The following is a 55,723-nucleotide window of genomic DNA, read 5'->3' as shown; positions in this document are numbered from 1 at the left end:
ACGAAGCGCGGCAATGGCCATCCCCTTGGCGTGAGGCCATCCGCGACTGCCTGCGGCGCCGCGCGGTCACCGGAACCCCCATCGCCGAGTACCTTCCCGACCGCCTCACTTCCGGCCGTGTCGCCCTCGTCGGCGATGCCGGCCATGTCTCCACGCCCATGACCGGGCGCGGCTTCGCCGTCGCAGTCAGCGACGCCGAGACGCTCGCCGAGGAGCTCGCCAAGCACCCGGCGGGCACGGGCATCCTCACCGCGCTGCACGCCTACGAACAACGCAGACTGGGACCTGCCCGCGACGTTGTGACCTCCGGCCAGGCATTCAGCCGGTCCTTCAAGCTCAGCACCTAGCCTCGGAAATGGACGCATGAGGCTCAGGCCGACGGGCGGGCGCACGGACGCGCCGGGGAGTGGCGTGCCGGTGTTCGAAGGCAGAGCATCTGCTGAGCGCGGGAATGGCTCATTGCCTCGGCCAACCGGCGACGTCCGGGTCTGCTGCGACGAGTGCGTCATACCGCCGCTTGTCGGGGACATCCGGACGCCCTTGCGAGCAGAACCTAGATCAGTCCGCGGCGGACAGCTGTGACAACGACCTGGACGTTCGTCTCCAGCTCCCACTCCTCGCGGGCCTCGGCGAGCTTGCGTCTCATCGTGCTGCTGGACACGTTGCTCGCCGCAGCCGCATCGGAGGGCCTTGCCCCCCTCGAAAGAGCCGACATGATCTGGAGGGTCGTCTTGTCTGGCGTGTAGGTGGTCGAAGTCGTGGTCGCGGGCATCGCGTACTCCTCAAATCTTCCGGCAGATCGAACAGCTGGCGGCCGAGACAGGCGATGCGGCCGGGATGTCCTTTCGCATCGAGATGGGCGACAAGCGTTGGAGGCATGAATCGTTTCACCAACGAGCTCGAGGGCTTCTTCGTGACGACAGTCACGTGGACACCAGTACAGCGGCTGCCGACATCGGGCGCGTCAACCTGCCGCCGCAATCCGTCGTACTGCGTTTGCAGTACGGGCCCGTCTGAAGGACGGCCGGACACGCCTCCACCGCAGTGTCAGTGGCCAAGGTGCGTCGCTTCTGTGCGCCCGTGTGCCTCAGCGGTAGCGAGGAGTGACCAGACCGGTCTCGAAGGCAAGGACCACGAGCTGGGCGCGGTCGTGACGCCCCACCTTCGTCATGGTTCGGTTGATGTGCGTCTTGACCGTCACCACGGAGATGCCGAGGTGGTCAGCGATGGCCGCGTTGGTCTGCCCCTGGGCCACGAGGCGCAGGATGTCGACCTCGCGCGCGGTGAGGGACTTGAGGTCGGGATGCAGGTCCTCCCCGGGGGTGGCCGCGCCGGCGTACCGGTCGATCAGGTTCCTCGCGGCGCGCGGGGTCAGGAGCGCCTCGCCGCGGTGGACCGTGCGGATGGCCTCCACGATGACCTCGGGTTCGGCGCCCTTGCCCACGAAACCGGCTGCGCCGCTCCGTACGCCGCGCACGACGTAGTCGGCGTCGTCCTCGAACGTCGTCAGGATCAGCACGCGCGCGCCCGACTGAGTGGCGCCCTGAGTGATGAGGTGGGTGGCCTCAATCCCGTCCATGACCGGCATCCGCACGTCCATCACCACGACGTCGGGACGGAGCTGCGTGGCCTTGCGCACGGCCTCGACGCCGTTCTCGGCCGTGCCGGCCACGTGCATGTCGGGTTCGTGGTCGACCAGCTCGGCGACCGCGTGGCGGATCAGCTGCTGGTCATCGACCACGAGCACCTCGATCACGATCCCTCCTGGTCACTCGGGATGTCGGCCGACACGACGAACGTCCGTCCGTCGCACGAGACGTCGAGACGGCCGCCGCGGGCAACCACCCGCTCCCGCATGCCGCGCAGGCCGAAACCCTCGACGAAGTCGGACGTCGAACGACGCAACGTGCTGGTGATCCTCAGTGCGTACGCAGGGCCAACGCGATCGAGGACGACGGTGACCGGAGCCTCGTGGTCTCCGTGCTTGTAGGCGTTGGTCAGGCCCTCCCGGATGGCGAGGAACGGCACCGCGTCGATGGTCCGGGACGACTCGATCGCATCCCCGAGGACGAGCTGGACACCTGGCATGAGCACCCGGAACTCGTCGGCCAGCTGGTGCAGCTCGCTGACGGCGTACCGGGCTTGGTGGCCGTCCCAGCTGTCCTCGCGCAACCCGCTGAGCAGCTCGCCGATGGAGTCGATGACCGACCTCCCGGCCGCACGCACGGTGACCAGCGCCTGCGTGGCGTCCTGGGGACGGTCGGGCAGCGCGTTGGACGCCACCGCCGTGTTCAGGTTCATCACCGCGATCTGGTGCGCCACCGAGTCATGCAGGTCGCGAGCGACGCGCAGGCGAGCCTCGGCGAGGAGCTTGCGCGCCTCCGACTGCCGGGACCGCTCGGCCTCCTCCGCTCGCGCCTGCAGCGCCAGCACCGCGGCGCGACGCGACCGGGCGGCAACGCCGAGAGCGGCTGGCAGCAGGGCGGAGATGCCCGCCACCATGACGAACGCGTGACCCCACCACCAGTCCAGGCTCCAGGACATGAACACCATCTGCGCGACGAACACGACGGCGACTGCGAACGGCCAGACCCGGCGCGGACCGTGGGAGGCGACCATGTACGTGCAGACCATGAAGGCGATGTGGATGCCGACCTGACCGAGGGGCAGGAAGTGCATCGAGGCGTCGAGGGTCGCAGCCACTGCGAGGGCGGGAAGGGGGAAGCGCCTCGCCGACGCGGCGGCGGCGGCCGCCACGAAGATGAGCAGCTCGACGGCGGACTCGGGCGGCACGATGGTCCACCGTTCGCCGTCCGCGATCCGGGCGAACGAGCCCACCAGGACCAGGAGCCCGAGCGAGGCATCCAGGACGCGCAGGGACCTGCGCTCGCGAGTGGGCGGCGTGTGCGGTGACCGGGGCTCCGCGGCCCGTTCTTCTGATCCCAACCTTGGTACCTCGTCGTGGTGCGGTGCGGTCCGGGGCCCTCGGAAGCCGGACACTGCTGATCGTAGACGTGGAAGCGGGGGGCCACGCCCTCACGGCGTGACCCCCCACTCTCAGTCGGCGCGCTAGGCCGCCTTCCTCACCACCCGGACCGTGGTCTGGAGCAGTACCTCTCCCTTGCGGTCCAGGACCCGCAGGACCTTCTTGCCCGACAGGTTCTTCGGCACGGTCACGGTGACCGAGACCTTGCCGTCCTTGACCTTCACCGTGCCCAGCTTCTTGCCGGCCAGGGTGATGCTCACCTTGTTCACCGACAGGTCACGGATGCGGACCTTGAGCTTCTTCCCGGCCCCCACCTTGGACTTGACCGTCACCTTCGGCTCCACGACGGGGGTCGGGGTGGTGGTCGGAGTCGGGTTGGTGGTCGGCGTCGGCGTGGCGGTCGGCGTGGTCGTCGGCGTGGGCTCCCCGGTGGGAGTGGTGTCCTCGTCGACGACCCAGCCGTCCACGAGGGCGACCTTGACGGTGCTGCCGTCGACGCTGAACTCGTAGCCGCCGGCGTCGAGGGTGAACTTCGCGACGTTGATGTTGTTGCGCTTGTCCATGCCCTCGAACGTGGCGCCGGAGATGTCGGCCGCGGTGACCTCACCCTCCACCGGGAGGTAGAGCGTGGCCGTCGTGTTGGACGGCACCGTGGTCGCGTACGACGTCAGCTTCCCGCCGGAGGCGGTCCAGGCCGAGTCGATCTCGCCGTAGGTGGAGTCCACGCTGCCCTTGAGCGAGGTGAACTCGCCGCCGGGCGTCGGCTGCAGGACGAACTCGCGGTAGCCCTTGGCGCCGTCGGAGGTGATGCCGAGCTGGTACTCGTACATCCAGGCCTGGGAGGCGCCCAGCGCGAAGTGGTTCTGCGAGTTCATCGTGCTGTCGCCGCCCTGGCCGAGACCGCGCTCGTAGGAGTTCCACAGCTCCCACATCGAGGTCGCACCCAGGGTGACCGGGTAGAGCCAGCTGGCGAACTCGTCGTTGCTGAACAGCTTGTAGGCCGTCTCGGAGTCGCCGTTCTTCGTCAGCGCCGGCAGGATGTTCGGCGTGCCGTTGAAGCCGGTGGTGATGGTGTACGGCTTGTTGCTGGCCTGGCCGCCGGAGAAGTTGCCGGTGCCGGCCAGCGGACCGTTGCCGTTGTTGCTCTTCGCCGGGTCGGCGATGAGCTCGCCGAGCCGCTTGGTCGCGAACTCCTTGTAGGTCAGGCCTGCGTTCGGTCCGACCTGGACCTTCATGGTGTCGCTGAACAGGTCCAGCGCGAGCGGCGTGGCGTAGGAGGCCTGCGAGTCCTGCAGGGTCCGGCCGGCCACCAGGTTCGCACCGGGGGTGGCGTTGAGCGTGAAGCCGGTCTGCGGGTCGACGTAGAGCCGGTTGAAGCTGTCCACGCCCTGGGTGTAGCGCTGGCGCAGGGTCTCCGCGTAGGCGCTGTCACCGATGATGTCCGCCATCTTGGAGGAGATGTCGAGGTAGTAGAGGTACATCGACTGGCCGACCATGTGCGCCTGGGTGTTGGCGTCCATGCTGATGTGGTCGGCGTTGCCGGACGTGCGGCTGGTGAGTCCGGGGTAGTCCGGGCTCAGGGCGCCGCCATTGGCGAGGTAGCTGTCGAGCCACTTCTTGATGGTCGGGAAGTTCTCCCGGATCACCTGGGTGTCGCCGTACTGGGTGTAGAGCTGCCACGGCGCCTGCGCGACCGCGCCCTCCCAGGTCGGGGACTGCGGGTAGTTGGTGCCGCGGTCGCCGGTCAGGCTGATGATCGGCACGGTGTCGCCGATGCCGCCGTTGACACCCTGGGCGTCACGCAGCGCGATGAGCCACTGGCGCAGGAACGCCTGGGTGTCGCTGGAGTTGTACGTGGCCGAGCGGGCGTAGGCCTGCAGGTCACCGGTCCAGCCCATGCGCTCGTTGCGCTGGGGGCAGTCGGTCGGCAGCGAGAAGAAGTTGCCGAGCTGGCTGCGCTGGGCGTTCTTGAAGAACTGGTTGGCCAGCCTGCCGGTGTAGTTGTCGTCGCTGGTGGTCGCCTCGTAGGTGCCCTCCGGTGCGTCGATCGACGACAGGACGATGCCCTCCACGTTCTCGAGCGGCAGCGCCGTGGTGCGGCGCGGGACCGTGATCTCGATGTACTGGTAGCCACGGAACGTGAAGTTCGGCGTGATGACCACGTCGCGGTTGGCGTCGGCCGCAGATGCCTTGTAGCGGTCCAGGGCCAGCGCTGCCCGGTAGGAGTCGGTCAGGATGCGACCGGCCACGCCGGGGCGGTAGGTCCCGTTGGGGCCGTAGATGCTGGAGTACGACACCATCGTCGGGTTGCGAGGGTCGCCACCGGGCCACATCGTGTTCGGGGAGTCGCTGTTGCCCGGGTAGATGGTCTCGCCGAAGCGGAAGACGACCTCGTCGCCGGCCTGGAGCGAACCCTGGGGGATGGTGACCGACGGGACGCCGACCATGTTGACGCCCATGTCGTAGGTGTACGTCGTGGAGTCAGCGCTGTGGGTGGTGAGGACCCGCTTGGCCGTCAGTCGCTCGACCTCGCGGACCGGGCGGTCCTGGCGCGCGATGATCTCCGGGTTCAGCCCGGCCTTGAGCGGGATCACGTCCGCCGGAGCCCACTTGGCCAGCTTGGCGTTCGTGTACCCCGTGGTGGTCCAGCCGGAGAGGTTGGCTTCCTTGCCGGCGTCGTAGACGACACCCTGGAAGTTGTCGGCGTAGCGGTTCGGTCCGTCGGTGTAGGCCTTCCACGTCGACGGGTCCGTGACGACCGTCTGGGTGGTGCCGTCGGCGTAGGTGACGACCATCTTCGCCAGCAGCGCCTCGTTCTCACCGAACATGTCCTTGTTGCCCGGGGTGAACGTCATGTGGCCGGTGTAGAAGCCGGCGCCGAGCATGGCGCCCATGGCGTTGGACCCGTTGTCGAGCATGCCGGTGACGTCGTAGGCGTTGTAGTTCAGCGTCTTCGCGAAGGTGGACATGCCCGGGTTCAGGTAGTCCTCACTCACGCGGTCGCCGTTGATGAACATCTCGTAGGCGCCCTGCGCGGTGACGTAGAGGCGGGCCTTGGCGATGTCCTTGCTCGTGTTGAGGCGGAACTCCGAGCGCACCTGGGTCTGGCCGGTGTGGCTCGGGTCGGCGTACTTCGGGCCGAGCTGGGCTGCGGCCGTCGGACGCACGCGGATCGCGTTGCCCGTGGTGGTGATGCCGGAGCTCGGCAGGGCCGAGAAGATGCCGTAGCTCGTCGGGGTCGTCGAGTCGAACAGGGTCCGCTTGGAGCTCTGCGCGACGTCCACGATCTTGTAGTCGGTGACGGTGACGTCGTCGCCGACGTTCTTCACCGAGAAGCCGACCTCGTCCAGGTTCGGGAAGGTGTTGAAGTTGTTGCCCGTGCGGAAGGTGTGCACGCCGGCCGAGTCGATGGTCGAGTTCGGCGTGACGTTGAGGTTGTTGTTCTGCGCGGGACGGCCGGCGCCGATCGTCATCGTGCTGCCGGTGAACCCGGTCAGTGCGACGCCGTCGATGGTGTAGGTCATCACGCTGGCGTTGCCCTGGATGCGCAGCGCGTGCTCGGCGTTCTTGTTGCCCGGGGTGAAGAGGGTCCTGACCGCTGCAGCGGTGCTGTCGACCAGTCGCACCGACTTGTACGGCATGACGTTCGGGTCGCCGTTGACGTTGTCGGTCTTGTGGTAGCCCTTGCGGTACAGGTTGACCACGCCGCCGGTGTTGGTGGCCGGGTCAGCCGTCACGCCGGAGAGGTCGAGCTCGAAGCGGATGAAGTTCTCGCCACCCGGACCGCCGTAGACGTTGCGGAAGTCACTGGTCAGGCGGGGGTCGTTGGCCCCGAAGATGAACGAGGCGTTGTCGCCGGCGTTGATGGTGAACCTGGCGTTCACGTCGAACATCATCGTCGACTTCGCGTCCAGGCGGACGTCGTCGTTGCCGACCCACTGGGCCCCGTCCCAGGCCCCGATCTTCGAGTTCATCAGGCCGGTGGCGAACATGCCGGTCTCGGAGGTGGTGGACACGCCGCGGTTGTCGACGGCCGTGACGCGCCAGAAGTAGTCGGTCTCAGGGCGCAGCTTCTGCGCCGTGCCGGTGCTGCCGTAGGAGATGTCGGTGGTCTCGTCGGAGTCGACGACGCCCGAGTCCCACACGACCTTGTCGAAGGCGCGCGAGGTCGAGACCTCGATGCGGTAGGACTCCTGCTTCGAGCCGACGACGTTGGAGTCGAAGCCCCAGCAGAAGACCGGCTTGGGGTCGTCGATGCCGAACACCCCGTCCGGCTCGACCAGGTGGTTGACCTCCAACCCGGAGATCGACACCTGCGCGCTCGTGGCGGCCTGTGCTGCGACGAACGACGGGACGACGACGGCGGCCGTCGACCCCAGCGCCAGGGACAACCCCAGCGCGGCCACCAGGCTGGTGGACTTCTTCCTCTTCATGTTGACCCTTTCGAGTGCGGGGTAGGGGTCATCGCACGACGGATGACCTCCTCGAAGCACCGGGACGGAGGCGCGACCGAGGGACCTCGGAGCCCTCGTCTCCAGTGCCGTCACAACGCCCCGGCGCCCCACCATCGGTGGACTCTGCAACGGGCAGTGACGGCGGTCACAACGTAGGTACCGGCTCGCGCCGCAGTCCAGTGAAACGCTTCAAGTTGACTGAGATCAGTCATGTCTTCCTCTGCCCCTCCCGCCGGCGGAGCCTGCGGTCTATCGTCGCGATCCGGCGCAGCCACCCGGCCGCGCAGCCCCACGGTGCGATGAGCACGTTTCAAAGGACTAGATGGTCGACTCGCTGCACGAGGTGACGCCCGTCGCCTCCATCAGGGACGTAGCGGTGCGTGCCGGCGTGTCGACAGGCACCGTGTCGAACGTGCTGAACCGACCGCACCGTGTCTCGCCGTCGAACGTCACGCGTGTGCAGACCGCGATGAGCGAGCTCGGGTTCGTCCGCAACGAGTCCGCACGCATGCTGAGGGGCGGCGACAGCCGCACCCTGGCCTACATCATGTTGGACGCGACGAACCCGTTCTTCACCGACGTCGCCCAGAGCATGGAGGCCACCGCCGAGGCGGAGAAGCTGTCCATGTTCTTGTGCAACAGCGGCAACAGAGCCGGCCGGGAGGCCGCCTACCTCGCACACCTGCGCGAGCAACGCGTGGCCGGCATCCTCATCACGCCGGTCGACCCCGCCTCGCCGGCACTGCTCCAGGCAGCCGCGAGCGGCACACCTGTGGTCATCGTGGACCGCACCCGCCCCGGCAGCGACTTCTGCACCGTCGCTGTCGACGAGCTGCTGGGCGGCCGGCTCGCGATCGAGCACCTCATCGGCCGCGGACACGAACGAGTGGCCTTCGTCGGCGGACCCGAGTCGCTCGGCCAGGTCCGCGAGCGCCTCGAAGGTGCGCGGGAGGCATGGCACGACGCCGGGATGGACTCGGACGACCTCCTGGTGATCCCCACCCGCACCATGAGCTTCGGCGAGGGCCGAGGTGCAGGTGAGCGCATCGCGGGCCTCTCCGCGCGCCGACGGCCGACCGCGGCGTTCTGCGCCAACGACCTGCTGGCGCTCGGTCTGCTCCAACACGCCACCTCGACCGGCATGCGCGTCCCCGACGACCTCGCGATCGTGGGGTACGACGACATCGACTTCGCCGCAGCCGCCGCGGTCCCCCTCACCTCAGTGAGGCAACCTCGCCAGGACCTCGGCCGTACCGCAGCCGAGATGGTGGTCGACGAGGCAGCCAACGACGACCACGAGCACCGACAGGTGCTGTTCACCCCCGAGCTCGTGGCCCGCACCTCGACCGTCGGCTGATCGCGGTCGCGGTCAGGCGAGATGCACCGAGACCCGGGCGCAGCCGCGAGGTGTCCGTGCCTGAGAGAGCCAAGCGATCGAGGATTGACACCTCGGTCCGTGGGGCAGGATGCCAGACGTGAAGGTGTGGGGGACGGCCGCAGCAGTGGCGCTGGCGATGACGCTGGCCGGCTGCGGCACGGATGACACGAGCGAGGGCGGCGAGCCGGACGAGCCGAGCGGCGACTGGCTCACCAGCACCGCACCCGTCGAGACCGCACCCCTCATCTGGGAGTCCTCCGGCGACGTACACCTCTCGGACGGCACCGAGGTCGAGCTCGGCGGGCCGACGTCGTCGTACGTCGTGGCCGGTGACGGCATCTTCTTCGTCGAGGCGGAGAGCGCGAGCGACGCCGCGGTCGACAGCCCGGCGAGCGGCGCGATCTGGTTCGCGAAGCCCGGCGCAGAGCCGGTCGACACCGGTCTCGAGCTCCAGGCCGACACCCTGCGCGCCTCGCCGGACGGCCGGTTCCTCGCGGGCGTCGACGTGGTGTCGGGCGAGGAGGACCAGTACGGCACGCACCTCGCGCAGGTCGTCGTGCTCGACCTCCAGGAGGGGCGCGAGGTGGTCCGCACGTCCGAGAGCCTGGGCGACACCGCCGACGACGACCTGGCCGATCTCTACGAGGAGATCCCGATCGGGATCGCGCAGATGACCGACGAGACGGCCTACGTCGACGCCGTCGACACCACGCTCGCCATCGACCTCGCGACCGGCGAGGTGACCGACGCCGAGGGTGTCGAGCTCCCGCGGCCCGGAGTGCCCGAGAGCCCCGACGGGCAGTGGACGATCGACAGCACCGGCGACGGCGAGGACCAGGTGACCGGGAGCGACGGCACCGAGGTCGCGTTCGAGGTGGACGCGGCACGACAGACGTTCAAGTTCTGGGCCGACGACACCACGGTGGTGGGCATCGCCGGCTTCGAGGACGGCTCCTCCTCGCTGCTCGCCTGCACCGTCCCCGACGGCACCTGCACCATCGACGACGCCTCGACGGGGGAGACCGTCCGCTTCCCGAACGGGGCGACCGACCCGAGCGTCCTCGGCCTGAAGCGAGCCGGCGAATGACCGACCCGGAGATCGAGTACGCCCGCCTCACCGCCGGCAGCACCGCGGCCATCACGGCCGCCACCGAGGCGCTCCACGACGCCCTGCTCGACGTCGACCGTGCGCAGGAGGACCTCGCCGGCTGCGTCGTGCGGGACTGGGTGGGGCTCGCCGCCATCGCCTACGCCGCCCGGCTCGGGACGCTGCGCACCGGTGTCGCGCAGACCCACGTCGCCCTCGGGATCACGCACGCCGCGGTCGCCACCGCCGGCGACGCCTACAGCAGGTGCGAGGAGAACGCCGACTACCTGATCGGCCAGTGGCGCCGGCGCCCGGGCGGGCTGCCCGGACCGGTGGAGGAGATCTTCGCCCGGCTGGTCAACGGCTTCCTGCTGCGCACCGGGACGACGTACAACAACCGGCTCAGCGCCGCGACCGCCGTCCTCACCGGCGACGACAAGGACCTCGACGAGCTGAGCGACGAGGCCCGCGAGTGGGTCGAGGAGGGGCTGCGGCGCAACGAGGACTGGCTCGACGAGTACGGCAGCTCGCTCGGCCCGCGGATCCCGAGCATCGGCGCGTGGGGCGACGGCCGCGGCCTCATCCCGCAGGGCCTCGGCTACGACCCGGAGACGGGCCTGCTGCTCCAGGGCTACTACGACAAGGGCGACGGCGACCCGTCCGTGATGGCGCTCATCGACGAGGTGACCGGCCAGCAGGTCGGCGAGGTGAACCTCGGCGGCGTCGTCCCGGCCGCGGGACCCGACGAGGACCCCACCGACTTCGGCACGCCCGGCCACGCCGGCGGCGTGACGGTCGACGGCGACAACGTCTACGTCACCGACAAGGGCAGGGTCTACACCTACTCCCTCGACGACATGCGCTCCGCCGGCGCCGGCGGGACCGTGCAGCCGCAGTCGGTGCAGGAGGTCGACAGCGGCGGGTCCTACTCCGCGATGCACGACGGGCTGCTCTACCTCGGCACCTTCACCGAGAAGGGCGACGGCACGCTCAGCGTCTACAAGCCCGACGGCAAGGGCGGCTGGACCGAGATGCCCGAGCGCGAGGTCACCACGCCGCCGAAGTGCCAGGGCGTCGTGGTCCGCGACGGCGAGTACATCTTCGCCACGTCCCACGGCCGCGGCAACGAGAGCTCCCTCGTCGTCCAGGACCACGACGGGTCGCGCGAGTCCTACGAGTTCCCCAACATGGCCGAGGGAATCGTCGAGATCGACGGCAACATCGTGGTCACCTACGAGTCCGGTGCGACCGAGTACGACGACGGCGACGACGACCTGTGGGCCAACCGCCACATGACCAGCACGCCGCTCTCCGCGCTGGGCCTGTCGGGCGAGCTCGTCATGGGCACCGGTGGCCCGAAGCGGGTCGCGGCCGAGCTGGACGGGCCCTCGCGCCGCCTGCTGCGGGTCGCCGAGGACGTCGCCGGGATCGAGGTCTCCGGCAGCGACTTCGGCCAGGTGCCGCACGCGCCGACCTTCGCGCAGGCCGTGCGCAAGGTCGTCACCGGCATCACCGAGGGACTGCGGACCGGCGGCAAGGCGATCGGCCATGCCGCCGACGAGCTGCGTGCGACCGAGGCCGACACCGAGCGCACCGACGAGGCCGTGCGCAGCGGCTTCGACCGCGCCCGCCTGGACTGACTGGTCGCCCCGGCCGGCGGTCTAGGGGGGATCACGCCAGCCGGGGTCCCGCACGGCCGTGGGACGCTGCCACCCGCCGGCCGCGCGACCAGGGTGCAGCGGGGTACGGCCAGTGTCACCCCGGACCCACCGGGCTGTCACCGCCCCTAGCGGTGTGCGTCTCGGGTGTCCTGCTAGTCGCGTACGTCGACCGGCGCGGGCGGCAGCTCGCGATCGGTCTCCGCGATGGCGGTGATCTTCGCGGTCACCGGCTCGAACACCTTGGCCGTGAAGACCTTGTCGGCGACCCGGCGCGCGGCGACGCCCACCCGGGACTGCGGGTAGGCGAAGGGGATCACCCACCGCGGCATCGTCTGCGCGTCCTCGACCAGGGGCCGCATCCAGTCCTCGTAGGCCGCGATGGCGGCCGCCGTGTCGTCGGGGTGCTGGCTGAAGGAGGACGCGAGGACGTAGCCACTGGTCAGGGCGAGCGAGGCCCCGCCGCCGCCCATCGGGGTCACGCACCACGCGGCGTCGCCGGTGAGGACGACGTTGCCGCGGTGCCACGTGCCGACGCGGACCTGCGTCAGGTCGTCGACGTACACGTCGCTCGAGGTCGCCAGCTCGTCGAGCACACGCGGCGCCTCCCAGCCGGCGTCGTCGTACCTCTCGCGCAGCAGGCCCATGGCCTCGCCGTGCTCGAGGCCGGCCAGGCCGTCGTCGTCGGTGAAGGCGAGGATCGCGCGGGTGGTGCCGCGGTTGTCGGGGCGCAGGTGCACCTGGCGGCCCTCGGTCGTGGTGAACCAGCGCCAGCGGTCGTCGTCGCTCGGCCGCCGGGGGATGGTGCCGAAGACCATCGTGACGCCCAGCGGTCGCTTCTCGACCTCGTCGCCGAACAGCCGGTCGCGCGTGCGGGAGCGCACACCTTCGGCGATGACGACGAGGTCGGCGGGCAGGCGGTGACCGCCGGCGGTGACGACCTCGTCGTCACGGACCTCCTCGATGGCGTCGTCGAAGACGAGCTCCACGCCGTCGGGCAGTCGGTCGAGGATCGCTCGCGCCAGGTCGCCGCGCAGCACCTCGAGCTCCGCCGTGGCGCCGTCCTCGCCGCCGAACGGCAGCTCGGCGACCACGTCGCCGGAGTCGTCGACCATGACGGTCCCGGTCTCGGTGGTGTTCTGCGCGCGGACCGCCTCGGTCAGGCCCATCCGGTCGAGGACGTCCTTGGCCACACCGCGTACGTCGATGTTCTGCCCGCCGTCACGGAACGAGGGTGCTCGCTCGATGACGGTGACGTCCCAGCCGGAGGAGGCGAGCCAGTACGCCGCCGACAGGCCGGCGATGCTGGCTCCTGAGATCACTGCCGTGCGGTCGGACATCGGCTTCCCTTCGAGGTGGGTCGGGTCTGTCCAGCCTTGCAGGGCGACCACACCGGTCCAACCCCTCCGGGGGTGGGGAGGGCCCCGGTGGGGATGGTGGTCTCGTGGCATGGACCTCGGCATCGCAGGCAAGAAGGCGCTCATCACCGGCGGCGCGGGCGGCATCGGCCGCGCGACCGCGCAGGCACTGCTCGACGACGGTGTCGAGGTGGTGCTGAGCGACAAGGACCCCGGCGCGCTCGACGAGGCGGTGGCCTCGCTGACGGTCTCCTCGAGCGTCCACAAGATCGCGGCCGACCTCGCCGACGAGGACGCGGCCGAGCGCCTGGCCCGCGAGGTGGCGCTGGCGGTGGGCGACATCGACATCCTGGTCAACGGCGCCGGCGTCACCGGTCCCACCGGGCTCTTCCACGAGCTCGACGACGCGGCGTTCACCGACGTGCTCGCCACCAACCTGCTGTCGGCGATCCGGGTGACGCGCGCCTTCCTGCCGGCGCTGCGGGGGAGTGGCTGGGGGCGGATCGTCTTCGTCAACAGCGAGGACGCGGTGCAGCCGTACGACGACGAGCTGCCCTACGTCACCGCGAAGGCCGGGCTGCTCGCCTTCGCCAAGGGCCTGTCGCGGACCTACGCCGACGAGGGCCTGCTGGTGAACAGCGTTTCGCCGGCCTTCATCAACACCCCGATGACCGACGCGATGATGGACAAGCGCGCCGAGGAGGAGGGTGGCTCGCGCGACGAGGCGATCGCGTCGTTCCTCGAGGAGGAGCGGCCCTACATGGAGCTCGGGCGGCGCGGCGAGCCCGAGGAGGTCGCGGCCGTGATCGCGTTCCTCTGCTCGGACCGGGCCAGCTTCGTCAACGGCTCGAACTACCGCGTCGACTCGGGGTCGGTCGCCACGTTGTAGGCGCTCAGCGGCGCGAGCGCGGCGGGCGGGGCAGGAAGAACGAGACCCGTCGCTGGTAGTCGCGGTAGCCGGGACGGTCCTCCATCTTCTTCTCGGTGCGACGCGCGCCGGTGGCGAAGACGAGGAGGTACGACATCGCGACCGGCGCCGGGAACGTCCAGGCGCCCGGTGCAGAGGCGGCGGACGCGAGCCAGGCCCCGTCCCACACCACGGAGTCGCCGAAGTAGTTCGGGTGGCGCGACCAGCCCCACAGGCCGGTGTCGAGGACCTGGAGCTCTTCCGGTGCCTCGCCGTCCTCGGACCGGTCCTTGGCGCGCTCCTTCTCCGCCATGAACCGCGACTTCTGCCGGTCCGCGATGGCCTCGACGCTCGCGCCCGCGACCATCAGCGCCACGCCGGCGGGGAACAGCCACCGCCGTCGGCCCGACGGCAGGGAGCTCGCCGCGGCCAGCTGCAGCGGGGCCGAGACGAGCAGCTGGGCGACGGCCTGGGTGACGAACACCTTGCCGACGACCGCCGGCACGGAGTCGCCCTCGAGGAACTCGGTGTAGCGGTCGTCCTCCTCGTCGGACCCGCGCAGCCGGCCGAGCATCTGGTGCTCGAGCCGCGCCGCCCAGGCCGTCGTCGCGGCGGCGAGGGTCCAGCGCCGGGTGGCGTCACCGTTGCCTACGAGGGCGCTGGTGACGGCGACCGCCGCGAGACCCGGCCCCCACACGCCGTCGGCGTAGTCGCGGCGCCCCGCCCTGAGGGCGAGCACCGCGGTGCCCGCCTGGAGCGCGGTGACGGTCGCGGCAGCGGTGCCGGCGACGCGGCGGAGGTTGCGGGTGTCGAGGTGCACAGCGAGCCGCTCAGGCCAGGCGGTTGAGGACGGTCGTCATGTCGTCCTCGGTGTCGCTGCCGATCTTCTCGAAGACGATCTTCATGATCGGGTCGGCGATCTTCGCCGCGCCCTTCAGCTCGATGACGGCCTCGTAGGTCACCCGGCTGCCGGTGCCGTCGGGGTTCGGGACGACCGTCATGGTGTCGGTCGAGGTGGCGGTGTCGTTGCGACCGACGAGGACGATCGTGTCGTCGGTCAGCTGCTCCAGCGTGTAGGTCAGCTCGGTGCTCACGCCGGCGATCTTGGAGACGTTGTGCCACGTCGTGCCGACGGCGATCGGGCCGGGCTCGTTCTGCGTGCACGACTCCGTCCCGGGGTCCCACTCCTCGGCGTTGCCGAAGTCCTTGAGGTAGGAGATCACCGTGGCGGGGTCGGGCTGGACGTCGAAGGTGCGGCTCACTGTGGTCATGCTTCGACAGTAGGCACGAGCGGCGCGCCCGGAGACCGCCCCGAGGGGTGCTCTGCGGCCGGGGCGCGGCCGCCTACAGCGCGTGCAGGTGCGCGCAGGCGGCGGCGTACGTCGCCAGCAGGTCGACCGGGCGTCCGGCGTCGCGGGCGTCGGCCCAGCGGTCGAGGGTGACCCGCACGACGAGCCCGGACGCCTCGACGGCGATGCGCGTGCCGAGGTCGTCGTCGAGCCCGAGGGTGCGGGTCAGCCGGGCGACGAGGTCGTCGGTGCGCTGGGCGTCGATCGCCACGGCTGCCTGGCGGAGCGCGGGCTCGGCCAGCATCAGGCGTCGTACGCGCAGCAGCAGCCTGCCCGCCTCGCTCCGCCCGTCGTCGAACGCGCCGAGGACCTCGCGCCACAGGTCCTCGAGCTGGTCGACCAGCGCTCGCTCCGGGCCGATGGCGTCCAGCACCTGCTCCACGCGCTCGTCGAGGTCGATGTGCCCGACCAGCGCCGCGGCCTCCTTGGTGGCGAAGTAGCGGAAGAAGGTCCGCGCCGAGACGCCCGCGCCGTCGGCGATCTGGTCGACGGTGGTGTGGTCGATGCCCTGTCGCTCGAAGAGGTCGAGCGCCACGACCGAGATGTCGTGCTCGGTCTGGCGCCGGCGTCGCTCGCGCAGTGCCGGTCCGGAGGGGGCGGGTTCGCTCACGATCGTCAGTGTAGGGAATTCTGCCGCCCACCGCCGTGTTGGCAGTGACTGACACAATTCGCGTGACGACCGACGAGCCCGAGGACAGAACCAGCAGTGACCACGACCGCCACCACCTCCGACTCCACCTCCACCTCCGCCTCGGGCGGCACCACCGACGACCCGCAGGCCTCGGCCACCGGGGGCCACGGCCGCCTCATCGCCCTCCTCGTCGCCTCCGCCTTCGTGGTGATCCTCAACGAGACGATCATGAGCGTCGCGCTGCCCGACCTGATGCGCGAGTTCGACGTGCCGGCCACCACCGCGCAGTGGCTGACCACCGCGTTCCTGCTCACCATGGCCGTCGTCATCCCGGTCACCGGCTGGCTGCTGACCCGCTTCCCGCTGCGCTCGGTCTTCGTCGCGGCGATGTCGTCCTTCAGCATCGGCACGCTCGTCGCCGCACTGGCGCCCGTCTTCCCGATGCTGGTGGCGGGCCGCGTCGTCCAGGCGGTGGGCACGGCGCTGATGATGCCGCTGCTGATCACCACGATCCTCAACGTCGTCCACCCGGACCGCCGTGGACAGATGATGGGCACCATCTCGATCGTCATCTCGGTCGCCCCGGCGATCGGCCCGACGGTGTCCGGCCTGGTCCTCGACCAGCTCTCGTGGCGCTGGATGTTCTGGATCGTGCTGCCGATCGCGCTGCTGTCGCTGGCCCTCGGCGCCGCGTGGGTGCGCAACGTGACCGAGCCGCGCGACGTGCCGGTCGACGTCTTCTCCGTAGTGCTCTCCGCACTCGCCTTCGGCGGCCTGATCTACGGCCTGAGCAGCATCGGCGAGAGCGCCTCGGGCCACACGCCCGTGCCCGTCTGGGTGCCGCTCGTCGTCGGGGCGCTCGCGCTCGCCGCGTTCATCGCGCGCCAGCTGCGGCTCGGCGACAAGGCGCTGCTCGACCTGCGCGCCTTCGCCGTCCGGACCTTCACCATCGCGGTGCTCCTCGTCGCGGTCAGCATGATGGCGCTCTTCGGGTCGCTCATCCTGCTGCCGATCTACCTCCAGAGCGTGCTCGGCCTCTCCGTGCTCAACACCGGCCTGCTGCTCCTGCCCGGCGGCCTCACCATGGGCCTGCTCGCGCCGATCGTCGGCCGGCTCTTCGACCGGGTCGGTCCGCGCCCGCTGGTAGCCCCGGGAGCCGCGATCGTCAGCGTCGCGCTGTGGGGGATGACGACGTACGACACCGCCACCGCGCAGTCGACCGTCGTCGGGCTGCACGTGCTGATGAGCATCGGCCTGGCCTTCATGTTCACGCCGCTGATGACCTCGGCCCTCGGGTCGCTGCCGCCGCTGCTCTACTCCCACGGCAGCGCGATCGTCTCCACGCTCCAGCAGGTCGCGGGAGCGGCCGGCACCGCGCTCTTCGTCACGGTGATGACGCGGGTCAGCGTCGCGCGCACCGCCGAGGGCGCGGCGCTCGTCGACGCGACGGCCGAGGGCATCCACGCGGCGCTGATGTACGGCGGTGCGATCTCCGCCGTCGCCGTCCTGGTCGCGCTGATGGTCCGACGACCGAAGGTCGCGGACCTGCCGCCCGCGCACTGATCCGGGTCAGGGCAGGATCGCGTCGACGTACCCTCCGTCGACCCGCACGGCACCGCCGGTGGTGGCGGAGGCGAGCGGTGAGCTGAGGTAGGTCACCATCGCGGCGATCTCGGACGGCTCGATGAGCCGCTGGAGCAACGACTGCGGCCGGTGCTGCTTCATGAACTCGCGCTGCGCCTCGTCCCACGGCAGGTCGTCGCCGACGAGGCTGCGCACGAAGTCCTCGACGCCGCCGGTGTGGGTCGGCCCGGCGATGACCGAGTTCACCGTGACGCCGGTGCCCGCGGCCTCCTTCGCGAAGCCGCGCGAGACCGCGAGCAGCGCGGTCTTCGACATGCCGTAGTGGATCATCTCGACCGGCGTCACGACGGCCGAGTCGCTGGCGATGCAGAGCACGCGACCCCATCCGCGGCCGGTCATCCGCGGCAGGTGGTGGCGGGTGAGCCGGACGGCTGCCAGCACGTTGACCTCGAAGAACCGGCGCCACTCGTCGTCGGTGATCTCGAGCGCCGGGCGGCTCTCGAAGATGCCGAGGTTGTTGACCAGCACGTCGACGTCCGGCATCGCGGCGGTCGCCGCCTCGAAGCCCTCGTCGGTGGCGACGTCGGCCACGACGGGTACGACGTCCGCGTCCGGCCGCTCCTCGCGCAGCCCGTCGATCGCGCGGGCGACCGACTCCTCCGACCGGCCGTTGACGCCGACGCGCGCGCCCGCCTCGAGGAGCCCCTCGACGATCGCGAGGCCGATGCCCTGGGTGGAGCCGGTGACGAGCGCGCTCTTGCCGCTGAGGTCGATGTGCATGGTGTCGACGGTAGCGTCGGTGGTGGCCCTCGCGCCGCTGGCAGACTGCGGCGCATGACCGAGACCTCCGACGGCCTGGCCGCAGTCCTGTGGGACATGGACGGCACCCTGATCGACTCCGAGCCCCTCTGGATCGCCCAGCAGTTCGTGATGGTCGAGGCCCACGGCGGCACGTGGTCGCAGGAGCAGGGGCTCGCCCTCGTCGGCTCGGACATGATGACCACCGCTGTCGCGATGCAGTCCGCGGGCGTCGACCTGGAGGCGGCACCGCTGGTGGCCGACCTCGAGCGTCGCGTCATCGAGACGCTGCGTAGGACGGTCGCGTGGCGGCCCGGCGTGCTCGCGCTGCTGGCTGCGCTGCAGGAGGCCGGCGTGCCCTGCGCGATCGCCACGACCTCGTCGCACGAGATGGCCGAGCTCGTCGCGGCGGCCGCGCCGCCCGGCACCTTCGGCGCCCTCGTCGGGGGCGAGGACGTCGCGCAGACCAAGCCCTCGCCGGAGCCGTACCTCCGCGCGGCCGAGCTGCTCGGCGTACCGATCTCGCGCTGCGTCGCCATCGAGGACTCGCCCAACGGGCTCGCCTCGGCAGTCGCCTCGGGCGCGGCCAGCCTCGCGATCCCGAACGACGCCGCGCTCCCCGAGGCCGGCGACTTCACGACCTGGCCGACCCTCGAGGGCCGGACCGTCGGCGACCTCAGGGCGCTGCTCGCCTGACCCGCCGGAGAGGTCGAAGAGTCAACCACTGAACTTGTCAGGCCTTGCAAGGGCCGACAACTTCAGTGATCCCCGGTCAGCCGGGGATCACGAGAGAAGCGGGGATCAGGAGAGCAGCTCGAAGCTCCGCCGACCCTCGGTCTCGTCGACCACCTCGTCGAACCCGAGCGCCAGGAGGAGGCGGGCCGACGCGGCGTTGGCCTCGTCGCACGACGCGGTGATCCGGGTCAGGCCCCAGCGGGACCGGAGTGCCCCGACCAGCGCGGTCGCCGCCTCGCGCGCGAAGCCCTGGCCGTGGAAGTCCGGTGAGAACTGGAAGCCGAGGTCGCCCTCGGCGGGCGACGCGGCCGGCAGGTAGACGCCGAGGTTGCCGATGACCCGGCCGAGCCCGCGGTGCTCGACCGCCCAGTCGTGCCACGCGTCGCGCTGCTCGTCGTCGAGCGCAGCCTGGGCGGCCACGTAGCTCGCCGCCGCCTCGTCGGTGTGCGGCTGGCCCTGCAGGTGGCGGCGTACGTCCGGGTGCGACTGGTAGGCGAGGAAGTCGTCGAGGTCGGTCGTCGTGAAGGGGCGTACGACGAGCCGCTCGGTGGTGATCGGCAGCACCAGCGGACCCTAGCCCGTCACTTCCCGCTGGCCACCTGGTCACCCCAGACGGCGCGGGCACCGGAGTCGCCGACGCGGTAGACCTGCACCGACGTGGCGAGCGCGGCGACCAGCGCGAGGACGCTGACCACGCGGACGACGCCGACCGAGCCCGTGCGGCCGTCACGGTCGCTCGACCTGCGACGGTCGAGCCAGACCATGGCGGCCGACAGGACGAGGAGCGGGACGGCGAACCAGATGAGCTGGTCGCCGAGCTGGGCGTGCACGCCCGGGTCGCCGACGTGCCTCTCCAGCGCCTCGCCGCTCGACGTCGCGACCGGGGTCAGTGCCGTGGAAGCCGCTGCGCACGCGACGACGAGGACGCCGTAGCGCTGGCGCCACGCAGGTCGGAGGGCGAGCGCGATGGTGCCGAGGCAGGCCAGTGGAAGGAGGACGACGACTGCGTGCACCACCAGGGGGTGGACGGGGAGGCCGTTGATGAGATCGAACATGACGTGGACGCTAGGACCGGCAACCTGCCGACAACCTGACTGCGGAGGCGGGCGGGTCGCCCTCGTCCTCGACCTCGTCGTCGCCCCCGCCCGAGGACGTACGACGACGCCGGCCGGCCAGCAGCGACGCACCGGCGGGGAGCACCGACAGCGCCACGATCCCGAGGGACAGCAGCTCGACGTGCGCGGCGACGAAGGGGACCCCGCCCAGCAGGTAGCCCGCCGCCAGCACGCCGACGCCCCACACGAGGGCCCCGATGGCGTTGTAGCCGACGAAGCGGCGGTAGGGCATCTCCCCGACCCCGGCCACGGTCGGGGTGAAGGTCCGCACGACCGGCACGAAGCGGGCCAGCACGACGGCCCTGGAGCCGTGGCGGTCGAAGAACGCGCGGGCGCGGTCGGCGTGCTTCCTCGAGAACAGCCGCGAGTCGGGGCGGTTGAAGATCCGCGGGCCCGCCTTGCGGCCGACGAGGTAGCCGACCTGGTCGCCGGCGAACGCCGCGACCACGACGCCCGCGGCCATCACGGCGAGCGGCACGTGCACGATCCCGCCGGCCACGAGCACGCCCGCCGTGAAGAGCAGCGAGTCGCCCGGCAGGAAGAAGCCGGCGAACAGCCCGGTCTCGGCGAAGACGATCGCCATGACGAGCAGCAGGGACAGGGGACCACCGAGGCCGGTGAGTGCGGCGGAGACGTCGATCATGTGGCGGACGCTAGGTCTGCCGACCTGCCAGGCACCTGACTGCCGACCCGCTTCCACACGACGTAGGGACCCACCGTCGTCGCCGGCCGGTAGCGCGCGTCGAGCACCTGCTGGGCGGTGGTGGGGTCGACGCCCCAGGTCGCGAGCGAGTGGCCGGCGACGACCACCCACGTCGGCGCGTGCCGGCCGCTCAGCACCTCGGTGAGGTGCGCCAGGGAGGAGTCGCGGACGCGCACGGGCAGGCTCCAGAGCTCGCGGTAGGGGCTGGGCAGGCCGGAGGCGTAGACGATGTCGGGGTGGCCGAAGCCGACGACCACGCTGTCGCCGGGGGTGCTGTGGCTGCGGAGGTACGCCGCGACCGCCGTGTCGTCGGCATGGCGCGGGGCTGCCGTCGCGGTGACGGCGACAGCGGCGGCGCACGACACCGCGGCCACGGCGAGGGCCACGGCCGTCGTGCGTCGCAGCCGCGCTTCGTGCTGCGCGGCGGCGACCGCGAGCAGGACCAGGCCGGGCACGAGGCCGATCAGGTAGTGCAGCCAGTAGCTGCCACCGGCGCCCACCGCGAGGAGCTCCCACGCGACCAGCGCCAGTGCCGGCAGGCGGAGGTCGGGGAGGTGCTGCCCGTCGCCGATCGCCGTACGACCACGCAGCCGCAGTAGGAGGACCGCGAGCACGAGCGGTGCCCCGCTCAGGACAGCGGCACCGAGCAGCGCGACGAACCGGTCGGACGTGCTGCTGGTGGACGAGGCCTGGATGACCGCGGTCGCGTGGGCCCGGAAGAGGACGACGGCGTGCCAGAGCCGTCCCGGCTCGGTGCCGCGCGCCTCGGCGACGACCAGGGTGGCGGCCAGGGCCGCGACGGCACCGGTCGCGACCCCTGCGGCGAGCGCGGCGGCCCGGCGGAGGCCGTACCGCCGGAGGGCGAGGAGCACCAGCACGCCCGCGACGACGAAGACGTCGACGACGTTCTGCTTGACCATCGCGGCAGCCATGCCGCTGGCTCCGGCCAGGACCGCCCAGAGGGGCGTGCGCGGGGTGGGCCGCCAGGCGTGGACGAGGGCGACCTGTCCGGTGAGCACGAGCGGCACGGCGAGCAGCTCGCCGTTGACCTCCGTCGTGCCGAAGAGCGGGGAGCTGAGGAAGATCGCGGCGACCACCGCGGGCGTGACAGTACGACGACGGGCACCGCTCGCGGCCAGGCGCGAGGCCAGCAGCACCGAGGCCACCACGGCGAGGATGCCGATCAGGCGCAGCCCGACCGCGCCGCCGAGGTGCGTGGCGAGGTCGAAGACGGTGATCAGCAGTGGCGGCCGGTCGACCCAGTAGTGCCCGTAGAGCGATCGCCCCGGCTGCCACTGCGACGCGACCAGCAGGAAGCCGCCCTCGTCGGAGCTCAGCGGCCGGTCGACGAAGGGGATCCACGCGAGCCCGGCGAGCGCCGCCAGGACGACGGTCGCCCGTCCCGTGCCGCGCGCGCCAGTGGTCATGGGGGCAGGTTCTGACGACCGACCTGCACGCGACCTGACTGGCGGGCAGACTGGCAGTCAGGTGGTGTGCAGGTACGGCGACGCATCGTCGTCGTACAACATCCCGACCCAGGTGACGAGGACGGCAGACGCGATGGCACGTGTAGGACTGTGCGAGGACGACGCGGCGATCCGTCGCGTCGTGGTCGACGCGATGCGGATCGCGGGCCACGAGGTGGTCAGTGCGCACGACGGCGGCGAGGCGCTGAGGCTCTTCGTGGACGACGACCGGCTCGACGTGGTCATCCTCGACATCGGCCTGCCCGACGCGGACGGCCGCGACGTCTGCCAGGCGCTGCGCTCGGGTGGCCAGCCCGCGCCGGTCCTGTTCCTGACCGCCCTCGGTGCCGTGCACGAGCGGCTGGCCGGCTTCAGCGCCGGCGCCGACGACTACCTGCCCAAGCCCTTCGAAGTGCTGGAGCTGATCGCCCGCGTCGAGGCGCTGGCGAAGCGTGGCCGGCTCGTCGTGGCCGAGGCGCCGACCGACCTCGTGCTCGACCCGGCCCGCCACGCGATCGCCTGCAACGGCCGGGAGTCGCTGCTGACGCCGACCGAGTTCCGGATGCTCGCCGCGATCACGTCGCGCCCCGGCGAGGTCGTACGCCGTCGTGCCGTCGTCGCCGCCGCCTGGCCCCACGGCGGCATGGTCAGCGACAACACCGTCGACTCCTACGTCCGCAGGATCCGGGTCAAGCTCCGCGAGGTCGACTCGCCGCTGGAGCTGACCACGGTCCGAGGGGTCGGGTACACGCTGGGATGACCTCCGTGGACCGCCTCCTGCGTCGCGTCGCCCCGCGCTCCTTCCGGGGCACGATCGTCGCCTCGACCGTCGGCCTGATGAGCATCGCCATGGTGGTCGTCGGGCTCGGCATCCAGGTCGTGCTCGGCTTCGCTGCGCAGCGCGACATCCGGCAGGTGCTCGACGACCGGTCGGCGGCGATGGTCACGGTCATCGAGCAGGCATCCGCGACCGCGCTCGCGGTCCCGTCCGATGCCCTCGAACCCGGCATGGTCGTCTACGACGCGTCCGGCACCCGCGTCGCGGGCTCGGTCGAGTCCGAGGTGCGCGACGCCGCCGACGACCTCGGCACCACCGACGTCGTCCGCACCGTCCAGGGACCGTCCGACGAGCAACGCCTGCTGGGCACGCCGTTCACCACGCCCAGCGGCGACTCCGGCGTGCTCGTCGTCAGCCAGGAGACCGGGCCCTACGAGCGGTCCGAGCTCTACGCCCTGCTCGCCACCATCGTGCTCGGCCTCGTCGTGATCGGCGTCGCCGCCGTGATCGCGCTGCGGGTGACGCGCCAGGCGCTGCGACCGGTCACCCAGATGGCCGACCGGGCTGCCGAGTGGAGCGAGCTCGACCTCACCCACCGCTTCGCCCTCGGCCCACCGACCAACGAGCTCGCCGCACTGGGCGAGACCCTCGACCACCTCCTCGACCGGGTCGCCTCCGCGATCCGCTCCGAGCAACGGCTGACCTCCGAGCTCGCCCACGAGCTCCGCACTCCGCTCACGGCGATCCAGGGGTCGGCCGACCTGGCCCTGCTGAGGGGAGTCGAGGACGAGGCGGTGCGCGAGGACCTGCGCCAGATCTCCGCGTCCGCGCGCGACATGGCGGGCGTCATCTCGACGCTGCTCGACATCGCCCGCGACGGTACGACGGTGGGGCGCGAGCAGGCCTGCCGGATGGCCGAGGTGGTGCCGGGCCTGCTGGCCGCGGCCGGCGACGACGTCGAGGTGGTCGACCGGACCGCCGGCTCCACCGCACGCATGGCCGCGCCGGCCGCACTGGTCGTCCGTGCCGTCGCACCCGTGGTGGGCAACGCTGTGCGTCACGCCCGCCACCGCGTCGTCGTCGACGCGACCGACCACGCCGACCACGTCGAGATCGTCGTCCGCGACGACGGCCCCGGCGTCACCCCCGCGCTCCGGGAGACCCTGTTCGAGCCCGGTGTCTCCGGCTCCGACGGCGGCGCGGGCCTCGGCCTCGGCATCGCCCGCCGGGTGGCGCGCTCCTTCGGCGGCGACGTCACCCTCGACCCCGGTCCCGACGGTGCCGGCGCGACCTTCCGGACCTCGGTGCCCCGCCGCTGAGACCACCCGTTCGCCCGCCCGTCACCCGGGTGCCGGGTCGTCGCGGTAGGAATGCCGCGTGACACGTTCCGGGAGCCCGCGGCCGTGGCCGGCCATCGGCGCGACGGCCGTGGCGCTGGCCGTGCTCACCGTGCTGGTGGCGACCGGGTGGTCACCGCTGGAGCGACTCGACGAGTGGCTGTCGACGCACGCGTTCGACGCCACCCACGGCCACGACGGCCGCACCGCGGTGTGGACCGCCGTCACCGTCTGGGGCGGACCCGAACCGATGCGGTTGCTGCTGCTCGCCGCCGGTGTGGTCGCGCTGGTCGTACGTCGCTGGCGCACCGGCGCCTGGCTCATCGTCCTGGCAGTCCTGGAGGGCGTCGTGGCGCCCGCGTCCAAGGACTTCCTCGCACGTCCCCGGCCGGCGTGGCCCGACCCGATCACGGTCCTGGCGTCGACGTCGTATCCCTCCGGGCACGCGACGGCAGCCGCCACCGCGGCCGTGGCGATCGCCCTCGTCGCGCGACGGACCGCAGTGACCTGCTCGTGCCTGCTGGTGGCCGTCGCGGTGGCCACCAGCCGGGTCTTCCTGGGGGCGCACTACCCGAGCGACGTGGTCGCCGGCCTGCTGCTCGGCGCGCTCCTCGCCTCGACGACGTACGTGCTGGCGATGGCGGGTCGACCGTGGACGGACGGGACGCGGAAGACGACCGGACCCGGCCTGGAGGGGCACCGGGTCCGGCCGTCCTGACCGCCGCGGGGGAGGCGAGGGCCAGCTGGGGGGCGATCAGCCGAGGGTGGTCAGCAGGCCGGCCATCGCCTGGTCCTCGGTCGCCGGGTCGGGCGAGCTCGCGCGCACCGAGGTCAGCACCGCGTCGATCTCGCCGTCGACGTAGGTCCAGGCCTGGCAGTTCTTCGCGGTGAGCGTGGTGGCGTCGGCGTCCCACGCGGTCTCGAGGTCCGTGATCCGGGTCCGCGCGCCCGCCTGGTCATCGGCCGCCACGAGCGACTGGGTGTCGGTGACGATCGTGCGGAAGCCGTCGACCGACGTCGTCGGGAAGTCCGAGGCGACCTGCTTGGTGGCGGCGGCCTGGTCGAGCGGCGTGCCGCTGCTGCACGACGGTGCGGGGCCCTCGTCGGCGAGCGCGCTCTGGTGCGGCTGGGCGTTGGCCCAGGTGAGCAGGGCGACCGTCGCGACGCCGGCGGCGACCATCACCGCGAGCATGGCGCGACGACGCCGGGGGGTCGAGGTCGGTCCTTCGACGACGGCGTCCTCGTCCTCGATCACGTCGGCCCGGGTGAGCGAGAGGTAGACGACGGTCGCCAGGATCGCGCCGAGGAAGACCAGGCTGGTGCCGAACGTCCCGAGCCCCAGCCCCTGCTCGCTCCTGGGGAGGCCGAGGAAGTCGCCGATGTTGGCGCCGAGCGGACGGGTCAGGATGTAGGCGACCCAGAAGCTCAGCACCGGGTCGGCGCCGGAGCGCCACAGCACGGTCACCAGGGCGATCAGGCCGAGCGGCAGCAGGATCGACAGGCCAGGGCCCCAGCCGGTGAGCTCGAGCGTCCAGTCCCCGGTCGCGGTGCCCAGGGCGAACGTCACCAGCACGGCGAACCAGCAGAAGCCCTCGCGCGGGGTGGTCGTGATGCTGTGGATCGAGAGCGTGCGCTCCTTGGCCCACCACACGGCGAACGTCGCTGCGAGGAGGACCCCGAAGACCGTGCTGCTGATCCAGAGCGGCACGCCGAGCTGGTCGGTGAGGATGTCGGTGTAGAGCGTGCCGGTCACGCTGACCACGACGACGGTCAGCCAGTAGGCCGACGGGACGTAGCGGCGCAACCGGATCTGCACGCCCAGCACGACCACGAAGACGGCGGTGAACAGGATGGCCGTGTTCACCAGGCCGACGCCGAGCGTCATGTTGATCCAGTCGGCGAAGCTCTCGCCGACGGTCGTGCACAGGATCTTGATCACCCAGAACCAGATCGTGACCTCGGGGACCTTGTTGAGCATCTGCCGGGCGTGGACCCGGGCGTCGGCGGCGACGGCGCTGCGTTCAGTCATGGGGAGGACGATGCGGTCGCGAACCTGCCACCCACCTGACTGCCGGCTCGCACCACAGGTGGAGCGGGAATGGCTGGCAGGGCGGACGCCCGGCACCTGCGGTGGAGGTGGTGGCACCGCTCGGCTCGCGATGTTCGTCAGGTGACCACCGACCGCTTCCTCTCCGTCCGCCACCCGCTCGCCGCCGTCGTGCTCGCCCTGGGCCTGCTCGCCCTCGGCTGCAAGGCCGCCGACGTCCCCGTCGGCAGCCTGCTCAGCTCCAGCGAGACACCGGACCTCTCCCGGCCGACCGGTGAGCCGGAGTTCGACAGGCTCGACCCCGCCCTGCGCTCGGCCTTCCAGGACGCCCGCGCCGCCGCCGCGCGCGACGGCGTACGCCTCGTGATCACCAGCGGGTGGCGCAGCCGCGCCCACCAGGAGCGGCTCTTCGAGGACGCGCTCGTGAAGTACGGCAGCACCGAGGAGGCCAACCGCTGGGTCGCGGCCCCCGACCAGTCCGCGCACGTCACGGGCGACGCGATCGACGTCGGGCCCACCGACGGGGCGATCTGGGTGGGCCAGCACGGCAGCGAGTTCGGCCTCTGCCAGACCTTCGCCAACGAGATCTGGCACTTCGAGCTGCGCACCACCCCCGGCGGAACCTGCCCCGAGATGCTCGCCGACGGCTCCGTCCGCCGCCGACCCTGATATCTGGGGACGATCTGGTGGGCCGGACGGGGGTTTCGCCCACCAGATCGTCCCTAGATATCGGGGGCTAGCGTGGAGGCATGGCACCCAGGATCGCGACGAACACCTCGGTCGGGCTCGACGAGCTGCTGGACTTCGTACGACCCCGGCACCGGATGGTGCTGCTCACCAGGCGCGCCGACGGGACTCCGCAGGCCTCGCCGGTGACCGGTGGTGTCGACGACAGCGGGCGGATCGTCGTGGCGACCTACCCCCAGCGCGCCAAGACGAAGAACGCCCGGCAGCGCCCCGAGGTCTCCGTCGTCGTGCTCTCCGACGAGTGGGACGACGCCTGGGTGCAGGTCGACGGCGACGCCGAGGTGCTCGACGCGAGCGAGGGGGACGAGGCGCTCGACGGGTTCGTGGAGTACTTCCGCAACATCGCGGGTGAGCACTCCGACTGGGACGAGTACCGGCAGGCCATGGTCGACCAGGGGAAGTCGCTGCTGCGGATCACCCCGACCCGATGGGGCACCGTCTCGACCGGGGGCTTCCCTCCCGAGCTCGGCTGAGGCTTTCACCCCGGCTGTCACGATGAGGGGCATGCAGACCGCGAGACGGACGGGAGTGGACCGCGAGCCCGCCTGGAGGAGCGCCGCGCTGATCACCGGCGGCTTCGTGGCGCTGCTGTGGGTGCTGGAGATCGTCGACACGGCGTCCGGCCATGCCCTCGACGCGTACGGCGTCCAGCCCCGCACGGAGGACGGACTGGTCGGCATCGCCCTGGCCCCCGTGCTGCACTTCGGCTTCGACCACCTGGTCAGCAACACCGTGCCCGTGGTCGTGCTCGGCTTCCTCACCCTGGCCACCGGGATCGCCCGCGGGCTGCTCGCGACGGCGATCATCTGGGTCGTCGGCGGGCTGGGTGTCTGGCTCGTCGCGCAGCCCTCCAGCAACCACGCCGGCGCCTCGGTGCTGATCTTCGGCTGGATCGTCTACCTGGTCGTGCGCGGGTTCCTCAACCGCAACTCCATCGAGATCTTCGTCGGTGTCGGGGTGTTCCTCGTCTACAGCAGCGTGCTGCTCGGCGTGTTGCCGGGCACGCCCGGCGTCTCGTGGCAGGGCCACCTGTTCGGCGCGATCGGCGGCTTCCTCGCCGCGCGGCTGCTGACCACACGTCGACGCGTCGCGGCGAACGACACCTACCGCCCGTCCTACTGAGGCCCGGACGACCCGTCAGGTCGCGGGCACGTCCTCGCGCTCGCCGCGACCGGCCCGGCGCTTGCGGTCCAGCGCTTCACACGCTGCGTCGTCCAGGATGATCATGGTCGTCCTCCGTCGTGTCGTGCCGAGATGTCGTCAGATGACCCCTCAACGACGCTTCGGTCGCTCGGTTCCGCCGGACTGGACCAGCTGCCCGAACGGTCAGTCCCGTCCGGTCCCGCGACGAGGCCTCACGTGTCCGTGGCCGGCCCCGCCGGGTTGGCCCCACCCTCGGACTCCCAGCCCTCGTCCTCGTCGGTGTCGTGCGCGGGGTCGTCCTGGGAGTCGGGCTCCTGGTCGGGCTCATTGACGGGGTCGGTGTCGAGATGTGTCTGCGGGTCGTCCTGCGGGTTGCTCATCGAGACTCCTTCACGGTCGTGCGGAACTGCACACGTCCATGCCTACCGCCGACCCCGATGTCGGCGCCACACCCGTATGCCCGGGAGGATCAGGGGTACGAATCCAGGTACGACGATGAGCGCACGCCCCGGCGGGTGTGGTCCCACTCGACCCGCACAGGCACGATCGAAGTCACAGGACCGACGAGCGCGAGGGGGATTGCCGTGGAGCTGCTGCCCCAGAGCCGGGAAGCCCTCGACGAGTACGTGACACCGACGCTCGACGACGTCGAGGCGTTGCTGAGGGTCATCGAGGGATGGGCGGTGCGCACCGTTCCGGAGTGCGTCGCCGTCAGCGTCACGCTGCTCGAGGACGACCTGACGTTCACGCTGGTCGACGACGTGTCGGCGGCACAGCGCCTGGCGTCTCCGCCGCGCACCGACGAGTCCGAGCGGTTCGACCTCCATGCCCTCGACGAGGACGGGTGGGCCGAGATGGCCCGCGAACGCGCCTTCGCCGGCATCGCGAGCACCGTGTCGATCCCGGTGGTCGAGCACGGCCGCGTGGTGCTCAACATCGATCTCTACGCCTCGACACCGCACGCCTTCCACGACCGGATCGACGAGCTGGTGGACACCCTCGGCGCCTGGCAGGCGGGAGCGGTGACCAACGCCGACCTCGGCTTCGACACCCTGCGTCGAGCCGAGGCCGCACCCGAGCGGCTGCGCGAGCAGCGGATGGTCGACGTGGCCGTCGGCCTGGTCGCGGCCCGGACGGGCGTCACGACCGACGAGGCACTGGCCATGGTGCGCGAGGCGGCACACCGCGCGGGCATCGCCGAGATCCAGGTCGCGATGGTGGCCCAGAGCCTGCTCGCCTGACACCCGAAACAAATCCACGTGCACGACTCGCAACGAATGAAAGCTGATGACCCCCATGGAGAAGCCCCCCGCACCCACCGCCCGACATATCAAGGTGGCGGTCCTCGACGAGAGCGAGCTCGTCGTGCACGGGCTCCGCTCCATGCTCGAGCCGCACGCAGCGTACGTCACCGTCGTGCCGCACCGGTCGGGTGAGGCCGCACCGCTGTGCGACCTCACCCTCTACGACCCCGCGAGCCCGACCCGCGCCTCCGGCAGCCGGGGCATGCCCCAGCGCTTCTCCTCCCGCATGGTCGCCTACGGCTGGGACTGCAGCCCCGAGGCCGTCTCGACCGAGATGTCCCGCGGGGCGGCGGGCTTCGTGAGCAAGTGGCTCCCGTCGCGCCGCCTGGTGTGGAACCTGCTCCACATCGCCGACGGCCGCACCCGGGTCGACGCCTGGACCGGCCGGGACGACACGTCCTCGCCGAGCGCCGAGCAGTGGCACCTCACCCAGCGCGAGACCGAGGTCCTCGCGCTGATCGCTGCCGGACGGGCGAACCGTGAGATCGCGGACGAGACGAACCTCAGCATCAACTCGGTGAAGTCCTACATCCGCGGGGCCTACGCCAAGATCGAGGTCACCTCACGATCTCAGGCTGTCCTCTGGGCGATCCAGCACGGCCTCCTCATGTCGGGTGACACCGACGTCGAGGTGCACCAGACGCGCCCGGTGCCCGTCTCCGCCCGCGTCTAGCCACTCACCCCTCCACCTCGTCCGGCGTCGCCTCGTGGCCGCGTCGGCCGTGGGTGCGTCGCAGCTCCTTCATCTCGGCCTCGAAGACGTGGCGCCGCCCGCCGACGAGCTCGTCCAGGGCTCGCTGGTGGATCGCGGCGGCGCGGGCGTAGTAGCCGTCGTCGAACTCCTCGACCATCTGGAACGACCACCTGCCCGGGAGCGGGTTGCCGCCGAGGACGTCGCGGTCGAGCGCGTCGGCCAGGTCCTGGTGCCCGGCGTCGCGCAGCATCGCGTCGGCCTCCTCCAGGGTGGACTCCGCGCTGCCCATGAGGCGGTGGAACGCATAGAGGTGTCCGCGCGCGTCCTCGACGTGGTCGAGCGCCGCCGAGAGCTTGCCGATCGCCTCGACGGTCGCGTCGGTGACGCCCTCTGGACGCTGGTGCTCGGGATCGGGGCCGTCGCTCATCTCCCGAGCGTCACACGAACGGGCCGGACGGGGCACCGCCCGTCGGGGCGGTCAGGGTCGGGGCGGTCAGTCCTCCGAGGCCCCGGCGCATCGCGGGAGGTGACGCTCGGCGACGACCTCGGCGGCCAGGTCGCGGAGCTTGCGGTTGTGCTCCGACGACAGGCGCCGCATCACCTTGAACGCCGTGTCCGCGTCGAGGCCGTAGCGCTCCATCACGATCCCGGTGGCCTGCCCGATGACGGTCCGGGTCTCGAGCGCCGACTGGAGCTGGTCGTCCTTGACCGACCGGGCCAGCGCCACGGCACACATGGCGGCGATCACCTGCCCGTGCCGGACGTCGTCCTGGTCGAAGGCTCGCGGCTGGCGCGAGTAGACGTTGAGCGCGCCCCAGGTGTCGTCGCTGGAGAACAGCCGGAAGCTGATGCTCGCCCGGACACCCAGCTCGGCCACCATCCTCCTGCCCCAGTCCGGCCAGCGCTCGTCGGTCGCGAGGTCGTCGACGACGATCGTCGCCTCCCGGCGGATGGCCTCGAGGCAGGGCCCCTGCCGCAGCTCGTACTGGACCTCGTCGAGCCGACGCAGCGTCTCCGTCGAGGCGACGGGTGTCCGGATCCGGTCGCGCTCGACGACGGAGACACCCACGGAGTCGGAGGAGTGGAAGAACTCCGGGGTGATCTCGACCATCCGCTGGAGCGTGTGGGGCGAGTCGTGCTGGCTGCCGAGGTCGCGGACGGCCTCGGCGAGCCGGTGCTCGAAGTCCATGGTCACCCGGCCTTCCTCCTGCATCGACGCTCCCACACGAGGAGGGGTGGGACAACCCTAGGCGGGGCTACGCGGGCAGGCTGCCGGACTCGAGCACGTGCTCGGCGATCTTGCCGATCTTCGTGCGCCGGCTGCGCGCCGCGTTGCGCAGCGCGTTGAACGCCGCGACCGCGTTGGTGGACTGCTTCGCCATCAGGAAGCCGACCGCCCGCTCGATGACCACGCGGTAGTCGAGGGCGTACTGGAGCTGCTGGGCGAGCACGCCGGCGGTGTGCGCCTGGAGGGCGGCGGCGAGGGTGGTCGAGATGACCTCGGCGTAGCGGGTCAGCGCCGCGACCTCGCTGTCGTCCCAGTCGTGGGCACGCTCCCGGTAGACGTCGAGGGTGCCCACAGGGACGCCACCGAGCAGGACCGGGACGCCGAGCACCGCGCGCACGGGCTGGTCGGCGAGGGCCGCGGTGAGCCGTGGCCAGCGCTCGGGCTCCGCGGTGATGTCGCGGCTGGTCACCACCTGCGCCTTGACGAAGGCCTCGGTGCACGGACCCTCGCCCGCCTCGGCCTCGGTCTTCTCCAGGATGCGGCCGGGTCCGTCACTGGCTGCGGCATAGCTGAGCATGTCCTGCTCGTCCGAGATCAGGATGCCCGCACCGTCGACGTCGAAGAGGTCCACGCACGCGGCGACCACGAACTGGAGCGCGGAGTGGATGGTTCCGTCGTCGGCGCGGGGCTCGGCCAGCCGGCGGATGCTCTCGGCCAGGGCAGCGTCGTCGATCGTCACGATCCCTGATCCTGCCACGGACCGACGGGCCAGCCGCCTTCCGGCAGGTGGGGGTCGAGTGACGCGAGGAGCTCCAGGTCGTCGGCAGCCGCCGAACCGTCGTGGGCGACGACGAGGACGCGCGCGACGGCGCCGACCTCGAGGCCCGCGTCGCGGGCCACCCGCTGCAGCGTGAGCCACGCCTCGGGTGTGGTGCACGCGAACCGCACGGTCATCAGGCCCAGTGCGCGGCCGACGTCGTGGTGCGATCGCACCGTCTCCTGGAGCTGCGCGATCTCCTCGCGGAGCGGGTCGGCGGGCTGTGCGGGCTCGCCGGGGTGTGCAGGTGTCCCGGTCATGCGTCACCTTTCATGACGTCAGGTCCGCGGACACAGGGCGGAGCGGTTGAACAGCGAAGCAAGTTTACAGCGGTGACCTGAACAGTTCCCACCCGGCCTTTTTGACGTTCGGTTAGAGTCGAACATGACTCGAGCCCGCGGTCGCCGCATACCTCTCACGAGAGGGTCCAGCCCGATGCCGACTTCTGCCCGCCGTGCCGCCCAGATCACCTTCGACTTCGAGGGTGAGGGCGAGGAAGCACGCCACTGGCTCGACACCGCCTACGGCACCATGCTGCGACTCACCGGCCGCATGGGCACGGTGCAGCACCACCGCGCCGACCACCGGGGGATCGCGTTCGACCACCTGAAGATCGACGCACGCTTCGCCTTCGACTCCGACCCGATGCCCGGGCTGGTCGTCGTCGACATGATCGACGGCGACCTCGAGTACACCCGCGGCGGCGTCACCGACCGCTGCCGCGACGGCGACACCGTGCTGACCTCGGGCTGGGACATGCCCTTCAGCGGCCGCAGCGGGGACAGCTACGAGGTCCGCGCGACCACCTTCACGGCCGAGACGATCACCGCTGCCGTCGAGGACGTCGCGCCCGACTACCCCTGGCAGCACATCGCCTTCACGTCGTACGTCCCCCGGTCGCCCGCCGCGGGCGCCCGCTGGCGGGCCACGGTCGACGAGCTGGTCACCTGGTTCCCCGAGGTCGACTCCCCGGTCGCGCACGCCGAGGCCACCCGGCTGCTGGGGCACACCCTGCTGCGGACGTTCCCCAACAACGTGCTGGGCGCCGACGACCGGCTCGAGGACGACCGGGACCTCCGCGACGCCACGCCCTCGACGATCCGGCGTGCGGTCGACGTGATCGAGGCGCGCGCCCACGACGACCTCAGCCTGGCCGAGCTCGCTCGCGCGTGCCGGGTGTCGCCGCGCACGCTGCAGTACGCCTTCCGACGCCACCTCGGGTGCACGCCCCTGGCCTACCTCCGTCGGGTGCGGCTCGACCTCGCCCGACAGTCGCTCCGCGACGGGACCGCGGCGTCGGTGAGCGACGTGGCTGCCCGCTTCGGCTTCTACAACCCCGGACGGTTCGCCGCCGACTACCGCCGGGTCTTCCACGAGAACCCCCGTCAGACGCTGACGCGCGCGATCGACTGACCCCATCGCCGACTCCGGTCGGTGAGTTTTCGCTTTGCGGCTGTTGTGGATCGTCCGTACATGTGACGTTGAAGTTCCACGCGGCTGGAGGACCCGGCGGCGTCGAGTGTGACCCTGTCGGAAGGAGGCAGGCCATGGTGCCCGTCTCGCTCGTCCCGGACCTCGCCGAGCGCAGCACCCGCCGGACGATGCGTGACGACCTCATCGAGGCGCACGTCCCGGTGGCGCTCTCGATCGCGAGCCGCTACCGCAACCGCGGGATCGACCTCGACGACCTCGAGCAGGTCGCCCTCCTCGGCCTGACCAAGGCGGCCGACCGGTTCGACCCCGGGGCCGGGCACGCGTTCATGTCGTACGCCGTGCCGACGATGCGCGGGGAGATCCGGAAGTACTTCCGCGACCACGGCTGGATGGTGCGCCCTCCCCGGCGCGTCCAGGAGATGCAGGCGCGCATCGCCGGGATCGAGGACCTGCTGGCCACGCAGCTCGGCAGGTCGCCGCGACCCAGCGAGATCGCCGCTCACCTCGAGGCCGACCTCGCCGACGTGGAGGAGGCGCTGGCGGCCGACGGCTGCTTCTCGCCTGCCTCGCTCGACCTGCCCGTCGGTGACGGTGGCCCGCCCCTGGCCGAGCTCCTCGGGGCCGAGGACCGCAGCTTCTCCCGGGCCGAGGCGCGCGTCCTGCTCGCACCGGCCGTACGACGCCTGGCCGAGCGCGACCGCCTCGTCGTACGCCTCCGCTTCCGCGACGAGCTGACCCAGCGGGAGATCGCCGAGGCCGTCGGCCTCACCCAGGCCCAGGTCTCGCGCATCCTCGACCGGGTGCTCGGGGAGCTGCGCGCCGGCCTCGTCGGGAGGGTCCCGGCCGCCTGATCACCCCCTGCGACGCCGGTCTTGCCGCCGGGTGCCACCCCCACTGAGCACCGGCTGTGCAGGTCCCGACCGGCGTCGCAGCGGGGGCACGTCACCCGGCTCAGGAGTCGAAGCCGAGCCCCGCAGCGTCGAGGGGGCGCAGGAAGGCGTTGCGCCGTCCCTCGCGGTGGTCGGCGCGGTCGAGCGACCACCGCGTCAGGTTGATGCCGGCCGAGGCGAGCGGCTCGGGCGGGAACGGCAGTGGCCGCTCGCGCACCATCCGCAGCCGCGTGCGCTCGGTCTCCTCGCCGGCGAGCAGGTCGAGCAGCACCTCGGCCGCGAACCGTGTCGCCCCCACGCCGAGCCCGGTGAACCCGGCCGCGTGCGCCACCCGGCCGCCGTGGGTCAACCCGTAGAACGCGGTGAACTGGGTGCAGGTGTCGATCGCGCCGGCCCACCGGTGGCTGAACCGCACGTCCTCGAGCTGCGGGAAGGTCGCCAGGAAGTGCGAGGCCAGCCGGGCGTGGGTGTCGGGACGGTCCTCGTGGCGGGCCGCCACCGTGCCGCCGGCGGGGTAGACGGCGTCGTACCCGCCCCAGAGGACTCGGCCGTCCCGGGTCAGCCGCGAGTAGTGGAACTGGTTGGCCAGGTCGCCGAGCCCCTGCCGCCCGGCCCACCCGATCGACGCCAGCTGCTCGTCCGTCAGCGGCTCGGTCATCAGGACGTAGTCGTAGACCGGGACCGTCATCAGCCGGTTGCGGCGCAGCAGCGACGGGAAGACGTTGGTCGCGAGCACGACGTGGGCCGACGTCACGACGGCGCGGTCGGTGTGCACCTCGACCCCGGACCCGGCCGGGGATGAGGTACGACGCAGCGCGGTCGCCGCCGAGTGCTCGTGGACCTCGACCCCGAGGTCGGCGGCCACCCGGGCGAGCTCCAGCGCCAGCCGGGCCGGGTGGACGAGGGCGGTGTCGTCGGCGTCGTAGGAGCCGCCGAGGAAGAGGGGGCTGTCGATCTCGGCCCGCACCTGCGCGGCGTCGAGGCGGTGCGTGCCCGCTCGGGTCGGCTCGTCCTGCAAACAGTCGAGCTGGTGCTCCTCCACCGCGACCGACAGCATCCCGGTGCGCTCCCACTCGCAGGCCAGGCCGAGGTCGCGCACGTCGGCCTCGAAGCCCTCGAGGTTGGTCCGGCCGAGGCGTTCGAGGACGTCGTGCTCCTCCGGCCAGCGGCTGCGTCCGTTGTCCTCGCCGTGGGTGAGCGAGGCCTCGCAGAAGCCGCCGTTGCGGCCCGACGCCGCCCACCCGATGGTGTGCGACTCGAGCAGCACGACCCGCCGACCGGGGTCGCGGCGCTTCGCGTGCACCGCGGCCCAGAGGCCGAGGTAGCCGCCGCCGACGATCGTGAGATCGGCCGTCGTGCTCGCCGTGAGCTCGGGGAACCGGGCGGTCGCGCCGGCGTCCTCGAGCCAGAAGACCGCCTGCCGGCTGCCCGCGAGCGAGCGCTCGACGACCCGCGGGTCGGGCGCGTGGCGCTCGTAGGCGGTGAGGTGGGCGGCCATGGTGGACGCCGGGTCAGGCCGTCGCGGAGAGGGCCTCGTCGAGAACCGCCAGGCCCTCGCGGGCCTCCTCGTCGGTGGTCGTCAGCGGCGGCACGACGTGGATCCGGTTGAAGTTCACGAAGGGCAGCATGCCCCGCTCTTGGCAGCCCTTCACGATGGCCGCCATCTCGGGGCTCGAGCCGCCGTAGGGCGCGAGCGGTTCGCGGGTCGCCCGGTCGCTGACCAGCTCGAGCGCCCAGAACGCGCCGGTGCCGCGCACCTCGCCGATCCGCTCGTGCTTGTCGGCGAGCGCCCGGAGACCGGGACCGATCACCTCGGCGCCGAGCCGCTCGGCCCGGCCGACGACGTCCTCGTCCTCCATCGTGCGGATGGTCGCGACCGCGGCCGCGCAGGCGAGCGGGTGGCCGGAGTAGGTCAGGCCGCCGGGGTAGGAGCGGTGGGCGAACGTAGCGTGGACGGCGTCGCTGATCGCGACCCCGCCGAGCGGGACGTACCCGCTGTTGACGCCCTTGGCGAAGGTGAGCAGGTCGGGAGTCACGCCTGCGTGCTCGACGGCGAACCAGCGACCGGACCGACCGAAGCCCGACATCACCTCGTCGGCGACGAGCAGGATGCCGTGGCGGTCGCAGATCTCGCGGACGCCGGCGAGGTAGCCCGGCGGCGGGACCATGATCCCCGCGGTGCCGGGGATCGCCTCGAGCACGATCGCGGCGATGGTCGACGGGCCCTCCAGCGCCACGACCTGCTCGAGGTGCGCCAGGGCGCGCTGGCACTCCTCGGCCTCGGTGGTCGCGTGGAAGGAGCTGCGGTAGAGGAAGGGCCCGAAGAAGTGGACCGTGCCGGTCGAGCCGTGGTCGCTGGCCCACCGCCGCGGGTCGCCGGTCATGTTGACCGCGAGCTCGGTGCCGCCGTGGTAGCTGCGGTAGGTCGTGAGCACCTTGTGGCGGCCCGTGTGCAGGCGCGCCATGCGTACGGCGTGCTCGTTGGCGTCGGCGCCACCGTTGGTGAAGAAGACGTGGTCGAGGTCGCCGGGGGTGTGCGACGCGATCAGCCGGGCGGCCTCCGAGCGGGTGCCGTTGGCGAAGGCCGGGGCGACCGTGGCGAGGTGCCCGGCCTGCTCCTGGATCGCCGCCACGATGCGTGGGTGCTGGTGGCCGAGGTTGGTGAAGACCAGCTGGGAGCTGAAGTCGAGGTACTGCCTGCCGGCCCCGTCCCAGACGTGGCTGCCCCGGCCGCGGGTGATCACCATCGGCGAGATCTCGGCCTGGGCCGACCACGAGTGGAAGACGTGCGCGCGGTCGAGCTCGTAGGCCCGCTCGGCGTCGTACGCGCTCGCGAGGTCCGAGGTCACCTGGCCCGTGCCCATCACGTCAGTCATTGCGCGGGAACCCCAGCTCGAGACCGCCCGCGGGCCGGTTGGCCGGGTCGATCCACCGGGTGGTGACGACCTTGCCGCGGGTGAAGAAGTGGACGCCCTCGGTGCCGTGGGCGTGGGTGTCGCCGAAGAGCGAGCGCTTCCAGCCGCCGAAGGAGTAGTAGGCGACCGGCACCGGGACCGGCACGTTGACGCCGATCATGCCGACCTCGACGTCGGCCTCGAAGCGCCGCGCGGCGCCTCCGTCGTTCGTGAAGACGGCGGTGCCGTTGCCGTACTGGTTGGCGTTGACGAGCGCGACGGCCTCGTCGTAGGACCGCACGCGGACCACGGACAGGACGGGACCGAAGATCTCCTCGGTGTAGATGTCCATGTCGGGGGTGACGTCGTCGAAGAGCGTGGGCCCGAGCCAGAAGCCCTGCTCACCTCCACGCGCGGCGACGTCGCGGCCGTCGACGACGACCTTCGCCCCGGCCGCCTCGCCGGAGTCGATGAAGCCCGCGACGCGGTCGCGGTGGGCCCGGGTGACGAGCGGCCCCATGTCCGCCTCCTTCTGCTCGCCCGTCGCCCCGCGCCCGCCGTCGCCGATCAGCAGCGTCCGGGTGCGGTCGGCGATCCGGGCGACCAGCTCGTCACCGATCGGGTCGACGGCGACCAGCACGCTGATCGCCATGCAGCGCTCGCCGGCGCTGCCGTAGCCGGCGTTGACGGCCGAGTCAGCGGCCAGGTCCAGGTCGGCGTCGGGGAGCACGACCATGTGGTTCTTCGCACCGCCCAGGGCCTGGACGCGCTTGCCGTGCCGGCTCGCGGTCTCGTAGACGTACTCCGCGATGGGGGTCGAGCCGACGAAGCTGATCGCAGCGACGTCAGGGCTGGTGAGCAGCGCGTCGACGGCGACCTTGTCGCCGTGCAGCACGTTGAAGACGCCGTCGGGCAGGCCCGCCTCCTGCCACAGGGCGGCGAGCCAGTTGGCCGCGGACGGGTCCTTCTCGCTCGGCTTGAGCACGACGGCGTTGCCCGCCGCGATGGCGACCGGGAAGAACCACATCGGCACCATCGCCGGGAAGTTGAAGGGGCTGATGATCCCGACGACGCCGAGCGGCACGCGCTTGGAGTGCACGTCGACGCCGGTCGAGGCCTCCTCGCTGTGCCCGCCCTTGAGCAGGTGCGACATCCCGCAGGCGAACTCCACGACCTCGAGGCCGCGCGCGATCTCGCCCATCGCGTCGGAGTGCACCTTGCCGTGCTCGGCGGTGATGATCGCGGCGAGCTCGTCCTTGCGGGCGTTGAGCTTCTCGCGGAAGGCGAAGAGCACCTGCGTACGACGCGCCAGCGACGTCGTGCCCCACGCCTTCGACGCCCTCGTCGCCGCGGCGATCACCTGCGCGGCGTCGGCCTCGCTGGCGAGCGCCACGCGGCCGGTCACCTCGCCGGTCGCCGGGTTCGTCACGTCGGCCCAGCCGGTGGGGTCACCCGCCAGGAGGGCGCCGTCGGCCCAGTGCACGATCTCCTGCTGGTCTCCGTTGGTCATGGGCGCCATCCTGCTCGTCGTACGACGCCGGGGCGGGTGTCGGATCGTAGGGTTTGGCGCACCGTCTCGGACACTTCGTCACCCCGCTGCCGCGTAGGCTGCCCTCCGTGGCCGAGGTGACACCGGGGGTGACGCTCCAGGAGGCGCTCGCGCTGCCCACCTTCCGGCAGGCCGCGCCACGCGTGGTGGCTGGAGCCCCGGCGACCGACCGCCCGATCCGCTGGGTCCACGCCACCGAGCGGCCCGACGTGCGCGAGCTCCTCCGCGCCGGCGACCTCGTGCTGACGATGGGCACCGGCCTGCCGGCCGACGACGACGCCGGCGGGCTGTCGGCCTTCGTCGACGAGCTGGTCGAGGTCGGCGGCGCGGGCGTGGTCGTCGAGCTCGGCCGCCGGTGGACCTCGTCGCTCCCGGCCGCGCTCGTCGAGGCGTGCGAGCGGCACGGGCTGCCGCTCGTCGTGCTCGAGCGGGAGACCCGGTTCGCCGCGCTCGCGCAGGAGATCGGCGAGCGCGTGGTGGACCACCAGCTCACCGAGCTCCGCGAGGCCCAGCGGGTGCACGAGACCTTCACCGAGCTCAGCTTCACCCAGGCCGGTCCGGTCGAGATCCTCCAGGCGGTGCAGCGCCTCGCCGGCGGCCCGGTCGTCGTGGAGAACGCCCAGCACCGCCCGCTCGACTACTTCGCCGGGCCCGGCGACACGGCCGGCGCGGGCGGCTTCCTCGACGGGTGGCCCGCCCGGTCGCGGCGCGTCGAGGTCACCGGGCGCACCGGCTGGGACGCCGCCAACGGCTGGCTGGTCACCCGGCTCGGCACCGCCGACCAGGCGTGGGGGCGCCTCGTCATCGGCTCCCCGACCGCTCCGCCGCAGCGTCTCGTCGCCGTCGCCGAGCGGGCGGCCGCGGCCCTCGCGCTGCACCGGCTCCACGACCGGGACCGCGGCACGCTGATGCGGCGGACCCACCTCGAGCTCCTCACCGGGCTGTCCGAGGCGCCCGACTCCGACGAGCTCCTGCGCCGCTGCGAGCTGGCCGGCTTCCCTGTCCGGCGCCGGTCGTTCGTCGGGCTCGTCGTGCGCCCGCGCATCGGCACCTCCGCACCCGCCGACCTGGACGAGGTCGCCGCCACCGTGGTCCGCGCCGCCCACGGCCTGCGCCTGCCGGCGCTGGTGAGCGAGGTCGAGCGCGACCTCCGCGTGCTCGTCTCCGCACCCGCCTCGGCCGACGCCGACGCGCTCGTCGACCGGGTGGCCGCGCGCGTGCGGCCGCACCACGACGTCGTGGTCGCCGCGGGGCGGGTGGTCGGCGAGCGGGCCGGCATCTCGCGCACGCTCACCGAGGCCGGGCAGGTCGCCGACGCCGCGCCGCAGTCGCGCCGCGACTCCGACCCCGACGTGCACCGCCTCGCCGACCTCCACCTCCGGGGCCTCCTCGCGCTCCTCGGCGACGACGACCGGCTGCGGCTCTTCGTCGAGCGCGAGCTGTCGCCCCTGCGTCGCCACGACCGCGCCGACTCCTCGCGCACCGACCTGGTCGCCGCGCTCCGCGCCCTGCTGCTCCACCCGGCGAGCAAGACCGAGGCGGCGGCGAGCCTCCACCTGTCGCGAGCCGCGTTCTACGACCGGCTCGCCCGGATCGAGGCGGTCCTCGGCGCCGACCTCGACGACCCCGACGTCCGCGTCTCGCTCCACGTCGCGCTCGTGGCAGACGAACTGTCCGGCTCCGATGGCAACTGACGACAGATCGTCGGGCCGCGACGATGCCGGGGTTGGCACGATGGCCGACATGTTCCGTGTGCTCGACGTCGAGACCGCCGTGCCGACCGCACCCCTGGACCCGGCGAGCGTCGTCGACGGGTCGCCGTCGGCCGGGTCGCGGGCCCTGGCCGCCGTGGCGGGCGTGGAGGTCGGCGTGTGGGAGATGAGCCCCGGCACGGCCACCGACGTCGAGGTCGACGAGGTGTTCGTCGTCCTGTCCGGCTCGGCGACCGTCACCTTCGAGGACGGCGAGCGCGTCGACCTCGCGGCCGGCTCCGTCGTACGCCTGCGCGCCGGCGAGCACACCACCTGGGTCGTCCACGAGACGCTCCGCAAGATCTACGTCGCCTGATCCGCCCAGCCCCAGCCGAACCCTGAGGAAGAGCCATGACCGACACGATCCAGAACTTCGTCGACGGCGAGCTCGTCGAGTCCGCCGCCACGGACTTCATCGACCTCGTCGACCCGACCACCGGTGAGCTCGACGGCCGCTCGCCGGTCTCGACGCCGGAGGAGGTGGACCGGGCGTACGCCGCGGCGGCGCGCGAGTCCGACACGTGGAAGCGGCTCACGCCGGGTCGCCGGCAGGGGCTCCTGCTCGACCTCGCGTCCGCGATCGCCGAGCGGCGCGACGAGATCGCCGAGGTGCAGGCGCGCGACACCGGCCAGCCGATCCGCTACGTCGCCAGCGAGGAGGTCGACCAAGGTGTCGACCAGCTCCGCTTCTTCGCCGGTGCCGCGCGGCTGCTCGAGGGCAAGTCGGCGGGGGAGTACCTCGAGGGCCACACGTCCTCGATCCGCCGTGAGCCCATCGGTGTCGTCGGACAGGTGACGCCGTGGAACTACCCCTTCGCGATGGCGATCTGGAAGATCGCGCCCGCCCTCGCCGCCGGCAACACGATCGTGCTCAAGCCCAGCGACACCACGCCCCGCTCGACCGTGCTGCTCGCCGAGATCGCGGGCGAGGTGCTGCCCGCCGGCGTGCTCAATGTCGTCAACGGCGACGCCTCGACCGGTCGCCTGCTCGTCGAGCACCCGACTCCCGGCCTGGTCGCGATCACCGGCTCGGTCCGTGCCGGCATCGAGGTCGCCACGTCCGCCGCGAAGAACCTCAAGCGCGCCCACCTCGAGCTCGGCGGCAAGGCGCCCGTCGTCGTGGCGCCCGACGCCGACCTCCCCCGCGCGGCCGGCCTGATCGCCGCCGCGGCCTACTTCAACGCCGGCCAGGACTGCACCGCCGCCACCCGGGTGATCGTGCACCGCAGCGTCCACGACGAGCTCGTCGAGCTGCTCGTCGAGGAGGCCAAGGGCACCCGCCCCGGCCCGCCGTCCGACGACGCCGCCGACTACGGCCCGCTCAACAACGCCGCCCACCTCGCCAAGGTGGAGGCCTTCCTGGCCGACCTGCCCAGCCATGCCGACGTACGCACCGGGGGAGCGCGCCACGGCGACACGGGCTTCTTCTTCGCGCCGACCGTGGTCACCGGCGTCCGCCAGGACGACCGCATCGTGCAGCAGGAGGTCTTCGGTCCCGTCCTCACCGTGCAGCCGTACGACGACGAGGCCGAGGCGGTGCGGATGGCCAACGGCGTGCCCTACGGCCTGGCCGGCAGCGTGTGGACGCGCGACCACGGGACGGCCGACCGGCTGAGCCGCGAGCTCGACTTCGGCTGCGTGTGGGTGAACACCCACATCCCGTTCGTCTCCGAGATGCCGCACGGCGGATTCGGGCACTCGGGCTACGGCAAGGACCTCTCCGGCTACGGCTTCGACGACTACACGCGCATCAAGCACGTGATGACCGCGCACTACTGAGCCGCGCCCGGACAGGCAACGACCGGGGTCGCCCCGTGATCGACCCCGGTCTCCTGTCGTGCGTCCCGGCCCGGCCCGGGTGGGCGTCCGCCTAGGTGGTGGACGTCCCGCTCGTGGTGCGCCGGTCGGCGAGCCTGCGCTTGGCGACCGGCAGCCCGACCAGCGTCAGGACCTTCCAGAACATCCACCCCAGCAGGGCGAACAGGTTGCGCTTGGTGCGTGCCATGGTGCGGTCCTCTCGGTGGTCGGGCACCTGCTCACCCGGGGGCCGGTATGGGGCCGGCCCCCGGGGGCAGGGGTCACTTCTTGAAGGCGTCCTTGACGTTCTCGCCGGCCTGCTTGACGTCGGAGGCCGTCTGGTCCTTCTTGCCCTCGGCCTTGAGGCTGTCGTCGTTGGTGACGTCACCGACGACCTCCTTCGCCTTGCCGGCGATGTCCTGGGCGGCGTTCTTGGCCTTGTCTGCGATACCCATGTCAGTTCCTTTCCTCGGGAGTTGTGTCTGTTGGTCGTCACGGGGGGCGCGATCCTCACGCGGACCCGGGTGTGATGTGGGTCTCACGACCGGGCCATCGGGCATCCTTGGCCCCATGCGCTTCACCGAGCACGAGCTGACCGTCGCCGTCACGGCAGCCGCCAAGATCGTGGCCGGCGGCAAGATCGGCAGGCGGGGCAAGGGGGAGGAGAAGTGGGAGTCGATGAGCAGGCTCGACCGCTACCACCTCCTCGACGCGGCGGGCAGCCAGGTGCTGCCGGTGATGCTCGCGCTGCCCGACGTCGAGGTCGAAGCGGGCACCCGGCCGGCGTTCACCGACGAGCAGATCGGCGCCGCGATCGAGCAGACGCTCGGCGAGGGCGGCGTGGGCGGCGTGGGCGGCGTGGGCCGCCTCGGCGGGAAGCTGGGGCAGCGGGTGGCGGTGGCCGCGCGCCTCACGCTCGTCCGCGCGGCGCTCGCCGAGCTGCCGGTCCGCCAGGACCCCGACGGCCTGGTCGTGCCCGACACGCTCGAGGACCTCTGAGACCTCCTCTCGCTGGCGGTCACCGGATATCCGGTGACCGCCCCGCTTGTCGGCCCAGATCTCGGCCGACAAGCGGGAGACTCGGGTGCGAAGTACCGCCTGAGAACCCTGAGGACGACGCTCAGGTTCGGTGCGTACCGTCGATGGTGATGACTTCCCTGAACCGCACCCAGCGCACCCGTACCGCCCTCGGCGCCCTCGCCGCGACCGCCCTGCTCACCCTGTCCGCCTGCGGCGGCAGCAGTGACGACGACGCCTCGGCGACGTCGAGCGACTCCCCGTCCGCGGACGCGTCCGGCTCGGCCGACCCCTCGGCCGACCCCTCCGCCGACCCCTCCGCCGACGCCGCCGAGCCCGACCTCGACGCCATCCCCGACGTGGTCGCCGAGGTCAACGGCGAGGAGATCACCAAGGACGAGTTCACCCCGATCTACGAGGCGTCGTTCGCCCAGGCCCAGTCCCAGGCCCAGATGGGCGGCGACGCGCCCGACGAGGCGACGCTGCGCAAGCAGACGGTCGACGACCTCGTCGACACCGAGCTGCTCTCGCAGGAGGCCGACTCGCGTGGCATCGAGATCAGCGACGACGACATCGACGCCGAGCTCGCCACGCTCGCCGAGCAGAACGGCATGTCCAGCGCCGACGAGCTGCTGAAGGCGGTCGCCGACCAGGGCCTCACCGAGGACCAGGCGCGCGACCAGGTCCGGACCCAGGTGATGGTCGAGAAGCTCGTCACCGACGAGGAGGGCGAGATCGCGCCGACCGAGAAGGAGCTGCGCGCGATCTACGACCAGGCCAAGGAGCAGCAGGCGCAGTCCGGCCAGTCCGGCCAGTTCCCGTCGTTCGCCGACGCCCACGACCAGGTCGAGGAGCAGGCGAAGGCGCAGGAGATCGGCAAGGTGGCGCAGACGCTGGTGACCTCGCTGCGCAAGGACGCGGACATCACCGTCAACCTCTGACCACCGCCCCGGGCGGGGCAGATCCCTCCCGGCGCCACACCGCACCGGCGTGCGCGTGGACACGGTCTCCGCAGTCGGGGTGCTCCAGTCGTACCCTTGCGCGCATGAAGGCCCTCCACCCCCGGGGCCTGGTCTCGGCGCGCTCGACCCCTCCGATGGTGACGGGCGGTCGCCGGTGACCTCCCGGAAGCCGCTCGCGCCGACCGCGGTGCTCGGGTTCGCCGTGGCCTACGGCGTGCTCACCGTCATCGGTCGGATGACGGTCGCGCAGGGCCAGACCGTCAGCCTCGTGTGGCCCGCGGCCGGGATCGCGGCCCTCTGGCTGCTCGCCGAGTCGCCGCGGCATCAGCTCCGCGCGCTCGTGCCGCTGGTCGTCCTGCACGGCACGATCGCCGACCTCACCGGTGCGGCGCCGGCGCTGGTCGCGCTGGGGGCGCTGTCCCTCGGGGTGCAGACCTGGCTGCTGGTCCTGCTGCTGCGACGCTGGTGTCCCGACCTGCTGGGCGCGGGCGGCAACGCCAGCCTGCGCTCGCCGCGTGCGCTGGTCGTGGCCGGCGCGGCGGTGATCGTCGCCTGCACGGTGGGTGCCGCGATCGGCAACGTCGGGCTCTGGGCCAGCGGGCGGGAGGCCGACCCGTGGACGGCGGTCGCCTGGTTCGCCCGCCACCTGGCCGGGATCATCGCCGTGGGCGGGGTGGGCCACCTCGCCTGGGAGTGGCGCACCCAGACGATCCCTCGACGTGCGCACGGGGGGAGCACCGGGGAGCTCGTCCTCCTGTGGGTGCTCTCGGTGGCAACGACCGTCCTCCTGTTCCTGCAGTCCCTGCCGCTGGAGTTCCTCGTGCTGTCCTTCGCGGTGTGGTCCGCGGCACGGTTCCGCACGCTGCCGGCGGGCGTGCACTGCCTGACGCTCGGCACCATCGGGCTGTGGCTCAGCCTCGCGGGCTTCGGTCCGTTCGCCCGCCTCAGCGACCCTGTGGCCGCCGCCCTGGTCTCGCAGGTCTTCATCGTCAGCGTGCTGCTCACGGGTCACGCCGTCGGCGCGCTCAGCGACCGGGTCGACGAGCTCTACGCCGACGCCACCCGGGCGCGCGAGGAGGCCGCACGCCAGGCCCAGCTCCTCGCCGAGATGACCGAGAGCATGGGCGAGGGCCTGATCGTCCTGGCCGGCGACGGCAGCGTCGACCGCAGCAACGGCGCGAGCCGGTGGCTCGCGCACCGGGTGCGTCCCGGCGCCCGCGACGACGTCGCGCTGGCCCACCTGGTCGACCTCGTCCTGCGTCCGGCACTCGCCGACACCGCCGCCGTGCGGGCCGAGCTCGGGGTGGGCGACGTCGTGCTGCCCCTGCCGCGCGGTGAGGAGATGGTCCTCGCCGTCACCCGTACGCCGTTGACGGGCGGTGGCGCCGACGACGGGGACTCCGCGGCCCTGCTGGTGCTGCGCGAGGTGACCGACCACCGCTCGGGCCTGCGGCCGCTCGCCGCCTTCGCCTCGACGGCCGCCCACGACCTGCGCGGTCCGCTGAGCGCCACCGTCTCGTGGCTGGACATGGCGATCGCCGACACCCCCGCCGGGTCGGACGCCCACGACTCGCTCGGCCGCGCCACCCGGTCCGCGGAGAAGATGGCCGACCTGATCGACGACCTGCTGGCCCACGCGCGGGCGGAGTCGGGCGAGCTCGCCGCCGAGGACGTGCCCCTCAGCGGGGACGACGGACTGCTCACCCACGTCTCGACCCTGCTGGGTCCCGACGACTCGCTCGAGGTGCCCGCCGAGCTGCCGGCCGTGCACGGCGACCCCGTCGCCATCCGCCAGCTCTTCGCCAACCTGGTGGGCAACGCCGTGAAGTACGCCAGGCCCGGCACGCCCGCCCGCGTCGAGGTCACCGCCCGTCGTCGCGGGGCCCGCGTCGTCGTCGAGATCAGCGACAACGGCGTCGGCGTGGAGGAGGAGGAGCGTCACCTGATCTTCCAGCGCTTCCACCGCAGCAACTCGGTGCGCGCCCACTTCAAGGGGACCGGCATGGGGCTCTCGATCTGCCAGACCATCGTGACCCGTCACGGCGGGACCATCGAGTGCCTGGCCGTGCCGCCGGGCGAGGGGGCGGTCTTCCGCTTCGACCTCCCCGCGGCCGGACCCGGGGAGTCCTAGGCGCGCAGGCCTCAGCGACCGAGCAGCCAGCCGAGGCCGGCCGCCGTCACGACCAGGAGCCCGAGCACGGTCGCATGCGTCCGGGGTGATCGCGACAGGACCGCGACGAACTCGCGCAGCACTGCGCTGGGGAAGTAGTAGCTCGCCGTCGCGGACCCGACGACCTGGGCGTCCACGTCGAGCTCGCGGGCGATGATCGCGGCCCGGAAGGCGTGGAAGTCGTTGGTGGCGACGACGAGCTCCGTCCCGAGACCCTGCTCGCGCAGCAGCTCGCGGGTCATCAGCAGGTTCTCCTGGGTCGTGCGCGAGCCGGTCTCCGTCAACAACCGGTCGGCGTCGGCGCCGACCGAGACGGCGTACGACGCCATCGCGACCGCCTCGGGCACGGTCTCGTCGGCCCCCTGGCCGCCGGACATCACGAGCACGGGGTCGCGGCCCGCGGCCCGCTCGGCGGCCACCACCTCGAGCGCGCGGTCGATGCGGCTGCGCAGCAGGGGCGGAACCCGGTCGCCGAAGACCCGCGAGCCGAGCACGACGACGGCGTCCATCCCGGCGTCCGGGTCGCGCCGCGCGTAGAGCTGCCCGAAGACCAGGAAGGCGGTGAACAGGAAGCCGAGGTAGCCGGTCGCGGCGAGCCCGGCCGCCGTCAGTGCGGCCAGCCACCCCCAGCCCGTGACGACGGCGAGCACGAGGGACACCAGCAGCGTCACGACGCCGGCCACCGCGGCCAGGCCGAGGGCGTTGGCCGGGCGGAAGCCCTCCCGCCGGGCGAGCAGGATGCCGGCGCGCAGGACGTGGCCGGTGGCCACCAGCGTGGTGAGCACCAGCACGACGACCGCCAGGACGACGGCCGCGACGCCGACCCGCGGCGCCAACGCGCTCAGGGCGACCAGCCCCGCCCCCACGACGTACGTCGCCCCGGCGAGCGCGAGCACCGCGGAGCTGAGGCGGCGGGGGTCGACGTCGGCGACGCGCACCACCTGCGGGCGCACTCGCGACCGGGAGTCGACCACGACCAGGCCCGAGGCGTAGCCGGAGATGCCGCGCGTGCTGAGGAGCAGCACGGCGAGGGCCGAGACCACCAGCCAGGCCCGGGCCAGCGGCATGACGCCGGGGACGGAGAACGCCCTGGCCAGTGCGTCGGCCACGAAGTAGCCGCCGGCACCGGTGAGGAAGCGGACCAGCCACTGTCCGGCGCGCGGCCGCGTCGCGTCCGGACGGACGGTGCGGAGGAAGGCCAGCCGCTGCCCGAGCGTGCCCGACCCGCCGACCAGTGGCACGACGAGGAGCAGCACGATCGCGGAGCCTGCCGTGCATGCCGCGGTGATGGCGTCCGTGGCGGGGTCGAGGTCGTGGCCGAGCTGGGCGGCGACGACGAAGATGACCACGACGAGCGTCGTCGAGGCGATCTGCACCGAGAGCCAGTCGACGAGCATGCCGACCAGCCGCCGCCGGGGCCGTACGGCGACCGCGCGCCGGGCGTCGCTGACCTCCTGGCCGGGGATCCGGGCGAGCAGCGGCGCGAGGAGCACGCCGACCAGGGCGCCGCTGGTGTTGGAGATCAGGTCGTCGACGTCGGCGAGGCGGTAGGCGCAGGGGTAGATCCACCAGTTGCCCGTGAGCTGGGTCGTCTCGATCAGCAGCGACGTGCCTAGGCCCACCAGGCCGATGGTGCGGGTGCGCCAGCCGAAGAGGTGCCGCAGCAGCATCCCGAGCGGGACGAAGAGCACGATGTTGCGCACGATCTGCACGAGCATCGGGTCGGTGAGCAGCGCCGCTCCGGCGGACCAGTCGACGTAGGTCAGGCTGGCGAACGGGACGAGCTGCGGGGTGGGCGGGCTGGTGCACGAGAGCTCCGAGCGCGTCGGGAGCGGCACGATCGTGAAGGTCCACAGCGTCATCGCATAGACCGCGCCGGCCACGCAGATCGCCGCGTGGCCGAGCCCCGTCACGCCGTGGCGGTAGCTCCAGGCGACGTAGGGGATGGTGAGCACCGGCACCAGGGCCAGGCCGAGGCCGATGGCAAGGATCGTCGAGGCGTCGAATCCCTGCACGCCATGAGCCTAGACGTTGCGCCGGTACTGCCCGCCCACCTCGAAGAACGCCTCGGTGACCTGCTGGAGCGAGCAGACGCGGGCGGCGTCCATCAGCACCGCGAAGACGTTGTCGCCGCCCGCCGCGGCGGCCTTGAGCCGGGCGAGCGCCTCCTGCGCCTCGGTGGTGTGCTCGGCCTGGAAGGCGCGGACGCGCGCGAGCTGCGACTCCTTCTCGGACTCGGTGGCGCGGGCCAGCTCGATGGTCTGCGGGGCCTCGTCGCCGTGCTCCTTGAGGAACGTGTTCACGCCGATCAGCGGCAGCGAGCCGTCGTGCTTGCGGTGCTCGTAGAGCATCGACTCGTCCTGGATCCGCCCGCGCTGGTAGCCGGTCTCCATCGCCCCGAGCACGCCGCCGCGCTCGTTGATCCGGTCGAACTCCTCGAGCACGGCCGCCTCCACGAGGTCGGTCAGCTCGTCGATGATGAAGGACCCCTGGAGCGGGTTCTCGTTCATCGCCAGGCCCCACTCGCGGTTGATGATCAGCTGGATCGCCAGCGCCCGGCGCACGGACTCCTCCGTCGGGGTCGTCACCGCCTCGTCGTAGGCGTTGGTGTGGAGGCTGTTCGCGTTGTCGTAGATCGCGATCAGGGCCTGCAGCGTGGTGCGGATGTCGTTGAAGTCCATCTCCTGCGCGTGCAGGGAGCGGCCGCTCGTCTGGACGTGGTACTTCAGCTTCTGCGAGCGGTCGTTGGCGCCGTACTTCTCCCTCATCGTGATCGCCCAGATGCGACGGGCGACGCGGCCGATGACGGAGTACTCCGGATCCATCCCGTTGGAGAAGAAGAACGACAGGTTCGGCGCGAAGTCGTCGATGTCCATGCCGCGCGCGAGGTAGGCCTCGACGTAGGTGAAGCCGTTGGCGAGGGTGAAGGCGAGCTGGCTGATGGGGTTCGCCCCGGCCTCGGCGATGTGGTAGCCGGAGATCGACACGGAGTAGAAGTTGCGCACCTGGTGCTCGATGAACCACTCCTGGATGTCGGCCATGCAGCGCAGGCTGAACTCCGTGGAGAACAGGCAGGTGTTCTGCCCCTGGTCCTCCTTGAGGATGTCGGCCTGCACCGTGCCGCGGACGTTCGCGACGGCGTACGCCGCCAGCTGGGCGTGCTCGTCCTCGCTGGGCTCGCGGCCCTCCTTCGCACGGAACGCGTCGACCTGCTGGTCGATGGCGGTGTTGAGGAAGAACGCCAGCACGGTGGGCGCGGGGCCGTTGATCGTCATGCTGACGCTGGTCGACGGCGAGACCAGGTCGAAGCCGTCGTAGAGCACCTTCATGTCGTCGAGGGTCGCGACGCTGACGCCCGACGTGCCGACCTTGCCGTAGACGTCGGGGCGCGGGTCGGGGTCGCGGCCGTAGAGGGTCACCGAGTCGAAGGCGGTCGAGAGGCGCTTGGCGTCACCGTCCTTCGACAGCACCTTGAAGCGGCGGTTGGTGCGCGCCGGGTCGCCCTCGCCGGCGAACATCCGTGCCGGGTCCTCCCCGTCGCGCTTGAACGGGAAGACGCCCGCGGTGAAGGGGAAGTAGCCCGGCAGGTTCTCGCGACGCCAGAAGCGGACGAGCTCGCCGTGGTCGGTGAAGCGCGGCAGCGAGACGCGCGGCACCTTGTTGCCGCTCAGCGACTCGCGCGTGAGCGTGGTGACGATCTCCTTGTCGCGCACCACGACGACCTGCTCGTCGCCGGAGTACGACTCGACGACAGCCGGCCACCCGGCGATCTGGTCGGCGACCTCGTGGGGCACCGCCTTGCGCGCGGACTCGAGCAGGGCCGGCACGCCGCCCGCGTCGCCGTCGTCGAGCTGGTCGGCGACGTGCTGCACACGCTGGAGGTGGGTGGCCGCCTCCGCGAGCTCCTCGGTGCGCGCGTGGAACCCGCGCACGGTCTCGGTGATCTCGCTGAGGTAGCGCACCCGGTCGGGCGGCACGACCTGCCGGATGCCCGAGGAGTGGCGTACGTCGACGCGCGCCAGCGTGCCCTCGCCGAGCACCAGCCCGGCCTCGGCGAGCGCGTCGCGGAGGTGCTGGTAGAGCGCGGTGACGCCGTCGTCGTTGAAGGTCGCGGCGCTGGTGCCGAAGACCGGCATGTCGTGCGGCTGCTTGCCGAAGGCCTCGCGGTTGCGGACCAGCTGGCGGCCGACGTCGCGCAGCGCGTCCTTGGCGCCACGGCGCTCGAACTTGTTGATCGCGACGGTGTCGGCGAAGTCGAGCATGTCGATCTTCTCCAGCTGCGAGGCGGCGCCGAACTCCGGCGTCATCACGTAGAGCGAGTGGTCGACGAGCGGCACGATGCCCGCGTCGCCCTGGCCGATGCCGGGCGTCTCGACGACGACGAGGTCGTGGCCGGCCGCCTTCAGCACGTCGATCACGTCGGCGAGGTGGTCGGGCACCTCGTGCGAGCCACGGGTCGCGAGCGAGCGGAAGAAGACCCGGTCGCCGTCGAGCGAGTTGGCCCGAATCCGGTCGCCGAGCAGCGCGCCGCCGCCCTTGCGGCGGGTCGGGTCGACCGCGACCACCGCGATCCTCAGCTTGTCCTGCTGGTCGGTGCGGAAGCGGCGTACGACCTCGTCGGTCAGCGACGACTTGCCCGAGCCGCCGGTGCCGGTGATGCCGAGCACGGGCACGACACGGCGCCGGGCGGCCGCGCGCACCTCGGCCAGCATCGCCTCGTCGAGGCGGCCCTCCTCGGCACCCGTGATGGCACGGGCGACGGCGAACCGGTCGCCGGTGAGCACCTGCTCGACCGTCACCGGCTGGTCGGCCCAGAGGTCGATGTCGCAGTCGGCCACGACGGAGTTGATCATCCCGACGAGGCCCATCTTCTGGCCGTCCTCGGGGGAGAAGATGGTGACGCCCGACTCGCGCAGCCGGGCGATCTCGGCCGGCACGATGACGCCGCCGCCACCGCCGACGACCCGCACGTGGCCCGCACCGGCGGCGCGCAGCGACTCCACGAGGTACTCGAAGTACTCCACGTGCCCGCCCTGGTAGGACGACACGGCCACGCCCTGCGCGTCCTCCTCGAGCGCGGCGTCGACGACCTCCTGCACGGAGCGGTTGTGCCCGAGGTGGATGACCTCGCAGCCCTGGCTCATGAAGATCCGCCGCATGATGTTGATCGAGGCGTCGTGGCCGTCGAACAGGCTCGAGGCGGTCACGAGGCGGATCGGGTGCTGCTGCGTGTGGAGCGTGCGGGTGTCGGCCATGCTCGGATAGTAGGACATCCAACTAATTACTCGCGAGTCACCAGCTCCCATCCCGCCGCCGAACCTCAGACGGTGTCGCCGAGCCCGGTCCGGAGGGCGGTGAGCCGGTCGGTCAGGTCGCGTACGTCGCCCGCGGGCAGGCCGGGGGTCTCGAAGACCCCGCCGTTGAGGGCCGCCGTGGCCTCCTCGACCGCGTCGCGGCCGGCGGGGGTGAGCACGGCGCGGACCACCCGCTTGTCGGACTCGCTGCGGACGCGCTCGACGTACCCCTGCGCGACGAGCCGGTCGACCGCGCTGGTGACGCTGGTCGGGTGCACCTGCAGCAGCGATCCGAGCCGCGACATCGGCATCGCCGCCTCACGGGTGAAGGACAGCAGCCGCAGCACCTCGTAGCGGGCGAAGGTCAGGCCGCGCGGGCGCAGCACGGCGTCGATCCGCTCCATCAGCAGCTGCTGCGCACGCACCACGGAGGTCACCATCGCCATCCCGTCGGCGGCGTCCGGCCAGCCGTGCGAGACCCACTGGCGGTGGGCCTCCGAGATCGGGTCGCGCGTCATGGCTGCAGGGTAGTGAGCAAGCCGTGCGCCTCGACCATCGCCGGGCCGTACCAGGTCAGCAGCCGTCCCGACACCAGCCGCGTCGGTGTCGTGAAGGACTCGGGGCCGTCCTCGGCGGTGAAGGCGTACGGCTCGTCCGGCAGCAGTACGACGTCCGCGCCGGCGCCGTCGATCGACGCCAGGTCGACCGACGGATAGCGCCCGTCCGCGGAGCCGGCGAACACGTTGGTCAGCCCGGCCGTCCGCAGGAGGTCGTCGGTGTAGGTCGTCGGACCGACGACCATCCAGGGGTCGCGCCAGATCGGCACCGCCACCCGGAGGCGGGGCTCGACCGGCGTCGACCACAGCGACCGGGCCGAGGCCAGCCACGGCGGGTCGGCCAGGCCGAGCGCCGTCGACAGGAGCCTCGACATCGAGGTGAGCGACTCCGCGACGGTCTCGATCCGGGTCACCCAGACGGCCACGCCGGCGTCGCGGAGGCGGCGGACGTCGAGCTCGCGGTTCTCCTCCTGGTTGGCGACCACGAGGTCGGGTGCCAGGGCCCTGATCGCGGCGAGGTCGGGGTTCTTGGTGCCGCGCACGCGGGCGACGGACAGGTCGGCCGGGTGCGTGCACCAGTCCGTCGCGCCGACCAGCGCCGCGGGCGCGGTGGCCGCCAGCGCCTCGGTCAGCGACGGGACCAGGGACACCACCCGGGTCGCCGGTCCGCGGAGGGGGACTTCGGCACCGAGGTCGTCACGCATCCCCCGAGGGTAGAGGGGCGTCCGCCGGTGACCGCGCGGAAGACGGGACCGGGCCGCTCGTGATGAAGTTGACCTCATGAGCACGGACTCCCGGGCCCCCGAGGGGCTCCCGATCGACGGCGCGCTGCGTGCGACCGCCGAGGGGTGGAGCTTCCCCGCGCGGAGCCCGTCGACGGGTGAGCTCCTGTGGGACGTGCCCGACGCCGGTCTCGCCGACGTCCACGCCGCCGCGGAGGCGGCCTGGGTCGCGCACCGGGCGACCACGTGGAGCACCGACACCGGCCTGCGGATCGACACCCTCGGCCGCCTCAAGGACGCCCTGCTCGACGCCGCCGACGACCTGGCCGAGCTGGTCGCGGTCGAGACGGGTGTCCCGGTCTCGCTGCGCGCGGCCCACGTCGACGCGCCGATCGCCGAGCTGCCGACCCGCCCGACGCGCCGCAAGGAGGGCGTCACCGTCGTCGTGACGCCGGCGACCTCACCCCTGGCGGTCGCCCTCGAGGAGGTCAGCCGGGTGCTCGTCGCCGGCGGCACGATCGTGCTCAAGCCCGCACCGGAGGCGGCCGGCGCCGCGCTCGAGCTGGGCCGGATCGCCTCGCTGCACCTGCCGCGGGGAGTCTTCAACGTGGTCTCGACGCGCGACGTCGACGTCGCGATCGCCCTGACCCGAGACCGGCGGATCGACGAGGTCTCCTTCACCGGTTCCGCCCACGCCGGCGACCGGGTGAAGGTCGCGGCCGGCCAGGCCGGCAAGCACGTCCGCCTCGACGTGGGTGGTCCGCTGACGATCCGGGCCGCGGACGACGCGGACCTCGCTGCCGTGGTGTCGGCGGCCGCCGTCACCGTCGCCGCCAACGCCGGCCAGGCGTGCCGGCTGCCGGCCACCGTGCTCGTGCCGCCCCACCGCTACATGGAGGCGCTCGCCGCCGCCATCGACGCGATGGAGGAGGTCGTCGTCGGCGACCCGACCGACCCGGCGACCCTCTGCGGGCCGTTGCGGTCCGGGGTGGCCCGCGACCGCGTGCGCCGCTACGTCGAGCTGGCGCGCCGCGAGGGTGGCGACATCGCGCTCGGCGGGAGCACCCTCGACCGCAACGGCTGGTGGTTCGCGCCGACCGTCGTCGGCGGGCTCGACCCCCAGTCGCGGCTGGTGCGCGAGGAGGTCCTCGGCCCCCTGCTCATGGTCGTGCCGGACTCGCGGCGCGGCTCATCGGGACGTGCATGATGCCGTCCTCGTCGAACTCCGGCCCGGTCACCTCGAAGCCGTAGCCCGCATAGAACGCGGTCAGCCCGGTCTGCGCGTCCAGTCGCACCTCGCGGCCCTCGCACAGCCCCATCGCCTCGTCCATCATGAGCGCGGCGAGGCCCTTGCCGCGCCCGGACGGTGCGACCACGACGCGTCCGATCCGCGCCCACCCGCCGTCGTCGAGCACCCGCAGGGTGCCGAGCACGGTGCCGCCGTCGGGGCCGTCGTCGAGCAGCACGACGTGCGTCGTCGTCGCCTCGAGGTCGCGGCCGTCGAGGTCGGGGTAGGGACAGTCCTGCTCGACCACGAACACCTGCTGCCGCAGCCGCCAGACGTCGTACGCCGTCCGGGCGGGGAGGTCGTCGAAGCTCGCGGTCAGCACGTGGATGCCGGGGGAGGTGGACATGGGGCGAAGGATAAGGTGGCACCACGAGACAGGGGAGCACGCGCAGGCGTGCTGAGAGTGCGGAGAAGCCGCAGACCCTATGAACCTGATCCGGTTAGCACCGGCGATAGGGAGTCACCATGAAGCACGTACGTGTCCGCGCTGCCGTGGCAGCGGCCTCGATCCTCGCCCTGACCGGCTGCAGCCTCGCCGGCGGCGGCACGGCCACCGAGCCGACCACCTCCGCCTCGAGCGACGGACAGGCGGGCGACCAGCCCGGCGGCACCGTCGTGCTCGCCACGCACGAGTCGTTCCACCTGCCGAAGAAGCTGGTGAGGGCGTTCGAGGAGGAGACCGGCTACACCCTCGAGGTCCGCGCTGCTGGTGACGCCGGCACGCTCGCCACCAAGCTCAGCCTCACCGCCGACAACCCGATCGCCGACGCGGCCTTCGGCATCGACAACACCTTCGCGTCGCGCCCGATCGGGGAGGGCGCCTTCGCCGACTTCACGCCCGACACCACCCCGCCGGAGCAGTACGACCTCGCCGACGGCGGCGACCAGCTCGTCCCGATCGACTCCGCGAGCGTGTGCGTCAACGTCGACACCTCGTGGTTCGACGCGGAGGGCATCGAGCCGCCGCAGACGCTCGCCGACCTCACCGACCCGGCGTACGCCGACCTGCTCGTGACGCCCGGTGCCTCGACGAGCAGCCCGGGCATGGCGTTCTTCCTCGCGACCGTCGCGGAGTACGGCGACGACTGGCCGGA

At 72.0% G+C, this 55,723-nt stretch carries 54 protein-coding genes and 1 riboswitch (2 of these 55 cut by a window edge); of the genes, 25 read left to right on the top strand and 29 right to left on the bottom strand.

What is annotated here, in order from left to right; genetic code table 11:
* Positions 1-347, top strand: the 3' portion of a protein-coding gene (locus tag EUA93_RS04620; RefSeq protein WP_207208601.1) for an FAD-dependent monooxygenase. 661 nt of this gene lie to the left of the window's left edge; only the last 347 of its 1,008 coding nucleotides appear in the window; its start codon lies off the left edge, out of view; the stop codon is at positions 345-347.
* Between the two features lie 206 nt (positions 348-553).
* Here the strand turns inward: EUA93_RS04620 and EUA93_RS04615 are convergent, their stop codons facing one another.
* The 4 genes from EUA93_RS04615 to EUA93_RS04600 form a co-directional block, all read right to left on the bottom strand.
* Positions 554-772 (bottom strand): hypothetical protein, encoded by a 219-nt coding sequence (locus tag EUA93_RS04615; protein WP_129399060.1) that lies wholly within the window; start codon positions 770-772, stop codon positions 554-556.
* 315 nt (positions 773-1,087) lie between these two features.
* Entirely contained in the window at positions 1,088-1,756 is a 669-nt protein-coding gene (locus EUA93_RS04610; RefSeq protein WP_242497237.1) for a response regulator transcription factor, read from the bottom strand.
* Positions 1,753-2,946: a sensor histidine kinase gene (locus EUA93_RS04605; protein ID WP_129399058.1), complete on the bottom strand. Its 1,194-nt coding sequence runs from the start codon at positions 2,944-2,946 to the stop codon at positions 1,753-1,755. The genes EUA93_RS04610 and EUA93_RS04605 overlap by 4 nt, the downstream gene beginning before the upstream one ends.
* 123 nt (positions 2,947-3,069) lie before the next feature.
* Complete coding sequence (locus EUA93_RS04600) at positions 3,070-7,419, bottom strand: family 78 glycoside hydrolase catalytic domain (RefSeq protein ID WP_165355057.1); 4,350 nt, start codon at positions 7,417-7,419, stop codon at positions 3,070-3,072.
* Positions 7,420-7,762: 343 nt separating this feature from the next.
* Between EUA93_RS04600 and EUA93_RS04595 the strand changes: the two genes are divergently transcribed.
* The 3 genes from EUA93_RS04595 (at position 7,763) to EUA93_RS04585 (ending at position 11,545) form a co-directional block, all read left to right on the top strand.
* Positions 7,763-8,797 carry a LacI family DNA-binding transcriptional regulator gene (locus EUA93_RS04595; protein ID WP_129399056.1) on the top strand — a complete coding sequence of 345 codons (1,035 nt, stop codon included), beginning with the start codon at positions 7,763-7,765 and terminating at the stop codon, positions 8,795-8,797.
* A gap of 118 nt (positions 8,798-8,915) precedes the next feature.
* On the top strand, positions 8,916-9,905 hold the full coding sequence (locus EUA93_RS04590) for a hypothetical protein (RefSeq protein WP_129399055.1): 990 nt from the start codon (positions 8,916-8,918) through the stop codon (positions 9,903-9,905).
* Positions 9,902-11,545: a lactonase family protein gene (locus tag EUA93_RS04585; RefSeq protein ID WP_129399054.1), complete on the top strand. Its 1,644-nt coding sequence runs from the start codon at positions 9,902-9,904 to the stop codon at positions 11,543-11,545. The genes EUA93_RS04590 and EUA93_RS04585 overlap by 4 nt, the downstream gene beginning before the upstream one ends.
* Before the next feature lie 173 nt (positions 11,546-11,718).
* Here EUA93_RS04585 and EUA93_RS04580 read toward each other — a convergent pair whose 3' ends face one another.
* Positions 11,719-12,903, bottom strand: coding sequence for an FAD-dependent monooxygenase (locus tag EUA93_RS04580; protein WP_129399053.1), 1,185 nt, complete (start codon positions 12,901-12,903; stop codon positions 11,719-11,721).
* 109 nt (positions 12,904-13,012) lie between these two features.
* Between EUA93_RS04580 and EUA93_RS04575 the strand changes: the two genes are divergently transcribed.
* The gene (locus EUA93_RS04575) at positions 13,013-13,810 is read left to right on the top strand and encodes an SDR family NAD(P)-dependent oxidoreductase (RefSeq protein WP_129399052.1); all 798 of its coding nucleotides are present in this window, start codon (positions 13,013-13,015) and stop codon (positions 13,808-13,810) included.
* A gap of 4 nt (positions 13,811-13,814) precedes the next feature.
* On the opposite strand, the gene EUA93_RS04570 is transcribed toward EUA93_RS04575, so the two are convergent.
* From EUA93_RS04570 to EUA93_RS04560, 3 genes are all read right to left on the bottom strand, one after another.
* Positions 13,815-14,648, bottom strand: a complete 834-nt coding sequence (locus EUA93_RS04570; protein WP_129399051.1) for a DUF1295 domain-containing protein — start codon at positions 14,646-14,648, stop codon at positions 13,815-13,817.
* A gap of 10 nt (positions 14,649-14,658) precedes the next feature.
* Positions 14,659-15,099 (bottom strand): SRPBCC family protein, encoded by a 441-nt coding sequence (locus tag EUA93_RS04565; protein WP_129399050.1) that lies wholly within the window; start codon positions 15,097-15,099, stop codon positions 14,659-14,661.
* A gap of 73 nt (positions 15,100-15,172) precedes the next feature.
* Complete coding sequence (locus tag EUA93_RS04560; RefSeq protein WP_165355056.1) at positions 15,173-15,787, bottom strand: TetR family transcriptional regulator; 615 nt, start codon at positions 15,785-15,787, stop codon at positions 15,173-15,175.
* A gap of 96 nt (positions 15,788-15,883) precedes the next feature.
* Here EUA93_RS04560 and EUA93_RS04555 point away from each other — a divergent pair, with 96 nt between their 5' ends.
* Positions 15,884-17,371: a DHA2 family efflux MFS transporter permease subunit gene (locus EUA93_RS04555; RefSeq protein ID WP_129399048.1), complete on the top strand. Its 1,488-nt coding sequence runs from the start codon at positions 15,884-15,886 to the stop codon at positions 17,369-17,371.
* 6 nt (positions 17,372-17,377) lie between these two features.
* Here EUA93_RS04555 and EUA93_RS04550 read toward each other — a convergent pair whose 3' ends face one another.
* Positions 17,378-18,172: an SDR family NAD(P)-dependent oxidoreductase gene (locus EUA93_RS04550; protein ID WP_129399047.1), complete on the bottom strand. Its 795-nt coding sequence runs from the start codon at positions 18,170-18,172 to the stop codon at positions 17,378-17,380.
* Between the two features lie 54 nt (positions 18,173-18,226).
* On the opposite strand from EUA93_RS04550, the gene EUA93_RS04545 reads away from it, so the two are divergent.
* Positions 18,227-18,886, top strand: a complete 660-nt coding sequence (locus tag EUA93_RS04545) for an HAD family hydrolase (RefSeq protein ID WP_129399046.1) — start codon at positions 18,227-18,229, stop codon at positions 18,884-18,886.
* 105 nt (positions 18,887-18,991) lie between these two features.
* Here EUA93_RS04545 and EUA93_RS04535 read toward each other — a convergent pair whose 3' ends face one another.
* The 4 genes from EUA93_RS04535 to EUA93_RS04520 are packed head-to-tail and all read right to left on the bottom strand — an operon-like array spanning position 18,992 to position 22,170.
* Entirely contained in the window at positions 18,992-19,489 is a 498-nt protein-coding gene (locus EUA93_RS04535; RefSeq protein WP_165355055.1) for a GNAT family N-acetyltransferase, read from the bottom strand.
* 17 nt (positions 19,490-19,506) lie between these two features.
* Positions 19,507-19,980 (bottom strand): DUF2231 domain-containing protein, encoded by a 474-nt coding sequence (locus EUA93_RS04530; protein ID WP_129399044.1) that lies wholly within the window; start codon positions 19,978-19,980, stop codon positions 19,507-19,509.
* Positions 19,981-19,990: 10 nt separating this feature from the next.
* A complete protein-coding gene (locus EUA93_RS04525) occupies positions 19,991-20,683 on the bottom strand; it encodes a VTT domain-containing protein (protein ID WP_129399043.1) in 693 nt (230 codons plus the stop codon).
* Complete coding sequence (locus EUA93_RS04520; protein ID WP_129399042.1) at positions 20,680-22,170, bottom strand: hypothetical protein; 1,491 nt, start codon at positions 22,168-22,170, stop codon at positions 20,680-20,682. Before EUA93_RS04520 ends, EUA93_RS04525 begins: the two co-directional genes overlap by 4 nt.
* Before the next feature lie 133 nt (positions 22,171-22,303).
* Here EUA93_RS04520 and EUA93_RS04515 point away from each other — a divergent pair, with 133 nt between their 5' ends.
* Genes EUA93_RS04515 through EUA93_RS04505 form a run of 3 tightly spaced genes read left to right on the top strand, consistent with a single transcriptional unit; the run spans position 22,304 to position 25,042 of the window.
* Complete coding sequence (locus EUA93_RS04515) at positions 22,304-22,969, top strand: response regulator transcription factor (protein ID WP_129399041.1); 666 nt, start codon at positions 22,304-22,306, stop codon at positions 22,967-22,969.
* A gap of 5 nt (positions 22,970-22,974) precedes the next feature.
* The gene (locus tag EUA93_RS04510; protein ID WP_129399040.1) at positions 22,975-24,306 is read left to right on the top strand and encodes a sensor histidine kinase; all 1,332 of its coding nucleotides are present in this window, start codon (positions 22,975-22,977) and stop codon (positions 24,304-24,306) included.
* Positions 24,307-24,364: 58 nt separating this feature from the next.
* A complete protein-coding gene (locus tag EUA93_RS04505; protein WP_129399039.1) occupies positions 24,365-25,042 on the top strand; it encodes a phosphatase PAP2 family protein in 678 nt (225 codons plus the stop codon).
* A gap of 36 nt (positions 25,043-25,078) precedes the next feature.
* On the opposite strand, the gene EUA93_RS04500 is transcribed toward EUA93_RS04505, so the two are convergent.
* Positions 25,079-26,353: a COG4705 family protein gene (locus EUA93_RS04500; RefSeq protein ID WP_242497236.1), complete on the bottom strand. Its 1,275-nt coding sequence runs from the start codon at positions 26,351-26,353 to the stop codon at positions 25,079-25,081.
* A gap of 141 nt (positions 26,354-26,494) precedes the next feature.
* Between EUA93_RS04500 and EUA93_RS04495 the strand changes: the two genes are divergently transcribed.
* From EUA93_RS04495 to EUA93_RS04485, 3 genes are all read left to right on the top strand, one after another.
* Entirely contained in the window at positions 26,495-27,040 is a 546-nt protein-coding gene (locus EUA93_RS04495) for a M15 family metallopeptidase (RefSeq protein WP_165355054.1), read from the top strand.
* A gap of 80 nt (positions 27,041-27,120) precedes the next feature.
* Entirely contained in the window at positions 27,121-27,591 is a 471-nt protein-coding gene (locus tag EUA93_RS04490; RefSeq protein ID WP_129399037.1) for a PPOX class F420-dependent oxidoreductase, read from the top strand.
* Between the two features lie 31 nt (positions 27,592-27,622).
* The gene (locus EUA93_RS04485) at positions 27,623-28,240 is read left to right on the top strand and encodes a rhomboid family intramembrane serine protease (protein WP_129399036.1); all 618 of its coding nucleotides are present in this window, start codon (positions 27,623-27,625) and stop codon (positions 28,238-28,240) included.
* Positions 28,241-28,473: 233 nt separating this feature from the next.
* Here EUA93_RS04485 and EUA93_RS21470 read toward each other — a convergent pair whose 3' ends face one another.
* Positions 28,474-28,641 (bottom strand): hypothetical protein, encoded by a 168-nt coding sequence (locus EUA93_RS21470; RefSeq protein ID WP_165355053.1) that lies wholly within the window; start codon positions 28,639-28,641, stop codon positions 28,474-28,476.
* Positions 28,642-28,845: 204 nt separating this feature from the next.
* On the opposite strand from EUA93_RS21470, the gene EUA93_RS04480 reads away from it, so the two are divergent.
* Together EUA93_RS04480 and EUA93_RS04475 are read left to right on the top strand one after the other, a co-directional pair.
* A complete protein-coding gene (locus EUA93_RS04480; protein ID WP_129399035.1) occupies positions 28,846-29,502 on the top strand; it encodes an ANTAR domain-containing protein in 657 nt (218 codons plus the stop codon).
* 55 nt (positions 29,503-29,557) lie between these two features.
* The gene (locus EUA93_RS04475) at positions 29,558-30,238 is read left to right on the top strand and encodes a helix-turn-helix transcriptional regulator (protein ID WP_165355052.1); all 681 of its coding nucleotides are present in this window, start codon (positions 29,558-29,560) and stop codon (positions 30,236-30,238) included.
* 4 nt (positions 30,239-30,242) lie between these two features.
* On the opposite strand, the gene EUA93_RS04470 is transcribed toward EUA93_RS04475, so the two are convergent.
* The 4 genes from EUA93_RS04470 to EUA93_RS04455 form a co-directional block, all read right to left on the bottom strand.
* Complete coding sequence (locus tag EUA93_RS04470) at positions 30,243-30,686, bottom strand: hypothetical protein (protein WP_129399033.1); 444 nt, start codon at positions 30,684-30,686, stop codon at positions 30,243-30,245.
* Positions 30,687-30,752: 66 nt separating this feature from the next.
* Positions 30,753-31,448, bottom strand: a complete 696-nt coding sequence (locus EUA93_RS04465; protein WP_242497416.1) for a GAF and ANTAR domain-containing protein — start codon at positions 31,446-31,448, stop codon at positions 30,753-30,755.
* 67 nt (positions 31,449-31,515) lie between these two features.
* Positions 31,516-32,226: a GAF domain-containing protein gene (locus EUA93_RS04460; protein ID WP_129399031.1), complete on the bottom strand. Its 711-nt coding sequence runs from the start codon at positions 32,224-32,226 to the stop codon at positions 31,516-31,518.
* On the bottom strand, positions 32,223-32,564 hold the full coding sequence (locus EUA93_RS04455; RefSeq protein ID WP_129399030.1) for an ANTAR domain-containing protein: 342 nt from the start codon (positions 32,562-32,564) through the stop codon (positions 32,223-32,225). The genes EUA93_RS04460 and EUA93_RS04455 overlap by 4 nt, the downstream gene beginning before the upstream one ends.
* A 175-nt stretch (positions 32,565-32,739) precedes the next feature.
* On the opposite strand from EUA93_RS04455, the gene EUA93_RS04450 reads away from it, so the two are divergent.
* Positions 32,740-33,717 (top strand): helix-turn-helix domain-containing protein, encoded by a 978-nt coding sequence (locus EUA93_RS04450; RefSeq protein ID WP_165355050.1) that lies wholly within the window; start codon positions 32,740-32,742, stop codon positions 33,715-33,717.
* A 134-nt stretch (positions 33,718-33,851) separates the two neighbouring features.
* Positions 33,852-34,589 carry a sigma-70 family RNA polymerase sigma factor gene (locus tag EUA93_RS04445; protein WP_129399028.1) on the top strand — a complete coding sequence of 246 codons (738 nt, stop codon included), beginning with the start codon at positions 33,852-33,854 and terminating at the stop codon, positions 34,587-34,589.
* A gap of 100 nt (positions 34,590-34,689) precedes the next feature.
* On the opposite strand, the gene EUA93_RS04440 is transcribed toward EUA93_RS04445, so the two are convergent.
* Genes EUA93_RS04440 through EUA93_RS04430 form a run of 3 tightly spaced genes read right to left on the bottom strand, consistent with a single transcriptional unit; the run spans position 34,690 to position 39,032 of the window.
* Entirely contained in the window at positions 34,690-36,126 is a 1,437-nt protein-coding gene (locus EUA93_RS04440) for an NAD(P)/FAD-dependent oxidoreductase (protein WP_129399027.1), read from the bottom strand.
* 13 nt (positions 36,127-36,139) lie between these two features.
* Positions 36,140-37,504 (bottom strand): aspartate aminotransferase family protein, encoded by a 1,365-nt coding sequence (locus EUA93_RS04435; protein WP_129399026.1) that lies wholly within the window; start codon positions 37,502-37,504, stop codon positions 36,140-36,142.
* The gene (locus tag EUA93_RS04430; protein ID WP_129399025.1) at positions 37,497-39,032 is read right to left on the bottom strand and encodes a CoA-acylating methylmalonate-semialdehyde dehydrogenase; all 1,536 of its coding nucleotides are present in this window, start codon (positions 39,030-39,032) and stop codon (positions 37,497-37,499) included. Before EUA93_RS04430 ends, EUA93_RS04435 begins: the two co-directional genes overlap by 8 nt.
* 107 nt (positions 39,033-39,139) lie before the next feature.
* Between EUA93_RS04430 and EUA93_RS04425 the strand changes: the two genes are divergently transcribed.
* The 3 genes from EUA93_RS04425 to EUA93_RS04415 are packed head-to-tail and all read left to right on the top strand — an operon-like array spanning position 39,140 to position 42,601.
* Complete coding sequence (locus tag EUA93_RS04425; protein ID WP_242497235.1) at positions 39,140-40,765, top strand: PucR family transcriptional regulator; 1,626 nt, start codon at positions 39,140-39,142, stop codon at positions 40,763-40,765.
* A gap of 49 nt (positions 40,766-40,814) precedes the next feature.
* Complete coding sequence (locus tag EUA93_RS04420) at positions 40,815-41,138, top strand: cupin domain-containing protein (RefSeq protein ID WP_129399024.1); 324 nt, start codon at positions 40,815-40,817, stop codon at positions 41,136-41,138.
* 35 nt (positions 41,139-41,173) lie between these two features.
* On the top strand, positions 41,174-42,601 hold the full coding sequence (locus EUA93_RS04415) for a gamma-aminobutyraldehyde dehydrogenase (RefSeq protein ID WP_129399023.1): 1,428 nt from the start codon (positions 41,174-41,176) through the stop codon (positions 42,599-42,601).
* A 91-nt stretch (positions 42,602-42,692) separates the two neighbouring features.
* Here the strand turns inward: EUA93_RS04415 and EUA93_RS22165 are convergent, their stop codons facing one another.
* Positions 42,693-42,827, bottom strand: coding sequence for a hypothetical protein (locus EUA93_RS22165; protein ID WP_275937856.1), 135 nt, complete (start codon positions 42,825-42,827; stop codon positions 42,693-42,695).
* A gap of 73 nt (positions 42,828-42,900) precedes the next feature.
* On the bottom strand, positions 42,901-43,074 hold the full coding sequence (locus tag EUA93_RS04410) for a CsbD family protein (RefSeq protein WP_129399022.1): 174 nt from the start codon (positions 43,072-43,074) through the stop codon (positions 42,901-42,903).
* A 115-nt stretch (positions 43,075-43,189) separates the two neighbouring features.
* Between EUA93_RS04410 and EUA93_RS04405 the strand changes: the two genes are divergently transcribed.
* The 3 genes from EUA93_RS04405 (at position 43,190) to EUA93_RS04395 (ending at position 46,729) form a co-directional block, all read left to right on the top strand.
* Entirely contained in the window at positions 43,190-43,618 is a 429-nt protein-coding gene (locus tag EUA93_RS04405; RefSeq protein ID WP_129399021.1) for a hypothetical protein, read from the top strand.
* Between the two features lie 149 nt (positions 43,619-43,767).
* Positions 43,768-44,577 carry a SurA N-terminal domain-containing protein gene (locus tag EUA93_RS04400; protein ID WP_165355049.1) on the top strand — a complete coding sequence of 270 codons (810 nt, stop codon included), beginning with the start codon at positions 43,768-43,770 and terminating at the stop codon, positions 44,575-44,577.
* 175 nt (positions 44,578-44,752) lie between these two features.
* Positions 44,753-46,729 carry an ATP-binding protein gene (locus EUA93_RS04395; RefSeq protein WP_129399019.1) on the top strand — a complete coding sequence of 659 codons (1,977 nt, stop codon included), beginning with the start codon at positions 44,753-44,755 and terminating at the stop codon, positions 46,727-46,729.
* A gap of 11 nt (positions 46,730-46,740) precedes the next feature.
* Here EUA93_RS04395 and EUA93_RS04390 read toward each other — a convergent pair whose 3' ends face one another.
* The 4 genes from EUA93_RS04390 to EUA93_RS04375 form a co-directional block, all read right to left on the bottom strand.
* Positions 46,741-48,783 (bottom strand): VanZ family protein, encoded by a 2,043-nt coding sequence (locus EUA93_RS04390; protein WP_129399018.1) that lies wholly within the window; start codon positions 48,781-48,783, stop codon positions 46,741-46,743.
* A 9-nt stretch (positions 48,784-48,792) separates the two neighbouring features.
* Positions 48,793-52,023 (bottom strand): fused isobutyryl-CoA mutase/GTPase IcmF, encoded by a 3,231-nt coding sequence (gene icmF / locus EUA93_RS04385; protein WP_129399017.1) that lies wholly within the window; start codon positions 52,021-52,023, stop codon positions 48,793-48,795.
* A 65-nt stretch (positions 52,024-52,088) separates the two neighbouring features.
* Positions 52,089-52,580 carry a MarR family winged helix-turn-helix transcriptional regulator gene (locus tag EUA93_RS04380; protein ID WP_129399016.1) on the bottom strand — a complete coding sequence of 164 codons (492 nt, stop codon included), beginning with the start codon at positions 52,578-52,580 and terminating at the stop codon, positions 52,089-52,091.
* On the bottom strand, positions 52,577-53,323 hold the full coding sequence (locus tag EUA93_RS04375; protein ID WP_129399015.1) for a helical backbone metal receptor: 747 nt from the start codon (positions 53,321-53,323) through the stop codon (positions 52,577-52,579). The genes EUA93_RS04380 and EUA93_RS04375 overlap by 4 nt, the downstream gene beginning before the upstream one ends.
* A gap of 76 nt (positions 53,324-53,399) precedes the next feature.
* On the opposite strand from EUA93_RS04375, the gene EUA93_RS04370 reads away from it, so the two are divergent.
* Positions 53,400-54,548 (top strand): aldehyde dehydrogenase family protein, encoded by a 1,149-nt coding sequence (locus EUA93_RS04370; protein ID WP_129399014.1) that lies wholly within the window; start codon positions 53,400-53,402, stop codon positions 54,546-54,548.
* Here EUA93_RS04370 and EUA93_RS04365 read toward each other — a convergent pair.
* Positions 54,502-54,975, bottom strand: coding sequence for a GNAT family N-acetyltransferase (locus EUA93_RS04365; protein WP_129399013.1), 474 nt, complete (start codon positions 54,973-54,975; stop codon positions 54,502-54,504). The genes EUA93_RS04370 and EUA93_RS04365 overlap by 47 nt on opposite strands.
* Before the next feature lie 20 nt (positions 54,976-54,995).
* A riboswitch (TPP riboswitch) is annotated at positions 54,996-55,105 on the top strand.
* Here EUA93_RS04365 and EUA93_RS04360 point away from each other — a divergent pair.
* Positions 55,095-55,723, top strand: partial view of a thiamine ABC transporter substrate-binding protein gene (locus tag EUA93_RS04360; RefSeq protein WP_129399012.1) — the 5' portion only. 454 nt of this gene lie beyond the right edge of the window; only the first 629 of its 1,083 coding nucleotides appear in the window; its start codon is at positions 55,095-55,097; its stop codon lies off the right edge, out of view. (Overlaps the previous riboswitch by 11 nt.)

The sequence above is a fragment of the Nocardioides oleivorans genome, assembly GCF_004137255.1.
GTDB lineage: Bacteria > Actinomycetota > Actinomycetes > Propionibacteriales > Nocardioidaceae > Nocardioides > Nocardioides oleivorans.
Note: the sequence above shows the minus strand (reverse complement) of the source record. Positions and strands in the feature narration are given on the sequence as shown.

Bases quoted from the DNA above. Each gene is read 5' to 3' on its own strand.
- EUA93_RS04550 (WP_129399047.1), bottom strand. From the start codon at position 18,172: ATGCACATCGACCTCAGCGGCAAGAGCGCGCTCGTCACCGGCTCCACC.
- EUA93_RS04525 (WP_129399043.1), bottom strand. From the start codon at position 20,683: ATGATCGACGTCTCCGCCGCACTCACCGGCCTCGGTGGTCCCCTGTCC.
- EUA93_RS04520 (WP_129399042.1), bottom strand. From the start codon at position 22,170: ATGACCACTGGCGCGCGCGGCACGGGACGGGCGACCGTCGTCCTGGCG.
- EUA93_RS04405 (WP_129399021.1), top strand. From the start codon at position 43,190: ATGCGCTTCACCGAGCACGAGCTGACCGTCGCCGTCACGGCAGCCGCC.
- EUA93_RS04410 (WP_129399022.1), bottom strand. From the start codon at position 43,074: ATGGGTATCGCAGACAAGGCCAAGAACGCCGCCCAGGACATCGCCGGC.
- icmF (WP_129399017.1), bottom strand. From the start codon at position 52,023: ATGGCCGACACCCGCACGCTCCACACGCAGCAGCACCCGATCCGCCTC.
- EUA93_RS04465 (WP_242497416.1), bottom strand. From the start codon at position 31,448: ATGGACTTCGAGCACCGGCTCGCCGAGGCCGTCCGCGACCTCGGCAGC.
- EUA93_RS04575 (WP_129399052.1), top strand. From the start codon at position 13,013: ATGGACCTCGGCATCGCAGGCAAGAAGGCGCTCATCACCGGCGGCGCG.
- EUA93_RS04585 (WP_129399054.1), top strand. From the start codon at position 9,902: ATGACCGACCCGGAGATCGAGTACGCCCGCCTCACCGCCGGCAGCACC.
- EUA93_RS04500 (WP_242497236.1), bottom strand. From the start codon at position 26,353: ATGACTGAACGCAGCGCCGTCGCCGCCGACGCCCGGGTCCACGCCCGG.
- EUA93_RS22165 (WP_275937856.1), bottom strand. From the start codon at position 42,827: ATGGCACGCACCAAGCGCAACCTGTTCGCCCTGCTGGGGTGGATGTTC.
- EUA93_RS04375 (WP_129399015.1), bottom strand. From the start codon at position 53,323: ATGCGTGACGACCTCGGTGCCGAAGTCCCCCTCCGCGGACCGGCGACC.
- EUA93_RS04615 (WP_129399060.1), bottom strand. From the start codon at position 772: ATGCCCGCGACCACGACTTCGACCACCTACACGCCAGACAAGACGACC.
- EUA93_RS04530 (WP_129399044.1), bottom strand. From the start codon at position 19,980: ATGTTCGATCTCATCAACGGCCTCCCCGTCCACCCCCTGGTGGTGCAC.
- EUA93_RS04370 (WP_129399014.1), top strand. From the start codon at position 53,400: ATGAGCACGGACTCCCGGGCCCCCGAGGGGCTCCCGATCGACGGCGCG.
- EUA93_RS04490 (WP_129399037.1), top strand. From the start codon at position 27,121: ATGGCACCCAGGATCGCGACGAACACCTCGGTCGGGCTCGACGAGCTG.
- EUA93_RS04580 (WP_129399053.1), bottom strand. From the start codon at position 12,903: ATGTCCGACCGCACGGCAGTGATCTCAGGAGCCAGCATCGCCGGCCTG.
- EUA93_RS04435 (WP_129399026.1), bottom strand. From the start codon at position 37,504: ATGACTGACGTGATGGGCACGGGCCAGGTGACCTCGGACCTCGCGAGC.
- EUA93_RS04440 (WP_129399027.1), bottom strand. From the start codon at position 36,126: ATGGCCGCCCACCTCACCGCCTACGAGCGCCACGCGCCCGACCCGCGG.
- EUA93_RS21470 (WP_165355053.1), bottom strand. From the start codon at position 28,641: ATGAGCAACCCGCAGGACGACCCGCAGACACATCTCGACACCGACCCC.
- EUA93_RS04445 (WP_129399028.1), top strand. From the start codon at position 33,852: ATGGTGCCCGTCTCGCTCGTCCCGGACCTCGCCGAGCGCAGCACCCGC.
- EUA93_RS04600 (WP_165355057.1), bottom strand. From the start codon at position 7,419: ATGAAGAGGAAGAAGTCCACCAGCCTGGTGGCCGCGCTGGGGTTGTCC.
- EUA93_RS04595 (WP_129399056.1), top strand. From the start codon at position 7,763: ATGGTCGACTCGCTGCACGAGGTGACGCCCGTCGCCTCCATCAGGGAC.
- EUA93_RS04415 (WP_129399023.1), top strand. From the start codon at position 41,174: ATGACCGACACGATCCAGAACTTCGTCGACGGCGAGCTCGTCGAGTCC.
- EUA93_RS04455 (WP_129399030.1), bottom strand. From the start codon at position 32,564: ATGACCGGGACACCTGCACACCCCGGCGAGCCCGCACAGCCCGCCGAC.
- EUA93_RS04470 (WP_129399033.1), bottom strand. From the start codon at position 30,686: ATGAGCGACGGCCCCGATCCCGAGCACCAGCGTCCAGAGGGCGTCACC.
- EUA93_RS04475 (WP_165355052.1), top strand. From the start codon at position 29,558: ATGGAGAAGCCCCCCGCACCCACCGCCCGACATATCAAGGTGGCGGTC.
- EUA93_RS04380 (WP_129399016.1), bottom strand. From the start codon at position 52,580: ATGACGCGCGACCCGATCTCGGAGGCCCACCGCCAGTGGGTCTCGCAC.
- EUA93_RS04400 (WP_165355049.1), top strand. From the start codon at position 43,768: ATGACTTCCCTGAACCGCACCCAGCGCACCCGTACCGCCCTCGGCGCC.
- EUA93_RS04365 (WP_129399013.1), bottom strand. From the start codon at position 54,975: ATGTCCACCTCCCCCGGCATCCACGTGCTGACCGCGAGCTTCGACGAC.
- EUA93_RS04485 (WP_129399036.1), top strand. From the start codon at position 27,623: ATGCAGACCGCGAGACGGACGGGAGTGGACCGCGAGCCCGCCTGGAGG.
- EUA93_RS04545 (WP_129399046.1), top strand. From the start codon at position 18,227: ATGACCGAGACCTCCGACGGCCTGGCCGCAGTCCTGTGGGACATGGAC.
- EUA93_RS04420 (WP_129399024.1), top strand. From the start codon at position 40,815: ATGTTCCGTGTGCTCGACGTCGAGACCGCCGTGCCGACCGCACCCCTG.
- EUA93_RS04450 (WP_165355050.1), top strand. From the start codon at position 32,740: ATGCCGACTTCTGCCCGCCGTGCCGCCCAGATCACCTTCGACTTCGAG.
- EUA93_RS04515 (WP_129399041.1), top strand. From the start codon at position 22,304: ATGGCACGTGTAGGACTGTGCGAGGACGACGCGGCGATCCGTCGCGTC.
- EUA93_RS04430 (WP_129399025.1), bottom strand. From the start codon at position 39,032: ATGACCAACGGAGACCAGCAGGAGATCGTGCACTGGGCCGACGGCGCC.
- EUA93_RS04565 (WP_129399050.1), bottom strand. From the start codon at position 15,099: ATGACCACAGTGAGCCGCACCTTCGACGTCCAGCCCGACCCCGCCACG.